Source organism: Yimella lutea (assembly GCF_006715095.1).
In the GTDB taxonomy this organism is placed as follows: domain Bacteria; phylum Actinomycetota; class Actinomycetes; order Actinomycetales; family Dermatophilaceae; genus Yimella; species Yimella lutea.
In genome coordinates this window covers 3,261,753-3,317,643 of record NZ_VFMO01000001.1, presented here as the reverse complement: position 1 = coordinate 3,317,643, position 55,891 = coordinate 3,261,753, and the positions used below count along the sequence as shown (strand labels likewise).

Here is a 55,891-nt window from a genome sequence, read left to right as displayed (position 1 = left end):
ATGTCGTAGACCCCGCGTTCACCCTTCGGCAGCGTCTCGATGTGCCACTGCTCGCCCAGGTGCTCCTGCACGAGATCGAAGGTGTACTGCAGCGCGGCCAGCATGCCCAGGCCGAGCAGGTCGAACTTCACCAGTCCCATCCACGCGCAGTCGTCCTTGTCCCACTGCAGGACGGTGCGGTTCTCCATCCGGGCCGGTTCGATCGGGCACACCTCACCCACCGGTCGCTCGGTGAGCACCATGCCACCGGAGTGGATGCCCAGGTGCCGCGGGAAGGTCAGCACCTGTTGCGCCAGACCGATTACCGGTAGGGGGATGTCGTGGTCGGCACTACTGATGTCGGCGCCCCACCGTTCGACCTGCTTGGACCATGCGTCCTGCTGACCTTGACTGTGCCCCAAAGCTTTTGCCATGTCGCGGACGGCGTTCTTCGGACGATAGGTGACGACATTGGCCACCTGCGCCGCATTGCGTCGGCCATAACGCCTGTAGACGTACTGGATCACCTCCTCGCGTCGTCCGGAATCGAAATCGATGTCGATGTCGGGTGCTTCTTCGCGTAGTTCGGACAGGAAGCGTTCGAACGGCAGCCGGTAGAAGATCGGGTCGATCACCGTGATGCCCAGCACGTAACAGACCAGGGACGCGGCCGCCGACCCGCGGCCCTGGCACAGGATGCCTTCGCCACGGGCGAAGGTGACGATGTCGTGGACGATCAGGAAGTAGCCGGGGAAGTCCTTGGCCTCGATGACGTCGAGTTCCTTGTCGAGCCGCTGGCGCACCTCGGCCGACATCGGCGAGAACTTTTGTGCCGCAGCGGTTTCGACCAGTTGTCTCAGGTAGCTCATCGACGTGTGTCCGGCCGGTACGTCCTGCTTCGGCAGACGTGGGGTCGCTGCACGGAGCCGGAAGCCGGACTGGTCGGCGATCTCGACGGTGCGCTCGATCGCACCGGGGAACCGACCGAACCGTCGCTGCATCTCGCCCCCGCTGCGCAGGTGAGCCTGGTCGGACGCGGGTAACCAGCCGTCGAGATCGTCGAGACTGCGCCGTGCGCGAACGGCCGCGACGGCTGTTGCGAGCGGGTAGTTCTCCGGTGAGGCGTAGTGGACGGCGTTGGTCGCCACGACGTCGAGTCGGCACCGGCGAGCCAGATCGGCCAGTCGGTCATTGCGTGGACCGTCACTCGGATCACCGTGATCGGTGAGTTCGACCAGAACGCGATCGTGACCGAAGAGTTCGGCCAGACGCTCGAGTTCGCTCATGGCAGCGCCTTCATCACCTCGCGAAAGTGCTTGCCGGACAAGGCCTTTGCGGCATCCGGTCAGCACAAAACTTGACCCGGAGGTGATGCTCGCGATGCGGGCGAGGTCGTGCACCGGGCGCCCCTTCTCCGCCTCCGGGTGTAGGTGACCGTCGGTGAGGGCGGTGGCCAACTTCCGGTACCCCTCCACGCCATCGGCGATCAGGACGAGGTGATGTCCTTCCGGATCGGCGTTGCCGTTCTGCGGTGCGCTCAATCCGAACGACAGCTCGGCTCCGTACATCGTGATCAGGTCGCCGTAACTCTCGGCAGCTTCGGCGAGCCGGACGATGCCGTACAGCCCGTCGTGGTCGGTGAGTGCGAGCCCGTGCAGCCCGAGCGCCACCGCCTCGGTGACGAGATCCTCGGGCGAGGAGGCACCGTCCAGGAAGCTGTAGTGCGAGTGGGCATGCAGTTCGGCGTAGGGCACGACGACGTCGGGGCGGTCGATCCTGGCCGGAGTGAACTTGGCACGTTTGCGGGAGAACGCCGGCCCGTCACCACCGTCGGCGACCAACTCCTGCCGCACCTGCGGGCGGACGCCGTGAGAGAGGGCCTGCTCCAGTTGCGACCACGGGATCGGCGGGTTGTTCCATCCCATCCCTCACCACCACAACCTGCGTAGGTCAGTCATAGCGAGCCTCGATCCACCAGCCGTTCGGTGCGGCGATCAGCAACCACGCCTGGGATGCGTCGTCGATGATCTGAAAACGATTGACCTGCAACGGTTTTTGCCACCAATGCTGACGCAGCGGCCAGGGTCCGTTCCATGCGACGATCCGGCGCCGGGGAGACCGATCATGGGCCGGCCGCCAGTGGGTCGGCGGACGGGAAAGGTTGCCGCGCGAATCGACCCCGACCGCCTCGCCGTCGTCCGTGCTCACCTCTGCGGGGCGGGCTCGTCGGAAGACGGTGGCCGGTGCCGGGCCCGGGACGGTGCCCGGCCAGGGTTGCTCCAGCCGGGCTTGGGCCGGAGCGGCATCACCCCACGGACGGATCGCCTGTCGCTCGTGCAGCAACCGTCCGCCGACCAACGTCGCACTGCACACGCCCGAGTGACCGAGTTCGTGCTGCAGCGAGGTGAGTGCATGGACGATGTGTCGGTCGGGGCGTTCTCCCCAGAGGCCTTGAGCGTGTTCGCTTGCAGCCGTGGGAGATTCGGCGGCGACGGCCACGGAGCTGATTGCGTCGAACCGGGTCTGCTGTTCGGCGTCGAAGTCGTCTAGTTGCCACCGGACCCGCTCGACCATGTCGTCGACTCCGAAGGGCCAGGTGTGCCGCCACCGGCGTTCGTGTACCACTCCTGCCTCGGTGCGCAGTTCGACACGGATCTCGTGACAGACCTGTCCGGCACGGCGCAGGCGCTCGGTCAATTGCTCGCAGTGAACGCGTACCCAGTGGGTGATGGTGGTGGTGTCGGTGGCCGGTGGGTCGCAGACCGCACGTACCGAAAGATCGGTGGGCACCGGGGATGTGCGCAACAAAGGAGCGTCCTGCCCGCTCGCGAGTCGGTGGGCGCGCAGGCCACCCTCGCCGAAGCGTGCATGAACCTGTTGTCGAGGCAGTCGAGCGAACGCGCCGAGGTTGCGAATACCGATGCGGCGCAGAGTTTTTGCCAGGTCAAGTTGATCGACCTCCTGCGCGACGGCCTCGACCGGCAGGGTGCGTAGGAAGCGGTGGGTGTCGTCGGCGGACAGGTTGACGAACGGGCGTTCGGGTGTCGTCGCGTACGCGGCCTGCTCTGCTGCGAAGAGTCCTTCGGCGACTGCGATCCGGGCGTCGGGGACGTCGGTGTCGCTCAGTTGGTCGAACAGGCTCTCCACCACGGCGTCCTCGCTGCCGTAGAAACGCGAAGCACCGGCGATACGCATCGCGATTGTGCCTGGACGCAGCACCTGCATGTGGGGAACGAGCTTCTCCACCGCACGTAGAACCGGCGCGAAGTGTCGCTCGTCGAGTGCCGGGTCATGTTGCAGGACAACAAGATTCGGACACCGTACCTGCGCTTCTCGGACCCGTAGGCCGACGGTCACGGCTTCCTGGGCCGCGGTCTCGCAGACCGCGACGAGCCGGCCGGCCCGAACCAGTGCGAAGGCCGACGGGGCGGCGCTTCCCATCGAGCGGCGTACCGCCTCGATCGACCAGTTCGGGCACCACACGACCAGCGCACGCGCGGGGCGTGTGCTGAGTGGGATGGACGCGGTCATCCATCGAGTATCGAACATGTGTACGAACTAGGCAAGCGCGGTGAGTCGCGGGCAGGTGGGACATCAATCAGAAAATCTGTCGCTCCGCAAGCCCCCACTTCGTCCTCAGGCATGACACAAATGAGATGTGACTGTTCAGCGAACAGTCTTGGGAGAGCAGGAAGTCTCAACCAACATCTCTTGAAGGGGTTGTAGTTCATGACGCTTGACATCAATCGGCTGCACGGCCAGAACGTTGTCGACCAGGACGGTGACAAGGTCGGTTCCATCGGCCAGGTCTACCTGGACGACGAGACCGACCGCCCCACCTTCGTGACGGTGAAGACCGGGCTTTTCGGCAACAACGAGACCTTCGTTCCGCTGGACATGGCGCAGAACGACGGTGACGACCTGCGTGTCCCGTACACCAAGGACTTCATCAAGGACGCGCCGAACGTCGACGCCGACGGTCACCTGTCCGAGCAGGAGCAGGACGAGATCTACCGCTACTACCAGCTCGACGGTGGCCGCGCCGGCGGTGTGGATGACGGCCGCATCGGCAATGACGGCGACCGCGACCGTGACGGCCTGGGTGTTGCCGGTGCTGCTGGTGAAGTTGCCGGCCGTGGCGGAGATGTCGACCGTGACCTCGACCGTCCCGACACCGGCGACCGCGACCGACGTGGCTTCGACGGCGACGACAACTCGGTCGTCCGCCGCGAGGAGGAGCTCAAGGTCGGCAAGGAGCGTGTCGAGACCGGCCGCGTCCGCTTGCGCAAGCACGTCGTCACCGAGCAGAAGACCGTCACCGTGCCGGTCGAGCGCGAGGAGTTCGAGGTCGTCCGTGAGCCGATCACCGATGGCGACGGCAGCCGTGGCGGCAAGCTCGGCGACGACGAGGTGTCGGTGACCCTCTCCGAGGAGCGTCCGGTGGTCGACAAGGAGGTCGTCGACAAGGAGCGCGTCGGACTGCAGACCAACAAGGTCCAGGACGAGCGCCGCGTCGACGCCGAGGTCGGCCGTGAGGAAGTCGTCGTCGACGAGGACGGCCGTCGTGGTGTCGACGGTGACCGCGACGACAACCGCGGCCTTGCCGACAAGGCGAAGGACAAGGCTCGCGACCTGAAGGACGGCCGCGACAACCACTGAGCTGTCGTGATCGCATGAAGTGGCCCCGGGGTTCTCCCGGGGCCACTTCTCATGTCGCGGAAGATCTCACCGACGGTGCGGTGGTGGCCACTGGACGGTGGCGCTCGTGGTGCGGTGGCCGCGGGTGCACGAGATCGTCAACTCGCGACTCACCAGGTGGCCATGGCCGTGTTCGAGCCCGTGCCAACGATCGGCGGTCACCTCGAAGGTGCTGGTCGCCTGCGGCCAAGCGCCGGCAACAAGCAGGGTCGCGCCCCGGTGGCGCAGGCGGGCGAGCAGTCGATTGCGCAACCCGGGTGCGAGGGGTGGAGCAGGGCGGGCGAGGACAACGTCGATCGCCTCGATCAGCGCGCAGACGGTGTCGAGCCATTGCTCGGGTCGTACTTGTGGGATGAGGGCAAGACGTTCCAGGTCGACGCCCCACTCGTCCGCACACTCCAGGCCCAGATCCGGGAAACCGACTGTGGCGCACCATGATCCGGCGGCGGATGCGCCGGCCATCAAAGCGATGCCCAGGCTTGTCGAGTTGGTGATGCAGTGAACGGTGCCCACTCGTAGTCCCGGCCCGACCAGTTCGGTCAGGGCGGAATGGGTGGGCAGCGACTGTCCGGCCGGCTGTGCGCGGTGCAGTTCGCTGCGTAGGGCAGCGATCGTCTCCAGTCGATCCGGAAGGGTCGTGGTCATCCATCAAGCATCGAACACATGTTCGATATATGCAAGTGGCCGGTGCACACGTTCGGGACGGCATGCGGCAGGATCTACACATGGCTGCTGAGCGGGAAGTGCTGACCTACGAAGACTTCGGGCGTGCGGTGCGCGAGGTCGCCCAGAATGTGGTCGATTCCGGCTTCGAACCGGACCTCGTCCTGTCGATCGCGCGTGGCGGTCTGCCGTTCGGCGGCGCCCTCGGGTACGCGTTGGACATCAAGAACGTGTCGGTGGTGAACGTCGAGTTCTACACCGGCGTCGATCAGCGACTGGACGTGCCGATCATGCTGCCGCCCACACCTGCGGCGGTGGATCTGTCAGGGATGAAGGTGCTTGTCGTCGATGACGTGGCCGACACCGGCAAGACGCTGAAGCTGGTGCAGGAGTTCGTCGCCGACCACGTGGCCGAGTCCAAGATCGCGTGCATCTACGAGAAATCGCGCACGATCGTCAACTGCGACTATGTGTGGAAGTACACCGATCATTGGATCGACTTCCCATGGTCGAGCCAGCCGCCGCTCACCTCCTCGCAGACCAAGCACCGAAGCGCAGGCCCGCGCCGAACTGACCAAGGCGCTGACCGCTGCCAAGGTGACTGATCGTCGCGCTGAGCCCAACGCAAAGGCGCCGTCCCCGGATCCGGGAACGGCGCCTTTCGTATGTGCGATCAGGCCTCGGTGGACTCGGTCGGGCGCTTGCCGAGTTCCTCATCCAGGCGCAGCAGTCCCGGACCGTCGTCATTGATCAGCTTCACTCGTCCGACGATCTCGCTGACCGTCGCCTCTTCCTCGATCTGCTCGTTGAGGAACCAGTTGAGCAGCGGGCGGGAGTCGAGGTCGCCCTCCTTCTCGGCCGCCCGGTACAGGTCGCGGATCGAATCGGAGACGCGCTGCTCGTGCTTCAGCGCGGCCTCGAACGCGTCCAGCACCGTCTGCACCTGCACCTGCGGTGCGGGGATGGTGCCGATCTTCGCGTCGTTGTCGCGGTCGGCGACGTGGTCGATGAACTTGTTCGCGTGCACGATCTCCTCATCGGCCTGGTGGCGCAGCCACGCTGCCATACCGGGAAGATCCATCTCGTCCATCTCGATCGCGAGCTGGCGGTAGACGATCGATGCTTCGAACTCGAGGGTGATCTGGTCGTTGAATGCCTTCTCCAGGGCGTCGCTCATCTTCATTCCACGAGCCTAACGCGCGGCACTTCGCGGCGCCGCTGAGCAAAGCCTCAGCTTGCTGCCGGGCGGATGCTGCTCAGGATCCGCGGCAGTCGATTCTTCGGGTCCGTTCTTCGACCAGGTGCCACCCCACGGGTTGCCAAATGGGCCATTCCAGCTGGCGTCAGGGAACGGCAAATCACGAGGGAACGCCGTTTGCGGCGTTCCCTCGTGCATTTGGAGTTGCTTCAGCGGCTCACCAACTGTTGACGACGTCGATCACCAGTCGCTGGCCACCGTCCGTGTCGTTGAGCACGAACACCTTCATCGGCAGGCGTCCGCGCAGTCCGATGAAGAACTGCGTCTGGCCCTCGAAGGAGGACCCGTAGGCGATCTGCTTGAAGTTGTACCAACCGGCGACGTTGGCCACTTCCATACGGTTCGCCGGGCGGTAAGTGGGAACGCCGGACGTGGTGTACGCCGGTGCCTTCGCGATGACCTGCAGGACGGCGCCACCCCGCAGGCGCAGCACCTGGCCGCTCGGGTCGACGACCGCCTTGCTGACGTAACGGACGTCGTAGCCGGTGTTGCCGGATCCGCGGCCCAGGTCGATGACCATCCGCTCGAAGCATCCGTGTTGACCGACCCGGACCCCTGTGACCGGGCGTGTGGTCATGGGCGAAGAGGTCTTCGCCAGCGAGCCCCACGGTGCAGTGCAGGCGGTGGCCTGCGCGTTGTCTGCGCCGATGGGTGAGATGGCGGCCGTGGCCGCCAGTGCGACTGCCGAAGCAGCAATGCCGAACTTCTTCTTCATGGTGCCTCCCCTTGAGAATTCGGAGCGGGAATACCGCGCCGGTTCCAGGATGCTCCTAGAGCCCGTCAAAGGGAATGGGCAGATCTACCCTGTTCTTCGCGACTTCAGTGGGTCGGATGTCCGTCCGGCGGGAGTACATCGGACTGTGCGGGCAACTGGTCCTGACGCACGATGCCCACTGGGCAGGTCATGCCGTTGGGTCCGTGATTGCAGTATCCGCCGGGGTTCTTGTGCAGGTACTGCTGGTGGTAGCCCTCTGCGTAGTAGAACGGGCCGGCGTCCTCGGCACTGCGCACTTCGGTGCTGATCTCGCCGAATCCGTTGTCGCTCAACACTGTCTGGAAGCTGTCGCGAGTCGCCTCGGCGGCTTCCTGCTGCTCGGGCGTCGTCCAGTAGATCGCCGATCGGTATTGCGTACCGACGTCGTTGCCCTGGCGGTTGGCGGTGGTGGGGTCGTGATTCTCCCAGAATTCCTTGAGCAACAGTTCGGGTGAAGTCTGTGCGGGGTCGTAGGCGACCAGCACGGCTTCGGTGTGCCCGGTGCGTCCGGTGCAGGTCTCCTCGTACGTCGGGTGCTTCGTGAAGCCGCCCATGTAACCGGCGGCCGTCGTCACCACGCCCGGCAGTTTCCAGAAGATCCGTTCGGCTCCCCAGAAACATCCCATCGCCACGTACAGCACCTGCGTGCCGTCGGGCCAGGGGCCACGAAGAGGCGTGCCGAGCACCTCGTGTGTCTCCGGGATTCCCGGAAGTTCGCTGTCACGGCCGGGCAGTGCGTGTTCGGCGGTGACCATGGTGGCGGGGCGTCCGAAACCGAAGATCATGTCCGACACAACGACGAACCGCCCGGGAACCTTCCCGGGCGGTTCGTTCGAGCGCGCTGTCGCTTCAGCAGTACTTCATCCCGGAGAGCGCCTTGGTGTAGGTGCAGCGGTGCGTCACTGCACCACGGGAGTTCACCAGGCGAGCAGTGTCGCCGGTGTTGTTCCACACGTACTGGGTCGTCTTGCCGAAGTACTGGTTCGTGGCGGACGCGGTGCCGCGCCCGGTGCGGATCGTCACCGTCTTCTTCGGAGCGGGCCGTCAGACCCGCTGTTCAAGAGTAGTTGAGCGTCGAACTTCCTGTCCGCAGTTTCGCAATACTCGGTTGTGCCTGCTGGCGGACCCGGGAAAGGATCGACCCATGACTTTCGAGGTGCGTGAGATCGACCTGTTCGGCGCCGGCGAGCAGGCTCAGCACTGGATCGACGTCCAGACCCGCAGCGGGGAGGCTGTCTGGGGCAGTGAACACTCCGGTTGGAGCCTGGGTGAGGTGCGGGGGCGACGCCGCGGTACCCAACACACCTTCATCGACCTCGCCGCCGTCGAGGGCGACGCGGTGATCGGCATGGCGGCCGTGGCGATGCCGGCCCATGACAACAAACACCTTGCATTGTTGATGCTGCATGTCGATCCCGATCACCGCAAGAAGGGTGTCGGCATGGCTCTGGCGCAGGACGTGCTGCGACGGATCGGCGAGGCCGGACGCACGACCGTGCAGGTCGACACCGAAACCCCGACGGACGCAGAAGTCTCTGTCGGCCCCGCTTTCGCCGAGCGGTTCGGATTCAGCAATGTCCAGACCCTATTCCGCAGCGCGATGCCGCTGCCTGCCGACCGTGATCGGCTGGCCGGGCTGGCGGCCGGTGAGGGGATCGAGGATGCTGCCGCGTTCCGGGTCGAGTGGCGCGTCGACGACGTCCCGGACGAATGGTTGCCGGGCCTTGCGATTCTCGAACAGCGGATGAGCACCGACGCCCCACAGGGTGACATGACCACGGAGGAAGAGGCCTGGACGCCGGAGCGAGTGCGCGAGAACCTCGACTGGGCGACCAAGCAAGCGCAGCGCCACGTCGTCGTCGCGGTCGCCTTCGAGGGCGAGGAGATGGCCGGTTTCACCCAGGTTGAAGCGCCGCGCGAGACCCCGACACTGGCCTACCAGCAGGACACCCTGGTCCTGCGTGAAGCTCGGGGCCATGGACTCGGTCTGCGGCTCAAGGCTGCTGCGGCACTCGCGCTGATGGACGAACTGCCGCGAGTGAGCCGCGTCCGCACGTGGAACGCCGACGATAACCGGCACATGCTGGCCGTCAACGCCGACCTCGGGTACGAGCGGCAGGGCGTTCTGCAGGTGTGGGAACTCGATCTCACTCGGTGGTGGTCGGGGACGCCGGAAACTCTCGATAACCTTGGGCGGTGCTGACCGTTCAAGAAGCCCTCCTGACGCTGCAGAAGTTCTGGACCGACCGTGGCTGCATGGTCGTCCAGCCGTACAACACCGAGGTCGGGGCGGGCACCATGAACCCGGCTACCGTCATGCGGGTCCTCGGACCGGAGCCCTGGCGGGTGGCGTACGTCGAGCCGTCCGTGCGCCCCGACGACAGCCGATACGGCGAGAACCCCAACCGACTGCAGACGCACACCCAGTTCCAGGTGATCCTCAAACCCGACCCCGGCAACCCGCAGGAGCTCTACCTGGAATCGCTGCGTGCACTCGGCATCGACCTGGACGCGCACGACGTCCGCTTCGTCGAAGACAACTGGCAGCAGCCGGCCATCGGCGCCTGGGGCCTGGGGTGGGAGGTCTGGCTGGACGGCATGGAGGTCACCCAGTTCACCTACTTCCAGCAGGTGGTGGGCCAGAACCTCGAACCGGTCAGTGTCGAGCTGACCTACGGCATCGAGCGCATCATGATGGCGTTGCAGGGCGTATCCCACTTCAAGGACATGCAGTACGCGCCGGGCATCACCTACGGCGAGGCGTTCGGGCAGAACGAGTACGAGATGTCGCGCTACTACCTCGACACCGCCGACGTGGCGACGAACCGCGAGTTGTTCGGCCACTTCACCTCCGAGGCGCAGCGGATGATCGACGAGCGCCTGCCGGTTCCGGCATGGACGTACGTGCTCAAGAGCTCGCACGCGTTCAACGTGCTCGACAGCCGCGGCGCCGTCTCGACCACCGAGCGCGCCCGCTCCTTCTCGCTGATGCGCAAGCTCGCCCGCGAGGCCGGCGCCCTGTGGACCGACCGCCGCGCCGAACTCGGCCACCCGTTGCTGAAGGGTGAGGCCCCGCAGATGGTCATCGGCCAGGCAGTCATGCCGCCGAGCGAGGGCGAGACGTCGGCGGCGAAAGTCAGCTCCGACCAGCCGCAGACCTTCGCGTTCGAGGTCGGCGTCGAGGAACTCCCGCCGCACGTCGTCGGCCAGGCGATCGAGCAGGTGCGCACCGGTGTCACCGACGGTCTCGCGGCCTCGCGCCTGGAGTACGGCGACATCACCGTCGTCGGCACCCCGCGCCGCATCGTCGCCACCGTCGCCTCGGTGTCGGCGCACGAGCCCGACGCCGAGACCCTGCGCAAGGGCCCGAAGGTCGCCGCCGCGTTCGATGCAGACGGCAACCCGACCAAGGCCTGCGAGGGCTTCGCGCGTGGCCAGAAGGTCGACGTCGCCGACCTGGTGCGCGCGGAGTTCGACGGCGCCGAGCACGTCGCGGTGAAGGTGCAGCAGCCCGGACGTGACGTGCTGGAGGTGCTGGGCGGCATCGTCGAGGCGGTCGTCGGCTCGCTGCGCGCCGACAAGAACATGCGCTGGAGCGACCCGGAGCTCACCTACAGCCGTCCGGTGCGTTGGCTCGTCGCGCTGTGGGGCGCCGACCTGGTGCCCGCACAGATCTCGCAGCTGCGCACCGGCCGCACCACCTACGTGCACCGCACCGACCCCAATGCGTTGGTGCCTGTCGCGTCGGCTGCCGAACTCACCACGCTGCTGGGCGACAAGGGCATCGTGCTCGACCCGGAGGCCCGGCGTGCGTCGGTCGTCGAGCAGGCCACCCGGCTTGCTGAATCTGTCGGCGGCACAGTCGATTTCGAGGCCGAGTGGGCGCTCGTCGACGAGATCACCAACCTGGTCGAGCAGCCCCACGGCATCCTCGGTGGGTTCGAGGAGCGCTACCTGCGGGTGCCCGAGCAGATCCTCACCACCGTTATGCGCAAGCACCAACGCTACCTGCCGGTGCGGGACGCGTCGGGCGCCCTGATGCCGTACTTCATCACGATGGCGAACGGCGACTGCGACGACGACGTGGTGCGCGGCGGTAACGAGTCGGTGCTGCGGGCCCGCTACGAAGACGCGGCGTTCTTCTACGACGCCGACCTGCAGGTCGACCTCACCGAACTGCGCGCGGGCATCTCCAAGCTCACCTTCGAAGACCGCCTCGGCTCGATGGCCGACCGTTCCGACCGCATCAAGGACGTCGCGGCGGCGCTCGCCGAGACGATCGACCTGGACGCCTCGGGCCGCGAAACGCTTTCCCGGGCAGGCGAACTCGCGAAGTTCGACCTTTCGTCGCAGATGGTCGTCGAGCTGTCGTCGCTTGCCGGCTTCATGGCCAAGGAGTACGCCGCGAAGGCGGGGGAGACCCCCGAGGTCGCCTCGGCGCTGTGGGAGATGGAGTTGCCGCGCACCACCGGCGGCCCGCTGCCCACCTCGGTGCCGGGAGCGTTGCTGGCGCTCGCCGACCGGTTCGACCTGCTCACCGCCATGTTCGCGATCGGCGCCAAGCCGACCGGATCGTCCGACCCGTTCGCGTTGCGTCGTGCGGCACTCGGTGTTGCGAGCATCCTGCGCGGAGTCGACGGCGTCGGTGCGATCACGATCAGCGCCGGCCTCGCTGCCGCGGCTGCCCGTCTGCGCACCCAGGGTGTCGACGTCAGTGACGAATCGGTCGCTGCAGCACAGGAATTCGTCGAAGGACGCTTCCACCAGCAGTTGCGCGACGAGGGCATCTCGGCCGGGCTGGTCGACGCCGTCGCACCGCTCGCGGACGCCCCCGGCAAGGCGGAGCTCGCGCTCAAGGACATCGAGGCCGTGCGTGCGACCGACGGGTTCGCGCCCCTGGTCGAGGTGACCCAGCGCATCACCCGGATCGTGCCGGCCGGCACCACCGGTGCCTACGACCGGTCCGTGCTCGTCGAGGACACCGAGAAGGCGCTCGCCGACCGGGTCGACGCCCTGCCCGACCACGCGGGCGACGGCCTCGTCGATTGGCTCGCCGATGCGAAGGCGATCGTCGACCCGGCGAACACCTTCTTCGACGAGATCCTGGTGATGGCCGACGACGAGGCGCTCAAGGCCGCCCGCCTCGGCCTGCTGCAGACGATCGTCGACCGTGCGCCGAAGGGCATCGACTGGAAGGCGCTGCACGCGGCGCTGTGAGACGCGCCGGACGCAAGAACAGCGGGCGGTCCCGAACGGGCCGCCCGCTGTTTGTGCTCATGTGTCGATCACACGCCGTGGCCGCCCGAGCCGGAGCCGCCGAATGTGTTGTTCTGATACACCTTGTGCATGTGGGCCGACGCCAGCCGTGCGCCGTCACGGTCGCCGTCGATGCGGGGGCCCCTACGGAGATTCTGACGCAGGTGGCCGCGGGACTTCCAGTTGTTGTCGGAGTTGACCCGGTCGTAGACGGCCGCGCCGATGAGGACGACGGCTATGACCGAAAGAACGATGATCCAGAACATGGTCTGACCCCCCTTGCCCGAGGCGGAGGCCCGATGCCCCTCCTGGGTGTGACGGTACGCCAGGAGGACTCGGAATGTCATCCATCGCGGTCGTAGGGTTGGGACCATGACCAACGAGCAGCACGGCTTCTCCACCCGCGCCATCCACGCCGGTTCGGAACCCGACCCCCGCACCGGCGCCGTCACCCCGGCGATCTACCAGACGTCCACCTACAAGCAGGACGGTGTGGGCGGCTTCCGCGAGGGGTACGAGTACTCCCGCTCCGCCAACCCGACCCGCACCGCGCTCGAGACCTGTCTCGCCGCGATCGAGGGCGGCTCGCGCGGCTTCGCGTTCGCCTCGGGGTTGGCCGCCGAGGACACCCTGATGCGGGCCGTGCTGCAGCCCGGTGACCACATGATCATCCCGACCGACGCATACGGCGGCACCTTCCGCCTCGTCGACAAGGTGGTCAAGCGGTGGGGCGTCGACTACTCGCTCGCCAAGGTGGGTCAGGCGGACGCGATCCGTGGCGAGATCCGTCCGGGCGTCACCAAGTTGATCTGGATCGAGACCCCGACCAACCCGATGATGGGCATCGCCGACATCGCGGCCGTTGCGCAGGTCGCCCACGAAGCAGGTGCACTGCTGGTCGTCGACAACACCTTCGCCTCCTCCTACCTGCAGCAGCCGCTCGCGCTTGGCGCGGACGTCGTGATGCACTCCACGACCAAGTACGCCGGCGGTCACAGCGACGTCGTCGGCGGCGCATTGATCGTCGGCAAGGGTCAGGACGAGCTCGCCGAAAAGGTTGCCTTCCATCAGAACTCGCTCGGAGCGGTGGCAGGACCGATGGACTCCTGGCTGGTGCTGCGCGGCTTGAAGACACTCGCCGTGCGAATGGAACAGCACTGCACCAACGCCGAGAAGATCGTCGACTACCTGCAGACCCGCGAGGACGTCACCCACATCCACTACCCGGGCCTCGACAGCCACCCCGGCCACGACATCGCGGCCAGGCAGATGAAGCGGTTCGGCGGCATGATCAGCTTCCAGCTCGAGGGTGGCGAACAGAACGCCGTCGACGCCATCGGACGGACGAAGATCTGGACGCTCGGCGAATCACTGGGCGGGGTCGAGTCGCTGATCGAGCACCCGGCACGCATGACGCACGCAAGTGTCAAGGGCACCGAGTTGGAAGTGCCCGGCGACCTCATCCGACTGTCCGTGGGCATCGAGGACGTCGACGACCTGATCGCCGACCTCGACCAGGCGCTGCGCTGACCGTGATCAGCGGATGATCCTGTTTCTCGTCGCGGCGGTGCTTGCCGGCGCCGCGCTGGCCTTGTTCGTCGCGGCCGGGCGGGACCGTAGGACGTGGAGCGAGCACCGTCGCCAGGTCATGATGATCAGGCGTTGGGAACGTGCTCGTGACGGTGCGCCCTTCGATCAGGCGGCGCCGCCTCGTCCGGAGCTCGACTCGCCGTACGCCAAACCCCGCGCGGAGAATCCACCGGTGTTGCCGGATCGGCCGGGCCAGACCCGTCTGCTCTGGGGCGCGTTGCTCGTCGTTTGCGCCGTCCTGGTGTTGACCGCGGCGCTCGCTGCTTGAGTCGAGGTTCAAGACTCGGTCAAGACCTGGCGGGGCACGGTGATGCTGTCGGTACCAGGTGGCAGAGTATGCGACATGTCACTAGCGGTAGAGGCCGAAGGCCTGGCCAAACACTTCAAGGACGTGAAGGCGGTCGACGGTGTCTCGCTGCGGGTGCCGCAGGGCAGCGTGCTCGGCGTCCTCGGCCCCAACGGAGCGGGCAAGACCACCACCGTGCGAATGCTCACCACGTTGATCCCGATCGACGAGGGCCGCGCCCAGGTCGGCGGAGCCGACGTGGCCACCCAGGCGCAGGAGGTCCGCCGCAAGATCGGTGTCTCGGGTCAGTACGCCGCCGTCGACGAATACCTCACCGGCTACGAGAACCTCGAGATGGTCGGTCGGCTGTACCACCTGCGAAAGTCGGAGGCGAAGGCTCGGGCGCGGGAGTTGTTGTCACAGTTCCGGCTCGACGACGCGTCCGACCGTCCCGCGAAGACGTACTCCGGCGGAATGCGCCGACGGCTCGACCTCGCCGGCGCGCTGGTGGCCCGGCCTCCGGTGATTTTTCTCGACGAGCCGACCACCGGTCTCGACCCACGCAGTCGCGGTGACATGTGGGACGTCATCGTCACGTTGGTGGGGGAAGGCACCTCGGTGCTGCTCACCACCCAGTACCTCGAAGAAGCCGACCGGCTGGCCGACAACATCGTCGTGATCGACCACGGCCGCATCATCGCCGAGGGCACCGCCGACGACTTGAAGTCTCAAGTGGGCGGCGAGCGATTGGAGATCACCGTGACCGAACCCGACAGGGTCGAGGACGCGCTCCGGGTCCTGGACCACATCGGTGACGGACAGGCGAAGACCGACCAGAACGGTCGCCGGGTGACGGTCCCGGTCAACGGTGGCACGCAGTCGCTGCTCGCAGCGGTCCGCCAACTCGACGAAGAAGGAATCTCCGTGCAGGACATCGGTATTCGCCGACCGACGCTCGACGACGCCTTCTTGTCACTGACCGGCCGTCCGGCCGAGGACGCCGACGGGACGGACGAGCCGGTCAAGGAGAACGTCCGATGACCGCCTTCCTCAACGACTCGCTGACGATCGCCAAACGCAACCTGCTGAAGATCAAGCGGGTGCCCGACCTCATCGTGTTCACCACGTTGCAGCCGATCATGTTCGTGCTGCTGTTCGGTTACGTCTTCGGTTCGCTCGCCGGGTCCGGCGCCGCGGTACAGGGTGGCTATCGCGAGTTCATGATGGCCGGCATCTTCACCCAGACGATCATCTTCGGCGCCACGATCACCGGGTTCATGATGGCCGAGGACATGCAGAAGGGCGTGATCGACCGGTTCCGCACGCTGCCGATGCACCCGAGCGCGGTGCTGTTCGGCCGCACCTTCGTCGACGTGCTCAACAACGTCCTGGTGCTGATCGTGATGTCGCTGACCGGTCTGCTGATCGGGTGGCGCATCCGCGGCAGCTTCCTGGACGCGGCCGTCGCCTACCTGCTGATGCTGCTGTTCGCCTTCGGATTGTCCTGGCTGTTCGCGTTCATCGGGCTGAAGGTGCGCTCGCCCGAGGTCGTCAACAACGCCTCGTTCATGGTGATCTTCCCCGTCACCTTCATCGCCAACACCTTCGTACCGAGCGAGAACATGCCGTCGGCGTTGAAGGCGTTCGCCGGCTGGAACCCGGTCTCGACGATCACCCAGGCCGCTCGCGAAGGCTTCGGCAACCTGTATGCCCTCTCCGGCGGACAAGATCCGGCAGCGGTCGAGAAGGCCACCCGCTACACCTGGGCACTCGAACACCCGGTGCTGTACTCGGCGATCTGGGCCCTGGTGTTGCTGGCGATCTTCATTCCGCTCTCGACCCGCGCGTACAAGAAGGCCGTCGCCAAGTAGACCTCGCGAGAACGAGCGAGCGGCCCCGCACTCCGATGGAGTGCGGGGCCGCTCGTGTGCGCCGGAGTCAGCCGTCGTAGGGGGTGGCGTCCAGGATCTTGACCTTGACGGTCTTGCCCGCGGGGGTCTCGTACTCGGCCTCGTCGCCCTTGGATTTGTTCAGCAGGGCGGCGCCAAGCGGCGACTTCTCGGAGTAAACGTCGAGGTCGGTGTCGCCACCGATCTCGCGGTTGCCGAGCAGGAAGGTCTCCTTCTCGCCGAACATCTCGACGGTGACGACCATGCCGGGCTCGACGATGCCGTCGTCCGCCGGCTTCTCGCCGACGACCGCGTTGCGCAGAAGGGTTTCGAGCTGGTGGATGCGGGCCTCCATCTTGCCCTGCTCCTCCTTGGCGGCGTGGTAGCCACCGTTCTCCTTCAGATCGCCTTCGAGGCGGGCTTCTTCGATGCGCTTTGCGATCTCGATGCGACCTTCACCAAGGAGGTGGTCTCGCTCGGCCTTCAAGCGGTCGTACGCCTCCTGGGTGAGGAAGGTCGCCGAAGCGTCGGCAGTGCTGGTCACGGTCATCTCCCTTGTGGCAGGACGGTCCCGCCAAGCTTGTTAAAAGTCGAGGTCTGGGCGGCTCGCTCTCAGCAGCGGGGCCCAGACCTTCGGATTCGTGAAAGCACGATGTTACGCCCAGCGATGTCGAATGTCACACCGATCGGGCAAATGTGAGTGGCGCTCGGCGGCGTTCTCAGCGCAGTTCACAGTGTGTCACCTCGCCGGTCACAGCCTGTGTGACGGTGCGGACCGATCGGGTGTAGCGGGTGCTGGAGTGCGAGCTCGGCGGCAGCTCGACGCTCACCCGACCGACCGTCGCGTGTTTGACGTCGTACGCGACCAGGGTGCAGCGCACCGGCCGGTCACCTTGGTCGACGACGTCGAACGTGACGTCGACCTGCCGGTCGTTCACGACCTTCACACCGGCTTGTCCCCACGAGATGCCCCGGGTGGCGGAGATGCCGAACCAGGTGGCGGTCAGTGCGGCGAGGGTGATCAGGACGCCTGCGGCGATCCACCAGCGCTTGGTGCCACCCGGGCGGAAACCGGTCGACGAGCGCTCCTCCTCCTCGTCCGCCGACAGGTCGCGGCGCGAGGAGACCGGGTGGTCCGGAAGGTCGGTCATGGAATGAGAGAATATGCGGCGGTTCAACAACGTTGAGGACGAGGTGGAACGAGTGACAGAGCAGTTGCGACTCCTGGCGGTGCACGCGCACCCTGACGACGAGTCGAGCAAGGGCTCCGCGACGATGGCCAAGTACGTCGCCGACGGCTACCGCGTCATGGTCGCCACCTGCACCGGGGGCGAGCGTGGGGACGTCCTCAATCCCCGACTGCAGGACGACCCCGAGATCAAGCGCAACCTGCCCGAGGTCCGGCGTCGCGAGATGGCGGCTGCCCAGGAGGTGCTCGGCATCGAGCACACCTGGCTCGGTTTTGTCGACTCCGGTCTGCCGGAAGGCGATCCGCTGCCTCCGCTGCCGGACGGTTGCTTCGCGCTCGAGCCGTTGGAGGTCACCATCGAGGCGCTTGTCCGGGTGATCCGCGAGTTCCGTCCGCACGTGATGACGACGTATGACGAGAACGGCGGCTACCCGCACCCCGACCACATCATGTGCCACGACGTCTCGATGGCGGCGTTCAAGGCCGCCGGTGACGCCGAGCAGTTCCCGCACGCCGGCCCTGCATGGCAGCCGCTGAAGTTGTACTACGACCGTGGATTCTCCCGCGAGAAGCTGACTGCGATGCACGAAGGCTTGCTGGGCCTCGGCAAGGAATCGCCCTTCACCGACTGGCTGGCCCGCTGGGAGGACCGCGACCCCGTCCGGGTCACGACCCGCGTCGATGCGTCCGGCTTCTTCGAACACCGCGAACGAGCGCTCCTCGCGCACGCCACGCAGATCGACCCGGACGGGTCGTTCTTCGCACTCTCGGCTGCCGAGCAAGCCACGATCTGGCCGACCGAGGAGTTCGAGCTCGCCATCTCCTACGTCAAGCCGGCCGAGGAACTGCACGAAGAGGACCTGTTCGCAGACCTCCCGGACGACGTGCAGGCTGCCGACGAACTCGCCCTGAACCCGCCGGCGGAGCCGGTCGTCGACGAGGTCCGCGAACGGAAGCTGTCCTGATGCGCGCCGAAGAAGCCGCGAGCAATGTCACCGCCGGGTTGCCGGGATTCCTGGTCCTGTTCTTCCTCGGTCTGGCTTGCTGGTTCCTGTTCCGCAGCATGAACAAGCGGATGCGCCGGGTGCGCTACGAAGCCGGCGACCTGACCAGCCGCAGGCGTGAGGGTGCCGACCCGGCCACGGACGAGCCGACGGACCCGTCGAAGAACGGCCCGGCAGCCTGACCTCAGGCGTTGGTCTGTGGCAGCTTGAGCACCGCGAGCAGCACGGCCGTGTAATGCGCGCTGAACGCCAGCAGGGTCAGCGCGTGAAAGATCTCGTGGAAGCCGAACCAGCGCGGTGACGGGTCTGGACGCTTGAATCCGTACACGACCGCACCGGCCGTGTACAGCAGTCCGCCCAACGCGATGAGCGAGATGATCAGCGGACCGCCGGCGCGGTACAGCGGACCGAAGTAGAAGATCGCCACCCAGCCGAGCGCGACGTAGATCGGCACGTACAACCAGCGCGGGGCGCTCACCCAGAACACCCGGAACAACACCCCGCCGATCGCGCCGCCCCACACGATGATCAGCAGTTGTGTGCCTTCGTCACGGGGTAGAAGCGTGAGCGCGAAGGGCGTGTAGGTGCCGGCGATGATCAGGAAGATGTTGGCGTGGTCGAAGCGCTTGAGGAATCCCTCGTACGCCGGTGACCAATTGCCGCGGTGATATACCGCCGACACACCGAACAGCAGACCGGCGGTCATCGTGAACACCGCCGCGCCGACTCGTCCGCTCAGCGTCGGGGTGATCACGACCAGGAGCAACCCGGCGATCATCGCAAGCGGGAACATGCCGGTGTGCAACCAGCCGCGAAGCTTCGGCTTCACCATGCGCAACATGCGGGCGGCGTCCTCGCCGAATTCCTCCACGCGCTGCCCGATCTGGCTCATGATCAGATCGTAGGGCGGCGCGCCGGAACCGGTCGCGGTGGTCCGAACCTCCCACGGGCATATCGTTGGCTAGGTGGTGACCCAGAGGCATGACGAAGGAGCAGACCGCGATGCGCGGACCGAGTGACCTCGTCTACGGCGCGTACGAGCGCCAACTGGCCCGTTCGTTGCCGACGGAGAACCTGCCGCGGCACGTCGGCGTGATGCTCGACGGCAATCGGCGCTGGGCCAAGGCCCGCGGCACCGACACCGCCTCGGGGCACAAGGCCGGTGCCGACAACATCGCCCCCTTCCTCGGTTGGTGCGAGGAGATGGGCATCGAGGTCGTCACCCTCTGGTTGTTGTCGACCGACAACCTGAACCGACCCACCGAAGAACTCGAGCCGCTCGTCGGCATCATCGAAGGCGTGGTCTGCGAGCTCGCCGGTCGCGAGCAGTGGAAGATCAACCCGGTGGGCGCCCTGGCGATGCTCCCCGAACACACCCAGGAGGTGCTGCGCGAGGCGTCCGAACAGACCGCGGACGTCGACGGACTGATCGTCAACATCGCGGTCGGGTACGGCGGACGCCAGGAGATCGCCGAAGCGGTCCGCTCCCTGCTACGGGCACACGCGGCCGATGGCACCTCCATCGAGCAACTCGCCGAGATCCTCGACGTCGAGCACATCGCCGAACACCTCTACACCAAGGGGCAGCCCGATCCCGATCTGGTGATCCGCACCTCCGGCGAACAGCGCTTGGGCGGCTTCCTGCTCTGGCAGAGCGCGTACTCCGAGTTCTACTTCTGTGAGGCCTACTGGCCCGACTTCCGTCGCGTCGACTTCCTTCGCGCGTTGCGCGATTACGCCACCCGTGACCGCCGGATGGGTAAGTGACCGTCGACTCATCGTCCGCTGGTGGTGCCGGTTTTCGGACGGGCTTCGAACGGGACGGGGTCGGCAGGGGTTCCCGTTGCCGGCCACGTCCCGTGCTGACGCAGGCCCGCACCCCCAGATGGGGCCTTTGGGACTGGTGTGGCGAACGGGACGACTCCGGCGCTTGAACAGTCGGTGAATCCGCAACACGCCGGTCGAATGGGCGCGATTCCGTGCCGGGCCTGGTCGTAGATTCCAATCACGACGAACGCCCGTTCGCCGTTCGGGAGGCCCACTTCATGCAGCGACCCACGCTGCGGATGAGAGGGCCGGTCCCGGTCCTCACTCGGGCCGGCAACCGGCACACCATCCGCGAGTAGCCGCGAGAGATCGCGCGCAAGAGGAGTCGGCATGACCGTTGAACTGGACAGCCCCCGCACGTACGTGCTCGATACGTCGGTGCTCCTGTCGGATCCACGCGCGATGACGCGTTTCGCCGAACACGAAGTGGTGCTCCCGGTCGTGGTGATCAGTGAGCTCGAGGGCAAACGGCATCACCCGGAACTCGGCTACTTCGCCCGCTCCGCGCTGCGCATGCTGGACGACCTGCGCGTCCAGCACGGCAGCCTGCACTCGCCGGTGCCGATCGGTGACGGCGGCACCTTGCGCGTCGAGCTCAATCACACCGATCCGAACTCGTTGCCGGCCGGATTTCGCTTGGGAGACAACGACACCCGCATCCTGGCGGTCGCCCGCAACCTGGCGAACGAGGGGTGCGGGGTGACGGTCGTGAGCAAGGACCTTCCGATGCGCGTGAAGGCGTCCGCGGTCGGACTCAACGCCGAGGAGTACCGCGCGGAGCTTGCTCCGGACAGCGGATGGACCGGCATCAGCGAACTCGACATCACCGCCGAGGAGATGGACTCCCTGTACGACGAGTCCCGCCTCGAATCGCCCGCCGCCGCCGAATTGCCTTGCAACACAGGCGTGGTCATGCTCGGGCCGCGCGGCAGCGCGCTCGGGCGCGTCATGGCCGACAAGAGCGTCCGTCTCGTCCGAGGCGATCGGAACGCGTTCGGCCTGCACGGTCGGTCGGCCGAACAGCGCATCGCGCTCGACCTGTTGCTCGACCCCGACGTCGGCATCGTCAGCCTCGGCGGACGCGCCGGCACCGGAAAGTCTGCACTGGCCCTGTGCGCCGGACTCGAAGCCGTCATGGAGCGTCGCCAGCACCGCAAGGTGATCGTGTTCCGTCCGCTGTACGCCGTCGGCGGCCAGGAGCTCGGCTACCTGCCAGGTACCGAGAACGAGAAGATGGGGCCCTGGGCGCAGGCCGTCTTCGACACGCTCAGCGCGGTGGTCTCGCGCGAGGTCGTCGAGGAGGTCATGGACCGCGAGCTGCTCGAGGTGCTGCCGCTGACGCACATTCGCGGGCGGTCGCTGCACGACGCGTTCGTGATCGTCGACGAGGCACAGTCGCTCGAGCGCAATGTGCTGCTCACCGTGCTTTCGCGAGTGGGGCAGAACTCGCGGGTCGTCCTCACCCACGACGTCGCGCAACGCGACAACCTGCGGGTCGGGCGACACGACGGCATCGCCGCCGTGATCGAGAAGCTCAAGGGGCACCCGTTGTTCGGACACGTCACGCTGACCCGCTCCGAGCGCAGCCCGATCGCCGCACTGGTCACCGATCTGCTGGAACAGGCCGACGTCTGATCTCGGCGCGAACGCGGGGCGGCACCGATCGGTGCCGTCCCGCGTCCTTTCACAGGGTTCCCGCAATCGGTGAAAAGGGCGCGGGTCGGGTCGGTATGTTGGGGGAGTCATGGTGGGAAATCGCGCGCTGACAGCGCTGTACTGGGTGATCGGGTTCGTGCTGGCCGTACTGGCCGGTGTGGTTGGTGCTGCCTGGGGGAACTCGTCGGCCCCCACCTTCGAGAACGAGGAGAGCGGCGGCACCCCGGCGACCGGTGCATCCCGTCTGCTGTTCAGCATCTTCGGCGGCCTGCTCGGCGCCGCGATCGTGCTCGCCGTCTTCGCCGCGATCTTCATGGTGCTCTGGGTGCGTCACCGTCGGACCAACCCGGCTGTCGACGACGAGGAGTTCGAAGCCGACGAGGAGCTTCTCGACCACGTCGAGTTCGGCGACGACGAGGACGATGACCGCTATCTCGATTCCGAGAACGACAGCTACGGCACCGAGTTCGATGCGCAGGACGAGCAGTCCGCGCGGGCCCAGCGGCGTTAGAGCTTGCGCAGGCTGACCCGGCTCACGCCGTGGTCGCCACCCTTGCTGAGGACGAGCGTTGCCCGGCTCCTGGTCGGCGCGACGTTCTCCACCAGGTTCGGCAGGTTGATCTCTTCCCAGATCTGGTTCGCCCGGTCGACCGCCTGCTCGTCGGTGAGTGATGCGTACCGGTGGAAGTAGGAGTCCGGATCGGCGAACGCGGTCTGACGCAGTCCGAGGAAGCGGTCGACGTACCAGCGACGGATGTCGCTCTCCCTCGCGTCGACGTACACCGAGAAGTCGAAGTAGTCCGACACGTTGAGCGTGTTGCGGCGTCCGGCGATGGCCTGGGAGGGCTGCAGGACGTTGAGTCCTTCGACGATCAGCACGTCGGGTTGGCGCACGACGACTCGTTCGCCCTCGACGATGTCGTAGGTCAGGTGTGAGTACACGGGCGCCGAGACCTCCTGCTTGCCCGACTTCACCTCCGCCACGAAGCGCACCAGTGACCGGCGGTCGTACGACTCCGGGAAACCCTTGCGGTTGAGGATGCCGCGCCGTTGCAGTTCGGCGTTGGGGAACAGGAAGCCGTCCGTGGTGATGAGTTCGACCCGTGGCGTGCCCTCCCACCGGGCCAGCAACTCGCGCAGGATGCGCGCCGTCGTCGACTTCCCGACCGCGACCGATCCGGCGACGCCGATGATGAACGGAGTCTTCTCCGGACGTTCGCCGAGGAAGTCGGAGGTGACCCGATGCAGGCCCGCTGTGGCACCGACGTAGAAGTTGAGCAGTCGCGACAGGGGCAGGTAGACCTCTTCGACCTCGGCGAGATCGATCCGCTCGCCGGCGCCACGCAGTCGGCGGACGTCGTTCAGGCCGAGACTCATCGGGTGCTGGTCGCGCAGCCGGGCCCATTGAGCGCGACTGAACTCCAGATACGGCGACTCTGCCGAAATTGTCGGACGTGACACGTCCGACATTGTGTCGGATACCGCACCTGGACAGGCCACTCGGGCGGAGGCTCTAGGCTGTCGACCATGTGTGGAATCGTCGGATACGTCGGCAAGAGCGACGACCAGAAGGCCCTTGACGTCGTCATGGAGGGGTTGGCCCGGCTGGAGTACCGAGGGTACGACTCTGCGGGCGTCGCGCTGGTCAGCGGTGACGAGGTCGAGGTGCGCAAGCGCTCCGGCAAGCTCGCCAACCTGATCGCCGAGATCGAGGCGCACCCGATGGACGCCTCCCGCACCGCGATCGGGCACACCCGGTGGGCGACGCACGGCGGCCCGACCGACGAGAACGCCCACCCTCACCGCGGAGGTACCGACGGCAAGTTCGCGCTCATCCACAACGGCATCATCGAGAACTTCCACAGCCTCAAGAACGAGTTGTTGGCCGACGGCATCGAGTTCGCCAGCGAGACCGACACCGAGGTCGTGGCTCAGTTGCTCGCTCGCGAGTTCGACGGTGATCTCACCGAGTCGATGCGCCGCGTCGTCCAGCGCCTCGAGGGTGCTTTCACGTTGCTGGCGGTGCACGCCGACCAGCCCGGCGTGGTCGTCGGAGCTCGCCGCAACAGCCCGCTCGTCGTCGGCCTGGGTGAGGGCGAGAACTTCCTCGGCTCCGACGTCGCCGCATTCATCGGTCACACCAGGCAGGCGATGGAGATGGAGCAGGACCAGATCGCCACCATCACCCCGGACGAGGTGAAGGTCATCAACTTCGACGGCAGTCCCGCCGAGGGCAAGCGTTTCGAGGTCACCTGGGACGCCGCTGCCGCCGAGAAGGGCGGCTACGACACCTTCATGGAGAAGGAGATCAACGAGCAGCCTCACGCCGTCGGCGACACCCTGCTCGGCCGCACCGGTGACGACGGCTCGCTCGTGCTCGACGAACTTCGCATCAGCGAGGACGAACTCGAGGCCGTCGACCGCATTACGATCGTCGCCTGTGGCACCGCCGCGTATGCCGGCATGGTCGCCAAGTACGCGATCGAGCACTGGGCCCGCATCCCGGTCGAGGTCGCGCTCGCCCACGAGTTCCGTTATTGCGATCCGATCGTCAACGAGCGCACGCTGGTGGTGTCGATCAGCCAGTCCGGCGAGACCATGGACACCCTGATGGCGGTCAAGCACGCCAGCGAGTTGGGTGCTCGCACGATCAGCATCTGCAACACCCACGGTTCGACGATCCCGCGCGAGTCGGACGCCGTGCTCTACACCCACGCCGGCCCGGAGATCGCGGTTGCCTCGACCAAGGCGTTCCTGGCACAGATCACCGCCTGCTACATCCTCGGTCTCTACCTCGCGCAGCTGCGTGGCGGCACTTACGCCGAGGACGCCAAGGCGGTGCTCGCCGAACTGCAGGAAGTGCCGGGCAAGATCGAGGAACTGCTCGGCACGATGGACCGCGTCCGCGAGATCGCCCGCTTCATGGCCGACACCCGCTCGGTGCTCTTCCTGGGTCGTCAGGTCGGTTTCCCGGTGGCGATGGAGGGCGCGCTCAAGCTCAAGGAGCTCGCGTACATCCACGCCGAGGGGTTCGCCGCCGGTGAGCTCAAGCACGGACCGATCGCGCTGATCGACGCCGGCCAGCCGGTCTTCATCGTGGTGCCCGGGCCGGACACCCCGCACGGACTGCACGGAAAGGTCGTCTCGAACATCCAGGAGATCCGCGCCCGCGGCGCTCGCACCCTGGTGATCGCGCAGGAGGGCGACGAGGCCGTCGTCCCGTTCGCCGACGAGGTCATCCGCGTGCCGCACACCTCGCCGCTGCTGCAGCCGCTGCTCACCGTCGTCCCGTTGCAGGTCTTCGCCCTCGAGCTGTCGACCGCGAAGGGTTTGGACGTCGACCAGCCGCGCAACCTGGCCAAGTCCGTCACCGTCGAGTGATCCTGCGTCGCACGAGGTCCCGCTGATGGCGATCGTCGGAGTCGGCGTCGACCTGGTGGTCGTCAGCCGGTTCACCGCGACGCTCGAGCGGACGCCCGCACTCGCGACCCGCCTGTTCACCGACCGTGAACAGGCGGGTTCGCCGTCCTCCGTGGCGGGCAGGTTCGCCGCCAAAGAGGCGATCGCGAAGGCGCTCGGCGCTCCCGGCGACCTGGCGTGGACCGACGCGGAGGTGCACAAGACCGATGTCGGGCAACCCTGGTTCCACGTGACCGGTACGGTCGCGGCCCGCGCCCGCGCACTCGGCGTCGAGCGGTTCCATCTGTCGATCTCCCACGACGGCGACTTCGTCACTGCGATGGTGGTGGCCGAAGGGTCGTCGCCGTCGCACGACCTGCCCTCGCCATATGAGTCACCGTCCGATTTACCGAACGAATTCGACTGGGGGACACAGTGATCCGCGCATTCAGCATCGACGACGTCCGTGCGGCCGAGGAGGCCGTCAAGAGGGAGCTCGAGCCCGGCGAGTTGATGCAGCGCGCGGCGCTCGGCCTGGCAGAGGTTGCTCGCGCCCGGTCGGACGAGGACGGCAGGGTGGTCGTGCTGGCCGGGTCGGGCGACAACGGGGGAGACGCGCTGTACGCCGCAGCCCACCTGGCCCGGCTCGACCTGAACGTCGTCGCGCTGTTGGTCGGATCGCGCACCCACGAGGAGGCGCTCGCTGCAGCGACGGCGGAAGGTGTGGTGCCGATCGAGTGGCGGTCGGGAAAGGTGCCCGCAGCTGCCGCCGAGGCACTTGCCGAAGCCAACCTGGTGATCGACGGGATCGTCGGGATCGGTGCGTCGCCGGGCCTGCCCAAGCACTTGGAGAACCTGCCCGACCTCTTCGCGAACGATGCCTACGTCATCGCGGTCGACCTGCCGTCGGGTGTCGATCCGTCCGGCGTGGTGGCCGCCGACTGCCTGTACGCGGACGAGACGGTGACCTTCAGCCTGTTGAAGCCGTGCCATCTCCTGCCTGCCGGTGAAGCAGCGTGCGGACAGTTGACCGTGGTGGACATCGGCGTGCCCGAACCGGATTCGCCCGCCGTAGTCCGTTACGAAGCGAGCGACGCAACCCGGCTCTGGCCGACCCCCGGTGCGTTCGACGACAAGTACTCGCGCGGCGTCCTGGGTGTGATGACCGGCAGCGAGTCCTACCCTGGCGCCGCCGTCCTGGGCGTGACTGCGGCCGTCACCACCGGTGTCGGGATGGTGCGTTACATCGGCCCGCGTCGCGCGACCGACCTGGTGTTGGGAAGCGTCCCGGAGATCGTCAGCGGGCCCGGACGCGTTCAGGCCTGGCTGCTCGGCTCGGGTTGGGACGGTCACGGGGGAGCGCCGGAGTTGGTCGATGAACTCCTGGACGACATCCTTCCGATCGTGCTCGACGCAGGTGCCCTCGACCTGCTCGACGAACCTCGCTCCGCACCGACACTGCTCACTCCTCATGCCGGCGAGTTGAAGCGTCTGGCGCAGCGGCTGGGGCTGGAGCACACTCAAGGAGTGCCGGGTGCCCGAGTGGTGGCAGACGCGCTCGGCGCGCACGTCCTGCTCAAGGGTGCGACCACGCTGATCGTGCCGCCGTCCTCGACGCGAGGGCCGCTCGTCAGCCAGACCGACGGACCGGCCTGGCTGGCCACGGCGGGCTCGGGAGATGTCCTGGCCGGAATGATCGGCGCACTGGTCGCCTCCGGGCTCGGCGTGACCGAAGCGGGTGCCCTCGGAGTGTTGCTGCACGGCCGCGCCGCTCACCTGGCCAACCCGGGAGGGCCCGTCCGTGCCCTCGACGTGGCTCGCTGCGCGGGTCGGGCCGTCGCCGAGTTTCTGTGACCGGCCTCGCCGGCGGCAAGCGTCCGAACGCTGACCACGGGTGGGATGATGGGAGCGCTATGTCCTCATCCCTGTCCGGCGGTGCGCCCGCCCGCGTCACGATCGATCTCGACGCCATCGCCGCCAACGTCCGCACCCTGAAGGGCTTCGCCGGCGATGCCGAGGTGATGGCCGTCGTCAAGGGCGACGCGTACGGGCACGGGCTGGTCCCGTCCGCCCGGGCAGCGGTGGCCGGGGGAGCGAGTTGGCTCGGCGTGGCCCAGATGGACGAAGCCTTCGAACTGCGTGCAGCCGGCGTCGAGGAGCCGGTGCTTTCCTGGTTACACGCGCCGGGGACCGACTTCGACCGGGCCATCGTGTCCGGCATCGACATCGGGGTGCCGGCGGTCTGGGAACTCGACGCGGTCGTCGAAGCGGCGCGCCGGGTCGGGCGGACAGCGCGGGTGCAGTGCAAGGTCGACACCGGCCTCGCCCGCAACGGAGCCTACGGCGCCGACTGGGACGCGCTGGTCGCGGCCGCCGGTCCGTATGTCGCCGAGGGCGCTGTGAAGGTCGTCGGCGTCTTCACTCACTTCGCGTTCGCCGATGCGCCCACTCACCCCACCGTGCTGCAGCAGCAGGAGAAGTTCGCGGACGCTGTCCGTGACTGCGAACGTGCCGGGTTCGACCTCGAGGTGCGTCACATGTCGAACTCCGCCGCGACACTGACGACGCCGCAGGCGGCCTGGGACATGGTGCGTCCGGGGCTGGCGGTCTACGGTCTGTCGCCGGTGCCCGACCTCGGCCGACCAGCTGACTACGGACTGCGTGCAGCCATGACCGTCAGCGCGAATGCGACTGTGGTGAAACGGATTCCGGCCGGTCAGGGGGTCAGCTACGCACACACCTATGCGCCCGATCACGAGACGACGGTGGTCGACGTGCCGATCGGATACGTGGACGGCGTCCCACGGTCGGGTTCGAACAGGGCACCGGTACAGATCGGTGGCTCGAGCTACACGATCTCCGGACGCGTCTGCATGGACCAGTTCGTCGTAGACGTCGGCGACGCGCAGGTGAGTGCCGGGGACGAAGTCGTCCTGTTCGGTGACGGCGAACTCGGCGTCCCGACGGCGCAGGACTGGGCCGATGCCAACGACACGATCAGCTACGAGATCGTCGCCCGGATGAGCTCGCGCCTGCCGCGGGTGTACGTCGGAGGTGGGCACCATGGCGAGTGACGGTGGACTGCTCGGTCTCGGCGTCGGCATCCTGGCTGCCGGTGCTGCCACGGCCGCGGGAGTCGCGGCCGATCGGCTGCTGAAGGCTCGCCGCACCGCGATCGAACTCGGTCTCGAAGTCGACTACGACGACATACCCGACCACGAGGACGTCGTGATCAGCGACGCCGTGCCGCTGCACGTGGAGATCGACGACCCGGTCGGCGCGAAAATCGGCGAGCGACCCACCGTCGTGCTGTCGCACGGTTACACCCAGCACCACGGTGTGTGGCACTTCCAGCGAAAAGCGTTGCGAGAAGCCGGATTTCGGGTGGTGCTCTGGGATCACCGAGGCCACGGCCTGTCCGAACAAGGCGAGGAGTCGTCCTACACGATCGCCCAGCTGGGACGTGACCTGCACGCGGTGATCACAGAAGCCGCCCCCGACGGGCCACTCATCCTCATGGGCCACTCGATGGGTGGCATGGCGATGATGGCGATGGCCGAACAGTTCCCGGAGATCATCCGCGAACGCGTGGTCGGTGCCGGCTTCGTGTGCACGAGCTCGGGAGCGCTGAGCACGCTCGACTTCGGCCTCGGCAAGCAGGTCGGCGCCGCCGTGCACCGCCTCGGTCCCGGCACCGTCGCCCGGCTGTCCGCAAGGCAGAGCACCGTCGAACGCGTCCTCGAACTCGGCAAGGACGTGGAAAGCTATCTCGTGCATCGGTATTCGTTCGGTTCGGACGTACCGATGGCCGTCGTGCGTTACACCGCCGACATGATCTTCGAGACCCCGATGTCGGTCATCTCCGCTTTCATGCCGACCCTCGTCGACCACGAACGCACCGACGTGTTGGCCGAGTTCGACGGCATCGAGACCTTGGTGATCCACGGTCAGCAGGACCGCATCGTCCCGCGTGCCCACGCCGATGTCATGGTCGCGAAGATGCCGCACGCCGAGTACATCGTCGTCGAGAACTCCGGCCACATGCTCCCCTTGGAGCACCCGGAGATCGTCAACACCGAGATCGTCGCGCTCGCCGAACGTGCCTCCCGCGCCGTCGTCGAACCACCCAGCAAGCGCCGTTCCACGGTGCCGCGCACCGTCACCGACCTACGGCCGAGGCGCAAGGGTGTGCTGGAGAAGAAGCAGAAGGCGGCCCGATGAGCCTTCCGCCTGTGACGCTGCCCGATCGTGAAGCGACCCAGACCTGGGGCCGTCGTCTTGGCGCGCTGCTGCGTGCCGGCGACGTCGTCGTGCTGACCGGCGGCCTCGGTGCGGGCAAGACCACGTTGACCCAGGCAATCGCCGAGGGACTCGGTGTGCGTGGACCGATCACTTCCCCCACCTTCGTGATCGCCCGCGTCCATCCTTCGCTCGTCGGCGGTCCGGAGTTGGTGCACGTGGATGCGTATCGCCTGGATGGCTCTCTCGAACTGGATGACCTTGACCTCGACTCCGAACTGGACGAGGCGGTGACGGTCATCGAGTGGGGTGCCGGTCTGGCCGAGGAACTGTCCCAAAAGCGTCTGGAACTGGTCATCGATGTGGACACGTCGACGGAGGTCCGATCGATTCGGTTGCGACCCAACGGCGCTCGCTTCGAATCGGTTGCTGCGCAGGTCGCGTCATGAGTGGGCTGCTGCTGGCGTTGGACACCTCGACCTCGGCGGTCACCGTCGCCCTGGTGTCCGGTGCAGAGGTCGTCGCGGAGCAGACCGTCGTCGACGCGCGCCGCCACACCGAGATCCTGATGCCGCTCGTTCGTGACCTGTTCGACGGGGTCGGGGTCACCCGGGCGAACGTCACGGCGCTCGCTGTCGGCGTCGGGCCCGGTCCGTTCACCGGTCTGCGGGTGGGAATCACCACGGCGGCCACGCTCTCGTATGTTCTCGGTGTCCCGGCCCACGGGGTCTGCAGCCTCGACGCCATCGCGCATCAAGTCGCGACGAGCGACGTGGAGGAGTTCGTCGTCGCCACCGACGCACGTCGCAAGGAGGTCTACTGGGCGCGGTACCTGCGCGGTGAACGCGAGAGCGAGCCGCAGGTGCACAAACCGGCAGGCCTCCCCGATGAGGTTCGAGTGCTGCCGGCGGCCGGCCGGGGAGCGAGGCTCTATCCCGAAGTGTTCGCCTCGGCGATGGAGCCGGCCGACGTGAGTGCCGCTCACCTGGGCCTGCTGGTCGGGTCCCGTCTGCGCGACGGCGGGGAGCTGCTGCCGTTGCAACCCCTGTATCTGCGGCAGCCGGACGCCGTCCCGTCGGCCGGCCAGAAGTCGGCGCTCACCTCACTTGCCGGACAACGGCGCCGGCCATGATCACGCGCGAGATGCACTGGAGCGACATCCCCGAACTCACCAGGATCGACCGGGAGCTTTTCGGGCACGAGGCGTGGAGCGAGACCACCTGGTGGTCCGAGCTCGCCGGTCGTCCTCAGCGTCGCTACCTGATCGCGCAGGACGACGAGGGGGTGGTCGGGTATGCGGGAGTCGACTGTCCCGGCGATGTCGCCGACGTGATGACGATCGCCGTCCGACCCCGGGGACGTCGCTCCGGGCTGTCGCAAGAACTGTTGGACTGGATGCGCGCCGAGGCTGTGTCGTCCGGCGCCGAGGCACTGATGCTCGAGGTCCGCGCCGACAACGTTGCCGCGCGAAAGCTGTACGACCGCAACGGTTTCGAGCAGATCAGCGTGCGCCGCGGCTACTACCAGCCGGACGGTGTCGACGCGATCATCATGCGAGCGCTGCTGGAGGCAGACGATGAGTGAGCCTGTCGTTCTCGGGATCGAGAGCTCCTGCGACGAGACCGGAGTTGCGCTCGTACGCGGCACCACGTTGCTCGGCGACTCCCTCGCCAGCAGTGTCGACGAACACGTCCGTTTCGGCGGGGTGGTGCCCGAGGTCGCCAGTCGGGCACACCTCGAAGCGATCATCCCGACCATCGAGCGAGCATGCGACGATGCCGGACTCACCCTCGCAGACGTCGACGCGGTGGCCGTGACTGCAGGACCCGGTCTCGCCGGTGCGCTCATGGTCGGGGTTTCGGCGGCAAAGGCGGTCGCATGGGCGCTCGACAAGCCGCTGTACGGGGTGAACCACCTGTGTGCACACGTCTGCGCCGACGTGCTCGACCACGGCCCGTTGCCGGAGCCGACGATGGCCCTGCTGGTCTCCGGCGGGCACACCGATCTGCTGATCGTGCGCGACATCGCGTCCGACGTGACTTCGCTGGGCCGGACGATCGACGACGCCGCCGGCGAGGCGTACGACAAGGTGGCGCGGGTGCTCGGTGTGCCCTATCCGGGAGGACCGCACCTGGATCGGCTTGCGCAGCAAGGGGATCCGACCGCCATCCGTTTCCCGCGGGGTCTCACGTCGGCGCGCGACATGGAGAAGCATCGTTTCGATTTCTCGTTCTCGGGCCTGAAGACCGCGGTCGTGCGCTGGGTGCAGGAGCGCGAACGCGACGGTCTGGACGTGCCGCTCGCCGACGTCGCCGCGAGCTTTTCGGCGGCCGTGGCTGACGTGCTCACTCGCAAGGCGATCGACGCGTGCGAGCACCACGGCATCAAGGATCTGCAGATCGGCGGAGGAGTCACCGCGAACACCCAGTTGCGGACGATGGCCGAAGAGCGTTGTGCCGCAGCCGGAATCAGCCTGCGCGTCCCGCGGATCCGGCTGTGCACCGACAACGGGGCGATGGTCGCAGCGCTCGGGGCCCAGGTCGTCGCTCGCGGACTCACGCCGTCGAGCCTCGACCTCGGCACGGACTCGAGCCTGCCGGTCAGCACGGTCTCGGTCTGACTCCGGACTACTCGCGCCCCGAGCAGGACGTCAGGCCCATCGCGGTCTTGGCCATCAGTACCCGTTTCACCGACGCGTTCAGCTTCGCCCGGAAAACAGGGTCCTTCGCGGCTTCGGCGGTCAGTGCCCTCGCCATGAGCGGCGCCGCGGACGCGAGTCCGGTGAGCGCCACATCGCCGCCCGCGCGCACCATCTTGACCACGCGTTCACCGGCCGGAAGATCACGTACCGCAACGGCATTCAGGTCATCGCTCATTACGACTCCCCCGAAGCCGAGCTGTCTGCGCAACACGCCGTCGATGATCTTCGGCGAGTAGATCGCCTGGTTCTCGGCGTCCATCCTCGAGTAGTAGGCCGACGACACCATGACGAACGGGGCACCGGCGGCAATCCCGTCGCGGAAGGGGCGCAGGTATTCGTCGTCAGCCGAGGTCTGGTCGTCGACGATGCCGTCGGCGGTGAAGTCCGTGTTGCCGGTGATCCGACCGAGGCCGGGGAAGTGTTTGAGCGTGCTCTGCAAGCCGCCCGCCTGCATCGTCCGCACCACCTCGGCGACAGCGGAGCCGGCCTTCGCGGGGTTGTTCCCGTATTGGCGACCCCAGCGTCCGATCGGTTCGTTGGAGCGCGGGTTCGCCGGCGGCACGGTGTCGGCGACCGGGGCGAGGTCGACGTTGACGCCCACCGCCTTCAGTTCGCGGACGATCGTTCGTGCGACGGCGGCTCGGTCCGCAGACGACATCGTGCCCTGGCGCAGCGCCGACGGGAGCGCAGAGAAGCCGTCACCCTTCAACTGCTGAACCTGGCCGCCCTCCTGGTCGGCGGCGATCAAAAACCCGACACTCTTCGGCGACGACGAATTCGCTTGTGCTTGAACGTGATCGGAGGTGCTTTTCACTCGAGAGGTCGTGCGCCAGCCGCCGATGAAGAACATGTTGCCGATGTGATGGTCCTTGATCATCGTGTCGAGTGACTCGGCGGACATGCTCGCGTCCAGCCCGACCATCACCAGTTGGCCGGCGCGCTGTGCCGGCGACATAGATCGCAGCAGGCCGTCCACGCAGGATGCACCCGGTGACGTCGTCGACGAAGGCTTCGGCGTCGGTTCGACCGAGGACGTGCCGGACGAAAGAGAGGTCGTGGGTGTCACCGCGGCGGTTCCCGGCGACGTCGTCCCGGCGGACGGGCCGCCGGGGTCGCCGCTGCACGCCGATAGGGCGAGAGCGCTGACGGTGAGGACGGAGACGGTTCTGATCATCGCGCTCAGGCTACGGGCGAGGGTCCGGTTCGTCGGAATCGTCCGGCTCGAGCACGAGGACGATCTGGGATTGCGCCAACCTGGTCACCAGGATGAGGGCACTCGCGTCGCCCTTGAGCTTGAGGTCGCGTACGAAGCGGGCATCGTCGAACCTCACACCGCGCTTCTTCACCGTGACTCGCCCGATGTCGTTGGAACGCAACCATGCTCGTAGGTTCTTGATGTTGAACGGCACCGCCTGCCGGACGCGGTAGCGCCGGGCGTACGGAACATCGACACGCACGTCACCGGTGACGTGGCCGAGGCCGGGGGCCAGTTCGGTGCCGTCCACTGCGTCGGCGAGCGCGCCGGTCACCCCTGCACGCACGACCGCCCGGTCAGCTTCGTAGAGGAAGGCTGCCAGGCCGTCGACGCTGTCGGTCTCTGCGGCGATGTGCTCGCTGCGAATCACGACGTCGTCCGTTGCAGTGAGGACGCGAGCCGTGAACCGCGAGTCGTCGGCGACAGGGCCGAACCAGACGCAGCACTCCAGCACCTCGCCACCGAGGGAGGTCCACTGCGCCGACGCTCCGTCGGGGAGTGCCGAGCGTGGGAAGGAAGGACTGAGCTTGGCGCCCACCGCTCGTCCGGAGGCCCCCAGAGCGGTGACGAAATTCCAGGACGGCAGGAGATCCTCCAGCCGGAAGGTGCGCCTGGTCCGGCCGGTGATGTCGGCAACGCCCGAGGTGCGCCGCGCCGGATCGAGCCAGACACCCACGTGTGAGGGGACGTCGGCGGTCGTGACGTCCTCGACCGACACCGTCGTACCGCCGGGCAGGTTCGCGCGTGCGATCGCCGCAGTCGCAGGGTCCAGGTCGAATGCGTGCACGGCAAGTCCGGCGCGAGCGAATGCCCGTGCGTCCGAGCCGATTCCGCAACCGAGGTCGTACACGTGGTTCACGCCCGCGGCTGCGAAGCGGGCCGCGTGCCCGTCGGCGATGCGCGGACGGGTGGCCTGCTCGAGTCCGTCGGGAGTGAAGAACATCCGCGCGGCGTCGGGTCCGAACTTCTCCACCGCCCTGTGTCGCAGCGCCGACTGTGTTAGCACGGCACTGACGAGTTCGGGATCGTGGCCCTGTGCGCGCAGTCGCGTCGTCAACGCCATCACCGAAGCAGGGTCGTACGAAGGCAGCGAGTCGAGCAGCGAACGGCCGTCGTCCGACAGGATTCGCTCGACGAGAAAGGCATCCATCAGGACGGCGTCCAGGTGGAGGACTTGCTGGAGAAGGCCTCGCGGCGCTCCGCCGGCGAGAGCGCGGCCAGCGCGTCCTGCACCTGCGGCGAGAACCCGCTGACCACCGGGGGAGAGCCGAGCGGAATGTGAGTGTGCACCAGCCCGTGCGGATGTATGTCGACCAGGTCGAAGCCTTGACGCCCGTCGACCCCGACCAGCGCTCCGTTCGGCGCCCCGCCGTCCAGGGAGTAGCAGGACGCGGCCGCCACCGAGACCGGGATGCCCGCGAACGTGCCGTGACAGCTGTGGTGCAGGTGCCCGGCCAGGATCGCCCGGACATCGCTGCCACGCAGCACCGATGCGAAGGCGTCCTGGTTGTCGAGGCCGATGACATTCATCAGGTCGACAGCCGAGACCAGTGGCGGGTGATGCAGCGCGAGCAAGGTGGCGTACTGACTGGGCGTACTCAGCCGGTCTGCCAGCCAGGCGATCTGGTCGTCGTCGATCGCACCGTGGTGGTAGCCGGTCACCGTGCTGTCCAGCGCGATCACCCGAAGCCCGCGCAGGTCGTACACGCGATCCTGCGGCTCGTCGTCCACCGCGAGATCGAAGAGCCCGCGGGCGTACGGCGCACGTTCGTCGTGGTTGCCCATGACCCAGATGACCGTGCAGGACAACTCCTTAGCCGCGGGCTCGACGATCTCACGCAGTGCGCGATATGCGTCCGGTTCGCCGAGGTCGGCGAGGTCGCCGGTGAACACCATCGCGTCGATGGACCGACCGGTGCGAACCACTTGGTCCAGGGTGCGGCGCAGGTTGTCGATCACGTCGATCACCCCGTGCAGCCGGCGCCCGTCCGCGAGCAGGTGCGGGTCGCTCAGATGGGCGATGGTGTGGGTCGGCGCGGGTCCGAATCGCATGTCCCCATCCTGCCCGCCCGAACGGAATGAAGAGTGTCGGACGGCAGTTAGCACTCGACGTATGCGAGTGCTAGATTCGCCAGTGGCACTCAGCCTGTGACAGTGCCGGCTCCGCAAAGGCTCAGGTCGACCCCCGCGACGGCGACCGGAGCCCGGGAGCCGGTGAGTCACAGGGCAAACTTCCGCCGCACGACGCGGTGGGTACAACGTAGAAAGGATCCGCTGTGGTGAACATCAAGCCGCTCGAGGACCGCATCGTGGTCAAGGCCGTCGAGGCCGAGCAGACCACCGCTTCCGGTCTGGTCATCCCGGACACCGCCAAGGAGAAGCCCCAGGAGGGCGAGGTCGTCGCTGTCGGCCCCGGCCGCTTCAACGAGGACGGTGACGAGCGTGTCCCTATGGACATCAAGGTCGGCGACAAGGTCATCTACTCCAAGTACGGCGGCACCGAGGTGAAGTACGGCGGCCAGGAGCTGCTGATCCTCTCGGCGCGCGACGTGCTCGCCATCGTCGAGCGCTGATCGGCCTCACGAGCATTCAAGGCGCCCCGGCTCGCCGCCCTCTGCGGGCCGCGATCCGGGGCGTCGCACATTCCCCGGTCCACCCAGGACCTCTCGAAAGAGACTGAAAGACAAGGACTTCCATCACCATGGCAAAGACCCTGGAGTTCAACGACGACGCGCGTAAGTCGCTCGAGCGCGGTGTTGACGCACTCGCCAACGCCGTCAAGGTGACGCTCGGCCCCAAGGGCCGCAACGTCGTCATCGACAAGAAGTGGGGCGCCCCGACCATCACCAACGACGGCGTCACCATCGCCCGTGAGGTCGAGCTGGACGACCCCTACGAGAACCTCGGCGCGCAGCTCGCCAAGGAGGTCGCCACCAAGACCAACGACATCGCCGGTGACGGCACCACCACCGCGACCGTCCTCGCCCAGGCGATGGTCAAGGAGGGTCTGCGCAACGTGGCCGCCGGCGCCTCGCCGTCCGGTCTGAAGCGCGGCATGGACAAGGCCGTCGAGGCCGTCAACGACCAGTTGCTGTCCAATGCCCGCGAGGTCGACGGCAAGGAAGAGATCGCTCAGGTCGCATCCCTGTCCGCGCAGGACACCACGATCGGTGGCCTCATCGCCGACGCGTTCGACAAGGTCGGCAAGGACGGTGTCATCACGGTCGAGGAGTCCTCGACGGCGGTGACCGAGCTCGACTTCACCGAGGGCATGCAGTTCGACAAGGGCTACATCTCGCCCTACTTCGTGACCGATCCGGAGCGGATGGAGGCCGTCCTCGAGGACGCCTACATCCTGATCAACCAGGGCAAGATCTCGGCGATCGCCGACGTCCTGCCGGTGCTGGAGAAGGTCGTCCAGTCGGGCAAGCCGCTGGTGATCATTGCCGAGGACATCGACGGCGAAGCGCTGTCGACCCTGGTGGTCAACAAGATCCGCGGCACCTTCAACGTCGTCGCGGTCAAGGCCCCCGGTTTCGGTGACCGTCGCAAGGCGATGCTGCAGGACATGGCCATCCTCACCGGTGGTCAGGTCATCGCCGAGGAGGTCGGCCTCAAGCTCGACCAGGCTGACCTGGACGTGCTGGGCCAGGCCCGCCGCGTCGTGGTCACCAAGGACTCCACCACGATCATCGACGGCCAGGGCGACACCGCCGACGTCGACGGTCGCGTGAAGGAGCTGAAGGCCGAGATCGAGCGCACCGACTCCGACTGGGACCGCGAGAAGCTCCAGGAGCGTCTCGCCAAGCTGGCCGGCGGCGTCTGCGTCATCAAGGTCGGCGCCCACACCGAGGTGGAGCTGAAGGAGAAGAAGCACCGCATCGAGGACGCGATCTCCGCCACCCGTGCGGCGATCGAGGAGGGCATTGTCGCCGGTGGTGGCTCGGCGCTCATCCACGCCGTCTCGGCGCTCGACTCCCTGCAGCTCGAGGGCGACGAGGCCACGGGCGCGAACATCGTCCGCAAGGCGGCCGCCGAGCCGCTGCGCTGGATCGCCGAGAACGCGGGCCTCGAGGGTTATGTTGCGGTGTCGAAGGTCGGTGAGCAGCCGCTGGGCAGCGGCCTCAACGCCGCCACCGGCGAGTACGGCGACCTGATCAAGGCCGGCGTCATCGACCCGGTCAAGGTCACCCGTTCCGCGCTGCGCAACGCGGCGTCCATCGCGTCGATGGTGCTCACCACCGACACGCTCGTGGTGGAGAAGCCGGAAGAGGAAGAGCCCGCGGCCGCAGGCCACGGACACGCTCACTGAGGCGGTCCATCCAGGCAAGCGCCCCGGTTCCTCACGGACCGGGGCGCTTCGCATTCCGGCATCGGCAGGTCAACCGGCATTTGACGAGCACGGCAGGTGGATGCCTACTCTGGTGAGTGCGCCCCTTGGTCATCTGTCCAGGAATTCGGCCGGGACGGGGTTCAGGAACCGACGACGAGGACCCGGGAAGGCAGGATGAGCGGATCGCCAAACGCTGCCCACCGACCTGTAACAAACTGGGCCGCTCGCACGATGTCCCCATCGGAAGCGCAGATCCCCCTGCGGGACCTGGCTGCTGAGGCTCGTGCAGGAAGCGATGCTGCGGCAGCCGCTTTGATGGCAGGCGTCCACGAGATCGCGTTGCGCTACGCCCGAGCCCGGCTCGGCCGTTTCTCCGCGACCTCGGACGCCGCGGCAGACGTTGCTCAGGAGGTGTGTGTGGCCGTGTTGACGGCGCTGCCTCGATACGTCGACCAAGGCGCCCCGTTCGAGGCATTCGTCTATCGCATCGCTTCCCACAAGGTGGTCGACGCCCAGCGCGGCGTGCTGCGTGGTGCAGTGCCCAGCGATGATCTTCCCGAGCAGACCGACGCGCGACTGACCCCCGAGGAGCACGCGCTCGAGGCCGACCGATCGGCGCAGGTGCATGCCTACCTCGACCAGCTGAACGAACAACAGCGCGAGATCCTCACGCTTCGGGTTGCCGTGGGCATGTCTGCCGAAGAAACCGCCGCCGCTCTTGACATGACTCCCGGCGCCGTCCGCGTCGCGCAGCACCGAGCGCTTGCCCGTCTGCGCAAGATCATGACCGACACGAAGGATCAGCAGTGACGCCGCGCCTGGACGACATCCGTCGCGACGACGAGTGGCTGGACGCCCTCGGCGGTCGCCGAGGCCCGGAGGCGTCGAACGACGAAGCGATCGCGCTGCTCTCGGAGTGGGTCGAGGCGATCGATCACCTCCCCAGCAGGCCCGAACCGGTTGTCGGCCGTTATTCGCGCCATGGGCTCCTTCGCGGACGTCACGGCGCGGGCCCCAACATGCGTCGTGTCGCGTCGGTCTCCGGCATTGCGGTTGCGGCCCTGTCGGTGAGTTCGGTGTCTGCTGCGTTCACCGGCACTTCGGTTCCGGTGTTCCGTGAACTCGGCACGGTCACCCGGGGACTCGTCGGCGCCGACCACTTGCCCCGCACGGCCGAGGCGACCGGCGTACCTGCCGAATCATCTTCCAGCACAACACAGTCGGACACCAGGTCCGACGACCGCGCCCACGAGCACTCTGGTACGACGACGCAGACGCAGTCGGCAACGAGCGATGACCCGACCTCGGTACCGCGAGCCTCCAGTACGCAGTGGGTCTGGACCGACACGCAGTGGAAGCAGTCCACGACTTCGGTAGGTTCGACGAGTCAGCAACGTCCCACGTCCACGCGCGCGACGCGTCCGGTGCTGCCTCCCACCGGCACTTCCGTTCCGACGTCGACCAGCGTCCCGACCTTCACTTCGACGCCGTCGTCCACATCGACGTCCACCTCGACGTCCACCTCGACGTCCACCTCGACGTCCACCTCGACCAGCAGTCCGACGACCTCGAGTCCGTCGACGACGAACTCGACGAAGACCACCAAGACGACGCGTCCGACCTCTACGTCCACCGCGACAAGCACGCCCACGTCGACAGCAACGAGCACGCCGACGTCCACGTCGACCGACGGTCGGCGCGGGCGCCCGACCGCGCGTCCCACACTTCCGACGCCGCCGCAGCCGTCTCCGCGTGCCCGTACCGCGACCGCGAGCGAGAGGTCCGTCGTGACCCCGGACGACGCCTCGGAGTCGTTGGCGAACGAGACCTTCACCGCCACCAGTCAATGACCACCCTCGTCGCGTCGGCTCCGTCGGCTTCGTAGACTTGCACAATGACGTCTGGTAAGCCGACTGTGAGCGATGTTCCTGCGATCTTCGGCCAACTGGGCCTGACCTACGACGACGTGCTGTTGTTGCCAGGGGAGACCGATGTGATCCCCTCCGAGGTCGACACCACCTCCCGCCTCACCCGTGATCTGAAACTGCGCATGCCGCTGATCTCGGCGGCGATGGACACCGTGACCGAGTCGCGGATGGCGATCGCGATGGCGCGCCAGGGCGGCATCGGTGTGCTGCACCGCAATTTGTCGATCGAGGACCAGGCCGAGCAGGTCGATCTGGTCAAGCGCACCCAGACCGGGATCATCTCCAACCCGGTCACGATCGGTCCCGACGCCACGCTCGAGGAACTCGACCAGATCTGTGGTCGCTATCGCGTCTCCGGTCTTCCGGTCGTCGACCCAGACAACACGCTGATCGGCATCATCACCAACCGCGACCTGCGGTTCACCCCGCTCGCGGAGTGGGCGACCGCCAAGGTGCACGAGATGATGACGCCGATGCCGCTGGTCACGGGACCGGTCGGCATCACCCGCGAGGACGCCACCTTGTTGCTGCGTCAGCACAAGCGGGAGCGTCTGCCGCTGATCGACGACGAGGGCAAACTCGTCGGCCTGATCACCGTGAAGGACTTCGTGAAGTCTGAGCAGTTCCCCGACGCCTCCAAGGACGACCAGGGACGGCTGCTGGTGGCCGCCGCCGTCGGCTACTTCGGTGACGCCTGGGAGCGCGCGACCCGTCTGGTCGAGGCCGGTGTCGATGTGCTCGTGCCCGATGTCGCGAACGGTCACGCCAGCCTGATGCTCGACATGATCCGCAAGCTGAAGTCCGACCCGGCCACCAAACACGTTCAGATCATCGGCGGCAACGTGGCCACCCGCGCCGGAGCGCAGGCACTCGTCGACGCCGGTGTCGACGCGGTGAAGGTCGGCGTCGGGCCGGGTTCGATCTGCACCACGCGCGTGGTCGCCGGTGTCGGCGTACCGCAGGTGACCGCGATCTACGAGGCGTCCCTGGCCTGCAAGCCGGCGGGTGTGCCGGTGATCGGTGACGGTGGTCTGCAGTACTCCGGCGACATCGCCAAGGCGTTGGTCGCGGGCGCGTCCTCGGTCATGATCGGTTCGCTGATTGCCGGCTGCGAGGAGTCGCCCGGCGAGGTGATCCTGCTGAACGGCAAGCAGTTCAAGACCTATCGCGGCATGGGCTCCCTCGGCGCGATGGCCTCGCGCGGCAAGAAATCGTTCTCCAAGGACCGCTACTTCCAGGCCGACGTCGCCTCCGACGACGAGCTCGTGCCCGAGGGCATCGAGGGGCGGGTTCCCTACCGAGGACCGCTCGGCTCCGTGGTCCACCAACTGGTGGGCGGTTTGCACCAGTCGATGTTCTACGTCGGCGCGAACACGATCCCGGAACTGCAGGAGAAGGGGCGCTTCGTGCGCATCACCTCGGCCGGGCTCAAGGAATCACACCCGCACGACGTGCAGGGCATCGTCGAGGCACCGAACTACGCCGGACGCTGACTACGCCCGTAGTCCAGGAAACCGGTCGCCACTGCGGCCGCTTCCCGCAGCGTCTGTGTCCTTGGCGCACCGATAGGCTCGCCGGGTGACTGAGATCGAGATCGGACGTGGCAAGCGCGGGCGTCGCGCGTACTCCTTCGACGACATCGCGGTGGTGCCCTCGCGTCGGACCCGTGACCCGCGCGAGGTGAACGTCGGCTGGCAGATCGACGCCTATCACTTCGACCTGCCGGTCATGGCCGCGCCGATGGACTCTGTGATGTCGCCCGACTCCGCCATCGCGTTCGGCAAGCTCGGCGGTCTGCCGGTGCTCGACCTCGAAGGTCTGTGGACCCGGTATGAGTCACCCGAACCGTTGCTCGCCGAGATCGCTGCGCTCGAGCCGGCCCACGCGACCGCCCGGATGCGCGAGATTTATGAAGAGCCGATCCGCGAGGACCTGATCCGGCTGCGGCTGAAGCAGATTCGCGACTCCGGCTGCACCGTCGCCGGCGCGTTGTCGCCGCAGCGCACCCAGGAGTTCTGGAAGGCTGTCGTCGACGCCGGCGTCGACCTGTTCGTCATTCGCGGCACCACAGTCTCGGCCGAGCACGTTTCGGGTCGGTCCGAGCCGCTGAACCTCAAGCGATTCATCTACGAACTCGACGTGCCGGTGATCGTCGGTGGGGTCGCCACCTACACGGCATCGCTGCACCTGATGCGTACCGGTGCGGCCGGCGTCCTGGTCGGCTTCGGTGGCGGAGCAGCACATACCACCCGGCAGACGCTCGGAATCCAGGTGCCGCTGGCGTCCGCCGTGGCCGACGTCGCCGCCGCTCGTCGCGACTACATGGACGAGACCGGCGGCCGCTACGTCCACGTCATCGCCGACGGGGGTATGGGCACCAGCGGCGACATCGTCAAGGCCATCGCCTGCGGTGCGGACGCGGTGATGCTCGGCGCCGCCCTGGCGCGAGCCACCGAGGCACCGGGACGCGGTTTCCACTGGGGCTCCGAGGCGCACCACTCCGAACTGCCGCGTGGCGAGCGGGTCGAGGTCGGCTCGGTCGGATCACTCGAGGAGATCCTCGTCGGCCCTGGTCTCGGCGCCGACGGCACGACCAATGTCATCGGTGCGCTGAAGCGCGCGATGGCCACGACGGGCTACCTCGAACTCAAGGAATTCCAGCGGGTCGAGGTCATCGTCGCCCCGCATCAGAAGAGCTGACCATCCCGGCGAAGGTCAGCAGATCCGCCCGGTTGACGTCGGATTCCTTCGGACTTTCGGTGTTCGTTGGACGGGTCTCTGCGTTGGGGTGACGTTGGCGGCGATGCGTTCTACTGTGGAGTAATGACCGACCTGCTGAACTCCACGCACGACTCGACGCACCCCTCCGGGCAGGATCCGGCGGGTCGGGAGCAGAGCCGTCCGCCGCACGTCATTGCACCTGGCCTGGCTGCCCGCCTCGCGCGTCGGGCGCTGACCTCCCCGGGAGCCGCGACGTTCGACTGCGTCACGCCGATGACAGGCGGGGTCTTGGGCACGATCCCGCAGAGTTCGGTGGACGACGTAGACATCGCCTACCGCACCGCGCGGTCGGTGCAGCCGCGGTGGGCAGCGGTGTCGGTGCAACAGCGGGCCAGGTTCCTGCTGGAATTGCACGACCTCGTCCTGGACAACCAGGCCGAGTTGCTCGACCTGATCCAGCTCGAGTCGGGAAAATCGCGCCGCCACGCGTTCGACGAGGTGCTGGACGTGGCGGGTGTGAGCCGGCACTACGCGCGCAAGGGCCCGTCGTATCTGGCCACCAAGCGTCGTCTCGGCGCACTGCCGATGCTCAGCCAAGCTCGCGAACTGCGCCACCCCAAGGGCGTCGTCGGTGTCGTCGCGCCCTGGAACTACCCGCTGTCGATGTCGATCACCGACGTCCTGCCGGCACTGCTGGCGGGCAACGCGGTCGTCCTGCGTCCGGACAACAAGAGTGCGCTGACCGCGCTGAGTGCGGTGGAACTCATCGACCGCGCCGGCCTGCCGGAGGGGCTCCTGCAGGTCGTCCTCGGTGACGGCCCGACCATCGGTAACGCGGTGTTGGAGCGCGCCGATTACGTCATGTTCACCGGCTCGACGGCGACCGGTCGCAAGGTCGCCGCGGCCGCCGGCGAACGGTTGGTGGGTGCGTCCCTCGAACTGGGTGGCAAGAACCCGATGTACATCGCGCAGGACGCGAACCTCGAACTCGCCGCCGAATGCGCAGTGCGCGCGATGTTCTCCTCGGCCGGTCAGCTGTGCATCTCGGTGGAGCGGCTCATCCTGCACGAGGAGATCGCCGACGACTTCCTCGCGGTGTTCGTGCCCATGGTGGCGGACATGAAGCTCGGGCCGCAGCTGGAGTGGGGCATCGACATGGGTTCGTTGATCTCCGCCGATCAGCTCGAGCGGGTCAGCGCGCACGTCGACGATGCGGTCGCGGCAGGAGCGAAGGTGCTCACCGGTGGCAAGGCGCGCCCAGATCTCGGTCCGTACTTCTACGAACCGACCGTGCTCGACGGCGTCACCGAGGAGATGGACGTCTGCCGCACGGAGACGTTCGGTCCGGTCGTCTCGGTGTACCGGGTCGCCGACGACGCCGCCGCAGTCGCGAAGGCCAACGATTCCGAGTACGGACTCAACGCGTCGGTGTGGACGCGGGACACGGCGCGCGGTCGCCGTATTGCGAATCAGATCCGTTGCGGCACAGTCAATGTCAACGAGGGTTATGTCGCGGCCTGGGGGAGCAACGGCGCGCCGATGGGTGGCATGAAGCAGTCCGGTATCGGTCGCCGGCACGGCGCCGAGGGCATCCAGAAGTACACCGAGAGCCAGAACGTCACCGTGCAGCACGGTCCGGGATTCGTGATTCCGAAGGGCATGTCGCAGAAGGCGTGGGCCCGGATGATGACCTCCGGCCTGAAGGTGATGAAGAAGGCGGGTCTGTCATGAGCGTCGAGGAGCACCTGCACGACTACGACGTCGTGGTGGTGGGATCGGGGTTCGGCGGGTCGGTCGCCGCGCTACGCCTGGCCGAGAAGGGCTACGCCGTCCACGTCTTCGAGGCCGGCCGCCGGTTCGAGGACGACGAGTTCGCCAAGACCTCGTGGGACGCGCGCCGTTACCTGTGGGCGCCTGCGCTGAAGTGCTTCGGTGTGCAGCGGATCCACAAACTGCCTGACGTGATGATCCTGGCCGGGGCCGGAGTGGGCGGTGGGTCGCTCAACTATGCGAACACGCTGTACAAGCCCACGGCTCCGTTCTTCAAGGACGCGCAGTGGGCGAACATCACCGACTGGGACGAGGAACTCTCCCCGCACTACGAGACGGCGAAACGGATGCTCGGCGTCGTCGAGGAGAACCCGTGCGACGGCCCGGTGGAGCAACTGATGCGGGACGTCGCGAGCGACCTCGGGGTCGCCGACTCCTTCCGCAAGACGCCGGTCGGGGTGTTCTTCGGTGAGTCGGGAAAGACCGTCGACGACCCCTATTTCGGCGGTGAGGGGCCTGCGCGCACCGGGTGCACCGAGTGCGGCAACTGCATGGTCGGCTGTCGCGTCGGCGCGAAGAACACCTTGATGAAGAACTACATCGCGCTGGCCGAACGGCGCGGCGTCGAGTTCGAGGCGTTGCGGACCGTCGTCGATCTGGAAGCGTTGCCCGAGGGTGGTTTTCGGGTCACCACCGAGCGGTCCGGCGCGTGGCTGTCCAAGGATCGTCGCAGCGTGACCGCGGGACAGGTCGTCCTGGCCGCCGGCACCTGGGGTACCCAGACACTGCTGCACGGGTTGAAGGCATCGGGACGTCTGCCGCAGCTGTCCGAGTGCCTCGGTCTGCTCACTCGCACCAACTCCGAAGCCCTCGGCGGCGCGGCGACCGCGAAGGTCCCCGCAGACATGGACCTGTCCAAGGGCGTCGCGATCACCACCTCGTTCCACGTCGACGACACCACCCATGTCGAGAACGTCCGTTACGGCGCGGGTTCGAACGCGATGGGTCTGCTCACCTCGTTGTTGGTGAACGGCGACAACGGACCGCTGGGGAAGGCCAAGGACTTTGCCGGGCAGTTCGCCAAGCAGCCGATGTCGGCGCTTCGCATCGCAGCCGGACCGAGGTGGTCGGAGCGCACCATCATCGCGCTGGTCATGCAGACGATCGACAATTCGATCACGGTCTCCGGACGGCGCCGCTTCGGCAAGGTTCGCCTGACCAGCCGCCAGGGTCACGGTCAGCCCAACCCGAAGTGGATTCCGCAGGGGCACAGGGCGATTCGCGCCATGGCTGATCGACTGCAGGTGGTCGCCAAGGAGAAGGCGCTTCCCGGCGGCACGTGGGGCGAGATCTTCGGCATCCCGCTGACCGCCCACTTCCTGGGCGGGGTCGTGATCTCCGATTCACCGGAGCGCGGCGTCCTCGACCCCTACCACCGCGTCTGGGGACACCCTGATCTGCACGTCGTCGACGGCTCAGCCATCTCGGCCAACCTGGGTGTGAACCCCTCGCTGACGATCACCGCCCAGGCCGAACGGGCGATGGCCTGCTGGCCGGCGATGGGGGAGCGGGACGAGCGCCCGGCGCAGGGCGAGCCCTATCGTCGCCTCGACGTGCCTGCCGCTCGAGTCCCCGGCGTCGACCTCGGCCTGCCGACCACCCGTCCCGTCTGACTACAGGTGTAGCGGCTTAGGCTGGCCAGGTGCTGCGTCGACTGTTCACCCTGCGCTGGATCGCGTTGCTGATCCTGCTCGCAGTGGTCGTCGGCGGCATGGGTTTCGCCGGCCTGTGGCAGCTCAACGTGGCCAAGGATCGCGGCACCAACCAGGAGGTCGCCAAGGCTCCGACCAAGCCGGTGGTCCCGATCACCGAGCTGCTGAAACCGCACGAGACGTTTCCTGCGATCGAGTCGTCCCGCCGCGTCACCGCACAGGGCCGTTACGAACCCGACAAACAGTTCCTGGTCGCAGACCGCCGCCTCGACGGGCAGTCCGGCTACTGGGTCGTGACGCCCATGATTCAGCGGACGACGGGCGCCCGACTGGTGATCCTGCGGGGATTCGTGACCTCCCCGGCCGCCGCCTCGAAGCCGACGCGCAACGATGTGACGGTGACCGGCGGTATGGCGCCGGGTGAATCTCCCTCTGTCGGAACGTATCCAGCGGGACAATCGGGTTCGATCGACCTTCCGGCCAAGCTCAACGAGTGGGGCGGAGACCTCTACAACGCCTTCCTGTTCGCGCTCGAGGAGAAGCCGAATGCGACGGACGACTCGATCACCCGCGTCCCGCCACCCCCGCCGAACCCGACGCACGGGTTCCGGTTCGTGAACCTGATGTACGCCTTCCAGTGGTGGGTCTTCGCGATCTTCGCCATCTACGTCTTCTGGCGGATGTTGCGCGACGACGTGTACGGACCACCCGAGCGTCGCCGCCGCCCGACGTCCACCGACAATGAACCGACCGCCGTCGAGGAGAGCAATGTCTGAGCAGTACCCGATCGAGGACCCTCAGCGAGTCCGCAGCGCCCTGACCTTCTTCCGCATCACCGCGCTGATCGCCGGAGTCGCGCTGATCGTGTTGGTGGTGGAGATGGTGCTCAAGTACGGGATGGACAACGACGCCCTGGCGTGGTGGTCGCCGGTGCACGGGCTGCTGTTCATGGGTTTCGTCGCCGCCACCTACAACCTCGGCAGCAAGCTGCGCTGGCACATGGGGCGCATGGTCGGATACATCCTCACCGCGTTCGTGCCACTGCTGTCGTTCTGGCTGGAGAAGAAGGTCACTCGTGAGGTGCAGGGGCAGCTGGCCGGGGCGGGGCACCCCGCTCGATAGACTCGGGCGGTGACCGCTCCGCTTCAGGAACACCCCGTCCTCGTCGTCGACTTCGGCGCCCAATACGCCCAGCTCATCGCACGCCGGGTGCGCGAGGCCAACCTCTACAGCGAGGTCGTCCCGCACACGATGAGCGCGGCCGAGATGCTCGCCAAGGAGCCGGCCGCGATCGTGCTCTCCGGCGGCCCGTCGTCGGTCTACGCCGAAGGTGCGCCCTCGCTCGAACCCGCCCTGTTGGACGGCGGCGTGCCGGTGCTCGGTATCTGTTACGGCTTCCAGGCGATGGTCAACGCGATGGGTGGCACGGTCGAACACACCGGACTGCGTGAGTACGGCGCCACCGAGGCCTCGATCACCGACACGTCCTCCACCTTGTTCAACGGTCAGCCCAGCGAGCAGTCGGTGTGGATGAGCCACGGCGACTCGGCGTCCAAGGCGCCGGACGGTGTCCGCGTCACCGCGACCACGCCGGGTGCCGAGGTCGCTGCGTTCGAGGACGACGACCGCAAGCTCTACGGCGTGCAATGGCACCCGGAAGTCATGCACACCACCTTCGGTCAGCGCGTGATGGAGAACTTCCTGTGGCGTGGCGCCGGTCTCGAAGCCGACTGGACCCCGGACGCGATGGTCGAGGAACTCGCCGCCGAGGTGAAGGAGAAAATCGGTGAAGACCGCGCGATCTGCGCTCTCTCCGGCGGCGTCGACTCGTCCGTGGCGGCAGCCCTCGTCCAGAAGGCCGTCGGCGATCAGTTGACCTGCGTGTTCGTCGACCACGGTCTGCTGCGTGATGGCGAGGCCGAGCAGGTGGAGAAGGACTTCGTCGCCGCGACAGGGGTCGACCTGGTCGTGATCGATGCGAAGGACCGCTACCTCGAGGCGCTCGCCGGAGTCAGCGACCCGGAGGAGAAGCGCAAAATCATCGGACGCGAGTTCATCCGCGTGTTCGAGCAGGCCGCCCGCGACATCGTGGCGGACCGTGGCGACGAGGAACACCCGGTCAAGTGGCTGGTGCAGGGCACGCTCTACCCGGACGTCGTCGAATCCGGTGGGGGCACGGGCGCTGCGAACATCAAGTCGCACCACAACGTCGGCGGCTTGCCCGACGACATCCAGTTCAAGCTGGTCGAACCATTGCGCTCGCTGTTCAAGGACGAGGTGCGCAAGGTCGGCCTCGAACTCGGCGTGCCCGAGGACATCGTCTGGCGCCAGCCGTTCCCGGGCCCCGGCCTCGGTATCCGAATCGTCGGTGAGGTCACGGCCGAGCGACTGGACATCCTGCGCGCTGCCGACAAGATCGCCCGCGAGGAACTCACCGCCGCCGGGCTCGACCGCGACATCTGGCAGTGCCCGGTGGTGTTACTCGCCGACGTCCGCTCGGTGGGTGTGCAGGGCGACGGACGAACCTACGGTCACCCGATCGTGCTGCGCCCGGTGTCGTCCGAGGACGCGATGACCGCCGACTGGACGCGGGTGCCCTACGACGTGCTCGCCAAGATCTCGAACCGCATCACCAACGAGGTGTCCGAGGTCAACCGCGTCGTCCTGGACGTCACGAGCAAGCCGCCGGGAACCATTGAATGGGAGTGACTCTCTGACAACGGCCGCAATAACGACCGGATCCCTTGACCACGGCTGTAGTCAAGGGATCCGGTCGTTATCGGGGCCGATCGAGATCAGTCGGCCATGTCCTCCAGTTCCATGCCCTTGGTCTCGCGCACCCACTTCTTGACGAAGATGAACGACAGCACCGCGAACACTGCGTAGATGCCGTACGTGATGCCGAGCGACACGTCACGCAGCGACGGGAAGCTGACGGTGACGACCCAGTTGGCGACCCACTGGGCGCCGGCGGCCAGGGCGAGCGCAGCGGCGCGCATCCGGTTGGGGAAGGTCTCGCCGAGAAGCACCCAGACGATGGGTCCCCAGGACATGCCGAACGCGACCACGAACACGTTGGCCGCGACGAGGGCGGTGATGCCCTGCGCGTCGCTCAACTGTGGGGTGGCCTCGCCGTCGACGGTGACGACCTTCGCGGTCTGGAACACGAACGCCATCACCGACAGTGAGACGGCCATTCCGGCAGAACCGATGAGCAGCAACGGTTTACGCCCGACCTTGTCGACGGTGGCGATTGCGATGAGCGTGGTGACGATGTTGACGACCGAGGTGATGACGGTGATCTTGAACGAGTCCTGCTCGCTGAATCCGACGGCCTCCCAAAGCACGTTGGAGTAGTAGAAGATCACGTTGATGCCGACGAACTGCTGGAAGACCGACAATCCGATGCCGATCCAGACGATCGGCATGAGTCCGAGCGCGGGTCCCTTGAGGTCGGCCATCGACGGCTTGTCCTCGCGGTGCAGCGACCGCTGGATCCGGTCGATCTTCACCTCGAGGTTGCGCTGACCGAGCAAGGTGGAGAGCACCTTGCGAGCTTCGGGGATCTTGTGGGTGGCGATCAGGTAACGCGGCGACTCAGGGATGGTGGTCGACAACAGTCCGTAGATCACCGCGGGGACGGCCATCGCGAGGAACATCCAACGCCAGGCCTCCAGCCCGAGCCAGAGCTCGTCGTGTGACGATCCTGCAGCAGCGGCGAGTAGGTAGTCGACCAGCAGCGAGGTGAAGATGCCGGTGACGATCGCGAGTTGCTGCAGGGACCCGAGTCGCCCACGGATAGCTGCGGGAGCGATCTCGGCGATGTAGGCAGGCGCAATCACCGAGGCCGCACCGACGCCGAGACCGCCGACGATGCGGAACAACACGACCATCCACAGACTCTGGGCGAAACCGGTGCCGATCGCGCTGATGAAGAACAGAATGGCGGCGAGCTTCATGACCGACAGGCGCCCGACCTTGTCCGCCAGGCGTCCTGCGTACACAGCACCCGCCGCGGCACCGAGCAGGGCGGACGCGACCGCGAATCCGAGGGAGGCGGAACCGACCTCGAACTTCTTCTCGATCGCGGAGACTGCACCGTTGATGACCGCGCTGTCGTAGCCGAACAGGAATCCGCCGAGCGCCGCGACGGACGCGATCCGGACGGCGCTCTTGCCACTTGCGGTGTCGGAGTCGTCGTAGATCGATTCCTCGTCCGAAACCGGGCCGTGTTCGCTCATGGCCGTCTCGCTTCCTACTGATGTGACGGGTGTGAGGGGTGGTGCCAGAGAACGCTACGCCTGGGCCAGGCGAGCAGGGGGGTTCTCGTCCGGCCAGGTGTGAGCGATCTGGCGGAGCAATTTGTCGGCATCGTGCGTTGAGCACGGTGATGTCCACGATCGACCGCACCCAGAACCTTCGCCGGACCTCGTCCCGCTCGACGCAGCCACCTGCTTCGGCAGTGTTCGTGCTGCTCGCAGCGATGCTCGGATCAGCGCTGACCGGTGCCGTCCTGGTGAAGGTGTTCCTGCACAATCTCGCCGGTGCCCGTCTGGACAACCGGTTGATGAGTTTCCTGGGGGGCCCACCCGAGGCGTTCGACCGGATCAACGCGTGGAGTGGCACCGTGTCACCGGTCACCGTCATCGCGATCCTGGCGGTGACGACCTTCGTCGCGATCCGACGTGATCGTCACGCAGTCGCTGCAGCTACCGTGCTGTCAGTTCTGGGTGCCACGGCGACTACGCAGGTGCTCAAGCACGGAGTGTTCGAACGCGTCGGCAGCCTGCCGAACTCATTGCCGAGCGGTCACACGACGGCGGCGATGTTGTGGGCCATCGGCGCCGTCCTTGTGTCATCGCGCGGTTGGCGCCCTGTCGTGACAGTCGTCGGCGCGATCGTGGCCAGCACGATCGGAGTCGGCACGATCGCCGGACGCTGGCACCGTCCGTCCGACATCGCCGCGGCGGCGGCAGTCTGCCTCGGTTGGGCCGCCCTCGCCGTCCTGGTCGCAACGCTCGTCCAACGCGGGGCCCGACCCGCACATTCGCGCCCGACGGGGGACTACCTGAAGATGCTCGGCGTGGCGGTCCTCGTGTCGTGCCTGGCCTTCTTCGCACTCGGTTTTGTGCTCGGCGGCCAGGGGATCGAACAGGTTGCAGCGCTGGCCGTCCTCCTCGGCATGGTGATCGTCTGCGCCGGCTCCGTCACGCTGGTCGCGTGGCTGGCTGACCGCGAACTCGCCTGAGCCTCAGTCGTCCTCGGCCGCATGCGCGGCCTTGGGTCCCATCCACCAGGCGAGCCAACCCAGTGCGCCGAGCGGGATCTCGGCCACGTTGGTGAAGATCGCGTAGAGCAGCGCGCCGGCCGCGGCGGAGGTGTGGTCGGCGCCCCAACTACCCAGCACCAGGATGATGCCGGCCTCGGCCACGCCCAGACCCCCCGGGGTGATGCCGACGGCGCGCAGCAGGCTACCGATGGCGTACGCGGCAAACAGGTCGGTCACCGGCAGGTCCACACCGACCGCCCGCATGATCTGCCAGAAGAGCACGAACCAGATCAGCAGTTGTCCGACCACCCCGAGCGTCATCGGGAACCAACCACGCCGGGTGAGGGCGGACATCCGCGACTGTTGGTCGACGAGCAGGTGCTCGAGGCGCGGTTGGCGACCTTTGCGCACCCGAGCGATGAGCGGGCTGACTCGGCGGTCCAGCCAGGAGCCGAGCTTTCGGGTACGGACCGGGCTGGTGAGCGCGACGATGAAGCCGACCAGGAGCAGCAGGCCGGCGACCCCGCCCCACCAGGCGCCGTTGCTCACCGCCGGTGGGAGGTCGTGCTTGTTGCGGGAAACCAGCACGATCCCGATGAGCGGCAAGGCGATCCGCGCCAGGACGTTCCACACGCCGCTGACGATGAGACCGGTGGAGATGGCCCGTCGTTTGAATCCCCACGACCGTAGGATCACCCAACTGGCGGCGAGCGCCGTCGCACCGCCGCCGGGCATCGTGTTGGCGACGGCAGAGCCGGTGACGTTGACGATCGCGGCCCGCGTATGAGTGATTCCCGGCCAGGACGCGGTGAGCGTGAAGGTGTAGATCCACAGGCCGGCCAGCATGAGCGCGGCGAATCCGAGCGAGGGGAGCAGACCGACCGTCTGCAGCCGAACTCCGATCTCCGTCCAGGTGGTCTTGGCCAGCCAGGGCAGCCCCCAGATGATGAGGGCGGCTGCCAGCCCCATCCCGAGCAGCGCGTTGACCGCGCTCTTCCAGGTGAACTTGGGCATCTCGGGCTGGACATCGATGGTGTCCTGCGCGAGTTCCATGTCGGGTTCGGTCATGCGAGCCCCGCGAAGACGTCCCGGGCGACCGGGCCCTCGTGGGCCGGGTCGACGAACCATTCGCGACCGAACACCAGGTCGTAGACCGGGCGCGGAATGCGAAGGAACGCCGCGAGCGTGCGGTCGCCGTCGTCCGCGGTTGCCTGGGACGCGTGCGCTGCCATCGCGGCGCGCTTGGCGGCGATGTGACGGTGCACGTCGATTCGATGGGTGATGTTCCTGCGGGCGGTGAACGCCCGCTCGTAGACCTCGATGTCGAACGCGTCCGGGAAGGTGTAGACCTTCGACACAGCTTTGAGAGCGCCGACCAGAAGGTCGCGCGGAACGGTCGCCTCCAGCACCCGTTTCGTGCCCGCCATCTCGGCGGCGAGCGCACCGACCTCGTGCACCCGAACGTGGTCGCGGTGGCCGTATCCGCCGCCCGAGTCGTAGCTGGTCAGGACGTCGGCGTCCTCCTCGTCGAGCACCTCGGCCAGCCGTCCGGCGGCCTCGTCCGCGGACGCGGTGACGAACCCGTTGTCAGGAGCTCGGCCTTCCATCCCCGAATCGGCGTAACCGAGGTGGACGACACGGGCCACCCCGAGTGCGTCCGCGCTGCGCCGGAGTTCGGCGAGCCGGCGCGCGCCGAGCCCGCCGTCGTCCCGATATTCACCTGCCGCCAAACCGAGCCCCCCGTCGGTCGCTGTCACGAGCACCACCCGGTGCCCTGCGGCGGCGGCCTTGGCCATCGTGCCGCTTGTGAGCAGGGCTTCATCGTCAGGGTGTGCGTGGAACGTCACCAGTGTGTGCGACATCGCGGACATTCTCGCGCATGACATGCTTACGCCCGTGAAGGTGGCCCTGTTGTCGGACTGCTACCTGCCCAGGCTGGGCGGTATCGAGGTCCAAGTACACGATCTGGCCCGTCACCTCACCCGCGCCGGGCACGAGGTTGTCGCCTTCACCGCCACCCGCGAGCCGGGCCAGCGACGCAACGAACTCGAGATCATCGACGGTATCCCTGTGCACCGCTTGGCGATTCCGATGCCGCACGGCCTGCCGATCAACCCGCTCGCCCCGCCGACGTTGCGTCGTCTGCTGCGTGCGGGACAGTTCGATGTGGCCCACGTCCATATGGGGGTCGTTGCGCCGTTCTCGATGGACTGCGCCCGGGTCGCGCTCGACCTGGATCTGCCGACCGCCGTCACCTGGCACTCGCTGCACGCCCGGATGGAGGCGCCGATCCGCCTGGCGGGTTATGTCGCGCGGTGGGCCAAATCGGGTGCCGCGCTGTCTGCGGTCTCCGGTGTCGCGGCGGCGCCGGTGATGTCGCTGGCCGGGCTGCAGCACAAGGTCGCGATCCTGCCCAACGGCATCGACACCCAGCAGTGGGCACCGTTGCCGCGTAGGCCCAAGAGTCCGGACGAGCCGGTACGCATCGTGTCGGCGATGCGTCTGATGGGTCGCAAGCGCCCCCTCGAACTGCTCGACATCGTGCACGAGGCACGCCGTCAGGTGCCGGACGTCGACGTTCGGCTCGAGGTACTGGGGGACGGACCGCTGCGCGGAAAGGTCGAGAGCAAAGTGAGGCGCCTGCGTGCGCAGAACTGGTTCAGCGCGCCCGGACGAATGACGCGGATGCAGGTGCAGGAGCGGTATCGCCTCTCCGACATCTACATCGCGCCGGCGGAGCTCGAGGCCTTCGGTATCGCGGCGCTCGAGGCACGGACCACCGGGCTCCCGATCGTGGCGCCGCGCAAGAGCGGGGTGTCGGAGTTCGTGGAGCATCGCGTCAATGGCCTACTCGCGGGCGACGACGCCGGTATGTCGGACGCGCTCGTCCGGCTCCTCACCGACGTCTCGATGCGGGAGAAGATGATCGCGCACAACACGTCGGTGCTACCGAAGGAGTCGTGGCCGAGCGTCGTGCAGATGGTCGAGGCGGAGTACGAGCGCGCGATCGAGCAGATGAACGAGCGCTAGAACAGACGCTCTTCCTTCACCTCACGGGGTTCTTCCAGATCAAGCAGGAAACGCTTGCGATCCAGGCCCCAGTGGCCGGGGTAGTAGATGCTGACGATCGAGTCATCGTCCGCGACGATCGTCAGCTACCCGATGACGGACTCCATTACACAGTGCTTCATGACGTGTGGACCCTGGAGCAGCCTCGGATGTGAGTCGGTCTGAATCGTCGGAACCGCTTTCGTTTGGACCCGTTGCGTTGTCTACTGGGGTATGTCCTTCGTCCGCCCGGTGGTCGCCGACTCATGGCGCCGTTCGCTCGACGCCGGCGTTCGCGCGAACGAGGAGCAGGCACCGCTGGTGCTCAGTGGCGGCTCGCTCGAGGACTATCGCCGCGCGCATCCGCTGTGGCGCGCGATGCCGGTGCTGCACGACGTGCTCGAACAGGCGATCGTCGACTGCGATGCGCTGTTGGCCGTGGCCGACGAGAACGGTCAGTTGCTGTTCGTTCGTGGGAGCAACAACGCGCTCGACAAGGCGCAGCGGATCGGTTTCGCAGAGGGTGCCTCCTGGGACGAGCGGGTGGTCGGCACGAACGCGCCCGGCACCGCGATCGCGCTCGGTGAGCCGGTCGTCGTCCGCCAGCAGGAACATTTCCTGGAGTCGGTGCACCGGTGGTCGTGCGTTGCAGTGCCGATCCGCGACCCGCGCAGCGGCGGGGTCATCGGTGCCGTCGACGTCACCGGCGCAGACCACATCGTCGTCCCGCAGACGATGGCGATGCTGCGTGCCGCGGCCCGATTGGCCGAGATGGAGTTGCACCGCATCGGTTCGCCGGCCACCACCGGGGTGCGTCTCAGCGGGCTCGGGGTCGACTCGGCCGTGGTGTCGGTCGGCGAGCGCACGGTCGCTTTGAGCCCACGCCACAGCGAGATCGTCACCCTGCTGGCCGGCCGCCCCGACGGCATGTCGGGCGATGAGATCGCCTGCGGCCTCTACGAGTTCGAGTCGGGTCGATCGACCGTGCGGGCCGAACTGCAACGGCTGCGGACGATGCTCGGCGACGACCTGTTCGCCTCCCGGCCCTATCGACTGCTCATGCCGGTGCACAGCGACTGGTCGGTCGTGCTCGACCTGTTGGAGCAGGGCGACGTCGCCGGAGCGGTGCAGCGATACCGCGGCCCGTTGCTGCCGCGCTCGGACGCACCGGGCGTCGTCGAACTGCGCGAGCGGGTGCATGCGGCGCTCGCAGCCGCGGTGCGGTCGAGCGGACGCAGCGACCTGCTGATGTCGTGGACGCGGCACCCTTGGGGAGCTGACGACCACGAGGCGTGGGCCGCCCTCGCCGGCTTGCTACCGATCGGGTCACCGATGCGCTCGGTGGCGCAGGCGCACCTCCAACGTCTGGCCTGACCGACCGCTACCGCCGGCGGGATGCCCGCGTTCCGCTGATCGGACCGCCCGACGAAGGCGGCGCAGATGTTGCAACGTCGATGCAACGTCGAC

The 55,891-nt window shown here is 67.1% G+C and carries 54 protein-coding genes (1 of these 54 running past the window's edge); 35 read left to right on the top strand and 19 right to left on the bottom strand.

Annotated features, from left to right (window positions below; genetic code table 11):
• A protein-coding gene (locus FB459_RS15930; RefSeq protein ID WP_129625990.1) for an error-prone DNA polymerase crosses the window boundary here: on the bottom strand, window positions 1–1,904 show its 5' portion. It extends 1,519 nt beyond the left edge of the window; only the first 1,904 of its 3,423 coding nucleotides appear in the window; its start codon is at window positions 1,902–1,904; the stop codon falls past the left edge of the window.
• 25 nt (window positions 1,905–1,929) lie between these two features.
• Complete coding sequence (locus FB459_RS15925) at window positions 1,930–3,510, bottom strand: DNA polymerase Y family protein (RefSeq protein WP_170221972.1); 1,581 nt, start codon at window positions 3,508–3,510, stop codon at window positions 1,930–1,932.
• A gap of 198 nt (window positions 3,511–3,708) precedes the next feature.
• Between FB459_RS15925 and FB459_RS15920 the strand changes: the two genes are divergently transcribed.
• Window positions 3,709–4,638: a DUF2382 domain-containing protein gene (locus FB459_RS15920; RefSeq protein ID WP_129625988.1), complete on the top strand. Its 930-nt coding sequence runs from the start codon at window positions 3,709–3,711 to the stop codon at window positions 4,636–4,638.
• A gap of 66 nt (window positions 4,639–4,704) precedes the next feature.
• Here FB459_RS15920 and FB459_RS15915 read toward each other — a convergent pair whose 3' ends face one another.
• A complete protein-coding gene (locus FB459_RS15915; RefSeq protein ID WP_129625987.1) occupies window positions 4,705–5,322 on the bottom strand; it encodes a hypothetical protein in 618 nt (205 codons plus the stop codon).
• An 80-nt stretch (window positions 5,323–5,402) separates the two neighbouring features.
• Between FB459_RS15915 and FB459_RS15910 the strand changes: the two genes are divergently transcribed.
• A complete protein-coding gene (locus FB459_RS15910) occupies window positions 5,403–5,945 on the top strand; it encodes a phosphoribosyltransferase (protein ID WP_141929189.1) in 543 nt (180 codons plus the stop codon).
• Window positions 5,946–6,013: 68 nt separating this feature from the next.
• Here FB459_RS15910 and FB459_RS15905 read toward each other — a convergent pair whose 3' ends face one another.
• The 4 genes from FB459_RS15905 to FB459_RS17460 form a co-directional block, all read right to left on the bottom strand.
• Window positions 6,014–6,523: a ferritin gene (locus tag FB459_RS15905; RefSeq protein ID WP_129625985.1), complete on the bottom strand. Its 510-nt coding sequence runs from the start codon at window positions 6,521–6,523 to the stop codon at window positions 6,014–6,016.
• Window positions 6,524–6,755: 232 nt separating this feature from the next.
• A complete protein-coding gene (locus tag FB459_RS15900) occupies window positions 6,756–7,313 on the bottom strand; it encodes an AMIN-like domain-containing (lipo)protein (protein ID WP_141929188.1) in 558 nt (185 codons plus the stop codon).
• Between the two features lie 104 nt (window positions 7,314–7,417).
• A complete protein-coding gene (msrA, locus tag FB459_RS15895) occupies window positions 7,418–8,137 on the bottom strand; it encodes a peptide-methionine (S)-S-oxide reductase MsrA (RefSeq protein WP_246092495.1) in 720 nt (239 codons plus the stop codon).
• Window positions 8,138–8,201: 64 nt separating this feature from the next.
• On the bottom strand, window positions 8,202–8,375 hold the full coding sequence (locus FB459_RS17460; RefSeq protein WP_170221971.1) for a lamin tail domain-containing protein: 174 nt from the start codon (window positions 8,373–8,375) through the stop codon (window positions 8,202–8,204).
• A gap of 121 nt (window positions 8,376–8,496) precedes the next feature.
• On the opposite strand from FB459_RS17460, the gene FB459_RS15890 reads away from it, so the two are divergent.
• A complete protein-coding gene (locus tag FB459_RS15890) occupies window positions 8,497–9,555 on the top strand; it encodes a GNAT family N-acetyltransferase (RefSeq protein ID WP_141929187.1) in 1,059 nt (352 codons plus the stop codon).
• The gene (locus FB459_RS15885) at window positions 9,549–12,569 is read left to right on the top strand and encodes a glycine--tRNA ligase (RefSeq protein ID WP_141929186.1); all 3,021 of its coding nucleotides are present in this window, start codon (window positions 9,549–9,551) and stop codon (window positions 12,567–12,569) included. The genes FB459_RS15890 and FB459_RS15885 overlap by 7 nt, the downstream gene beginning before the upstream one ends.
• A gap of 68 nt (window positions 12,570–12,637) precedes the next feature.
• Here FB459_RS15885 and FB459_RS15880 read toward each other — a convergent pair whose 3' ends face one another.
• The gene (locus FB459_RS15880) at window positions 12,638–12,874 is read right to left on the bottom strand and encodes a hypothetical protein (RefSeq protein WP_141929185.1); all 237 of its coding nucleotides are present in this window, start codon (window positions 12,872–12,874) and stop codon (window positions 12,638–12,640) included.
• 106 nt (window positions 12,875–12,980) lie between these two features.
• Here FB459_RS15880 and FB459_RS15875 point away from each other — a divergent pair, with 106 nt between their 5' ends.
• The 4 genes from FB459_RS15875 (at window position 12,981) to FB459_RS15860 (ending at window position 16,355) form a co-directional block, all read left to right on the top strand.
• On the top strand, window positions 12,981–14,138 hold the full coding sequence (locus FB459_RS15875) for a cystathionine gamma-synthase (protein ID WP_129625979.1): 1,158 nt from the start codon (window positions 12,981–12,983) through the stop codon (window positions 14,136–14,138).
• Window positions 14,139–14,151: 13 nt separating this feature from the next.
• Window positions 14,152–14,466, top strand: a complete 315-nt coding sequence (locus tag FB459_RS15870; protein ID WP_129625978.1) for a hypothetical protein — start codon at window positions 14,152–14,154, stop codon at window positions 14,464–14,466.
• Between the two features lie 75 nt (window positions 14,467–14,541).
• Entirely contained in the window at window positions 14,542–15,525 is a 984-nt protein-coding gene (locus FB459_RS15865) for an ATP-binding cassette domain-containing protein (RefSeq protein WP_129625977.1), read from the top strand.
• On the top strand, window positions 15,522–16,355 hold the full coding sequence (locus FB459_RS15860; RefSeq protein WP_141929184.1) for an ABC transporter permease: 834 nt from the start codon (window positions 15,522–15,524) through the stop codon (window positions 16,353–16,355). The genes FB459_RS15865 and FB459_RS15860 overlap by 4 nt, the downstream gene beginning before the upstream one ends.
• A gap of 67 nt (window positions 16,356–16,422) precedes the next feature.
• Here FB459_RS15860 and greA read toward each other — a convergent pair whose 3' ends face one another.
• Window positions 16,423–16,923, bottom strand: a complete 501-nt coding sequence (gene greA / locus FB459_RS15855; RefSeq protein ID WP_275578169.1) for a transcription elongation factor GreA — start codon at window positions 16,921–16,923, stop codon at window positions 16,423–16,425.
• A 169-nt stretch (window positions 16,924–17,092) separates the two neighbouring features.
• Entirely contained in the window at window positions 17,093–17,524 is a 432-nt protein-coding gene (locus FB459_RS15850; protein ID WP_141929183.1) for a DUF4307 domain-containing protein, read from the bottom strand.
• Window positions 17,525–17,576: 52 nt separating this feature from the next.
• Between FB459_RS15850 and mca the strand changes: the two genes are divergently transcribed.
• Window positions 17,577–18,527 (top strand): mycothiol conjugate amidase Mca, encoded by a 951-nt coding sequence (gene mca, locus FB459_RS15845; RefSeq protein WP_141929182.1) that lies wholly within the window; start codon window positions 17,577–17,579, stop codon window positions 18,525–18,527.
• On the top strand, window positions 18,527–18,748 hold the full coding sequence (locus tag FB459_RS15840) for a hypothetical protein (RefSeq protein ID WP_129625972.1): 222 nt from the start codon (window positions 18,527–18,529) through the stop codon (window positions 18,746–18,748). The genes mca and FB459_RS15840 overlap by 1 nt, the downstream gene beginning before the upstream one ends.
• 2 nt (window positions 18,749–18,750) lie before the next feature.
• Here the strand turns inward: FB459_RS15840 and trhA are convergent, their stop codons facing one another.
• On the bottom strand, window positions 18,751–19,458 hold the full coding sequence (gene trhA / locus FB459_RS15835; protein WP_141929181.1) for a PAQR family membrane homeostasis protein TrhA: 708 nt from the start codon (window positions 19,456–19,458) through the stop codon (window positions 18,751–18,753).
• Between the two features lie 110 nt (window positions 19,459–19,568).
• On the opposite strand from trhA, the gene FB459_RS15830 reads away from it, so the two are divergent.
• From FB459_RS15830 to FB459_RS15820, 3 genes are all read left to right on the top strand, one after another.
• The gene (locus FB459_RS15830; RefSeq protein WP_141929580.1) at window positions 19,569–20,333 is read left to right on the top strand and encodes an isoprenyl transferase; all 765 of its coding nucleotides are present in this window, start codon (window positions 19,569–19,571) and stop codon (window positions 20,331–20,333) included.
• Between the two features lie 390 nt (window positions 20,334–20,723).
• On the top strand, window positions 20,724–22,028 hold the full coding sequence (phoH2, locus tag FB459_RS15825) for an RNA 5'-3' helicase PhoH2 (RefSeq protein WP_141929180.1): 1,305 nt from the start codon (window positions 20,724–20,726) through the stop codon (window positions 22,026–22,028).
• 109 nt (window positions 22,029–22,137) lie between these two features.
• On the top strand, window positions 22,138–22,560 hold the full coding sequence (locus tag FB459_RS15820; protein WP_141929179.1) for a hypothetical protein: 423 nt from the start codon (window positions 22,138–22,140) through the stop codon (window positions 22,558–22,560).
• Here the strand turns inward: FB459_RS15820 and coaA are convergent.
• Window positions 22,557–23,519, bottom strand: coding sequence for a type I pantothenate kinase (gene coaA, locus FB459_RS15815; protein WP_141929178.1), 963 nt, complete (start codon window positions 23,517–23,519; stop codon window positions 22,557–22,559). The two genes, FB459_RS15820 and coaA, sit on opposite strands and share 4 nt — an antisense overlap.
• 57 nt (window positions 23,520–23,576) lie before the next feature.
• Here coaA and glmS point away from each other — a divergent pair, with 57 nt between their 5' ends.
• The 9 genes from glmS to tsaD are packed head-to-tail and all read left to right on the top strand — an operon-like array spanning window position 23,577 to window position 32,307.
• The gene (gene glmS, locus FB459_RS15810) at window positions 23,577–25,430 is read left to right on the top strand and encodes a glutamine--fructose-6-phosphate transaminase (isomerizing) (RefSeq protein WP_141929177.1); all 1,854 of its coding nucleotides are present in this window, start codon (window positions 23,577–23,579) and stop codon (window positions 25,428–25,430) included.
• Between the two features lie 25 nt (window positions 25,431–25,455).
• Window positions 25,456–25,887 (top strand): holo-ACP synthase, encoded by a 432-nt coding sequence (locus tag FB459_RS15805; RefSeq protein WP_141929176.1) that lies wholly within the window; start codon window positions 25,456–25,458, stop codon window positions 25,885–25,887.
• Window positions 25,884–27,302 carry an NAD(P)H-hydrate epimerase gene (locus FB459_RS15800; RefSeq protein ID WP_141929175.1) on the top strand — a complete coding sequence of 473 codons (1,419 nt, stop codon included), beginning with the start codon at window positions 25,884–25,886 and terminating at the stop codon, window positions 27,300–27,302. The genes FB459_RS15805 and FB459_RS15800 overlap by 4 nt, the downstream gene beginning before the upstream one ends.
• Window positions 27,303–27,361: 59 nt before the next feature.
• The gene (alr, locus tag FB459_RS15795) at window positions 27,362–28,522 is read left to right on the top strand and encodes an alanine racemase (RefSeq protein WP_141929174.1); all 1,161 of its coding nucleotides are present in this window, start codon (window positions 27,362–27,364) and stop codon (window positions 28,520–28,522) included.
• Window positions 28,512–29,669, top strand: a complete 1,158-nt coding sequence (locus FB459_RS15790) for an alpha/beta fold hydrolase (protein ID WP_141929173.1) — start codon at window positions 28,512–28,514, stop codon at window positions 29,667–29,669. Before alr ends, FB459_RS15790 begins: the two co-directional genes overlap by 11 nt.
• The gene (gene tsaE / locus FB459_RS15785) at window positions 29,666–30,136 is read left to right on the top strand and encodes a tRNA (adenosine(37)-N6)-threonylcarbamoyltransferase complex ATPase subunit type 1 TsaE (protein WP_141929172.1); all 471 of its coding nucleotides are present in this window, start codon (window positions 29,666–29,668) and stop codon (window positions 30,134–30,136) included. Before FB459_RS15790 ends, tsaE begins: the two co-directional genes overlap by 4 nt.
• Window positions 30,133–30,819, top strand: coding sequence for a tRNA (adenosine(37)-N6)-threonylcarbamoyltransferase complex dimerization subunit type 1 TsaB (gene tsaB / locus FB459_RS15780; protein ID WP_141929171.1), 687 nt, complete (start codon window positions 30,133–30,135; stop codon window positions 30,817–30,819). Before tsaE ends, tsaB begins: the two co-directional genes overlap by 4 nt.
• The gene (gene rimI, locus FB459_RS15775; protein WP_246092494.1) at window positions 30,816–31,271 is read left to right on the top strand and encodes a ribosomal protein S18-alanine N-acetyltransferase; all 456 of its coding nucleotides are present in this window, start codon (window positions 30,816–30,818) and stop codon (window positions 31,269–31,271) included. The genes tsaB and rimI overlap by 4 nt, the downstream gene beginning before the upstream one ends.
• Window positions 31,264–32,307, top strand: coding sequence for a tRNA (adenosine(37)-N6)-threonylcarbamoyltransferase complex transferase subunit TsaD (gene tsaD, locus FB459_RS15770; protein WP_141929170.1), 1,044 nt, complete (start codon window positions 31,264–31,266; stop codon window positions 32,305–32,307). Before rimI ends, tsaD begins: the two co-directional genes overlap by 8 nt.
• 7 nt (window positions 32,308–32,314) lie before the next feature.
• Here the strand turns inward: tsaD and FB459_RS15765 are convergent, their stop codons facing one another.
• Genes FB459_RS15765 through FB459_RS15755 form a run of 3 tightly spaced genes read right to left on the bottom strand, consistent with a single transcriptional unit; the run spans window position 32,315 to window position 35,695 of the window.
• A complete protein-coding gene (locus FB459_RS15765; protein WP_141929169.1) occupies window positions 32,315–33,562 on the bottom strand; it encodes a glycoside hydrolase family 3 N-terminal domain-containing protein in 1,248 nt (415 codons plus the stop codon).
• 10 nt (window positions 33,563–33,572) lie between these two features.
• A complete protein-coding gene (locus FB459_RS15760) occupies window positions 33,573–34,793 on the bottom strand; it encodes a class I SAM-dependent methyltransferase (protein WP_141929168.1) in 1,221 nt (406 codons plus the stop codon).
• Complete coding sequence (locus FB459_RS15755; protein ID WP_141929167.1) at window positions 34,793–35,695, bottom strand: metallophosphoesterase; 903 nt, start codon at window positions 35,693–35,695, stop codon at window positions 34,793–34,795. Before FB459_RS15755 ends, FB459_RS15760 begins: the two co-directional genes overlap by 1 nt.
• 227 nt (window positions 35,696–35,922) lie before the next feature.
• On the opposite strand from FB459_RS15755, the gene groES reads away from it, so the two are divergent.
• The 3 genes from groES (at window position 35,923) to shbA (ending at window position 38,786) form a co-directional block, all read left to right on the top strand.
• A complete protein-coding gene (gene groES, locus FB459_RS15750; protein WP_205744757.1) occupies window positions 35,923–36,216 on the top strand; it encodes a co-chaperone GroES in 294 nt (97 codons plus the stop codon).
• 128 nt (window positions 36,217–36,344) lie between these two features.
• Window positions 36,345–37,955, top strand: coding sequence for a chaperonin GroEL (gene groL, locus FB459_RS15745; protein ID WP_141929166.1), 1,611 nt, complete (start codon window positions 36,345–36,347; stop codon window positions 37,953–37,955).
• Between the two features lie 252 nt (window positions 37,956–38,207).
• Window positions 38,208–38,786: an RNA polymerase sigma factor ShbA gene (shbA, locus tag FB459_RS15740; RefSeq protein WP_246092493.1), complete on the top strand. Its 579-nt coding sequence runs from the start codon at window positions 38,208–38,210 to the stop codon at window positions 38,784–38,786.
• Between the two features lie 577 nt (window positions 38,787–39,363).
• On the opposite strand, the gene FB459_RS15735 is transcribed toward shbA, so the two are convergent.
• Window positions 39,364–39,810 carry a hypothetical protein gene (locus FB459_RS15735; RefSeq protein ID WP_170221969.1) on the bottom strand — a complete coding sequence of 149 codons (447 nt, stop codon included), beginning with the start codon at window positions 39,808–39,810 and terminating at the stop codon, window positions 39,364–39,366.
• A gap of 60 nt (window positions 39,811–39,870) precedes the next feature.
• Between FB459_RS15735 and guaB the strand changes: the two genes are divergently transcribed.
• The 7 genes from guaB (at window position 39,871) to guaA (ending at window position 48,816) form a co-directional block, all read left to right on the top strand.
• Entirely contained in the window at window positions 39,871–41,397 is a 1,527-nt protein-coding gene (gene guaB, locus FB459_RS15730) for an IMP dehydrogenase (RefSeq protein ID WP_141929163.1), read from the top strand.
• 85 nt (window positions 41,398–41,482) lie between these two features.
• Complete coding sequence (locus FB459_RS15725; protein WP_129625951.1) at window positions 41,483–42,604, top strand: GuaB3 family IMP dehydrogenase-related protein; 1,122 nt, start codon at window positions 41,483–41,485, stop codon at window positions 42,602–42,604.
• Window positions 42,605–42,727: 123 nt separating this feature from the next.
• Complete coding sequence (locus FB459_RS15720) at window positions 42,728–44,356, top strand: succinic semialdehyde dehydrogenase (protein ID WP_141929162.1); 1,629 nt, start codon at window positions 42,728–42,730, stop codon at window positions 44,354–44,356.
• Entirely contained in the window at window positions 44,353–46,068 is a 1,716-nt protein-coding gene (locus tag FB459_RS15715) for a GMC oxidoreductase (protein ID WP_141929161.1), read from the top strand. Before FB459_RS15720 ends, FB459_RS15715 begins: the two co-directional genes overlap by 4 nt.
• Before the next feature lie 29 nt (window positions 46,069–46,097).
• Window positions 46,098–46,883: an SURF1 family protein gene (locus FB459_RS15710; protein ID WP_141929160.1), complete on the top strand. Its 786-nt coding sequence runs from the start codon at window positions 46,098–46,100 to the stop codon at window positions 46,881–46,883.
• Window positions 46,876–47,229, top strand: a complete 354-nt coding sequence (locus FB459_RS15705; RefSeq protein ID WP_141929159.1) for a DUF3817 domain-containing protein — start codon at window positions 46,876–46,878, stop codon at window positions 47,227–47,229. The genes FB459_RS15710 and FB459_RS15705 overlap by 8 nt, the downstream gene beginning before the upstream one ends.
• A gap of 9 nt (window positions 47,230–47,238) precedes the next feature.
• Entirely contained in the window at window positions 47,239–48,816 is a 1,578-nt protein-coding gene (gene guaA / locus FB459_RS15700; protein WP_141929158.1) for a glutamine-hydrolyzing GMP synthase, read from the top strand.
• Window positions 48,817–48,902: 86 nt separating this feature from the next.
• Here the strand turns inward: guaA and FB459_RS15695 are convergent, their stop codons facing one another.
• Window positions 48,903–50,348 carry a sugar porter family MFS transporter gene (locus FB459_RS15695; protein ID WP_141929157.1) on the bottom strand — a complete coding sequence of 482 codons (1,446 nt, stop codon included), beginning with the start codon at window positions 50,346–50,348 and terminating at the stop codon, window positions 48,903–48,905.
• A 149-nt stretch (window positions 50,349–50,497) separates the two neighbouring features.
• Here FB459_RS15695 and FB459_RS15690 point away from each other — a divergent pair, with 149 nt between their 5' ends.
• On the top strand, window positions 50,498–51,355 hold the full coding sequence (locus FB459_RS15690) for a phosphatase PAP2 family protein (RefSeq protein ID WP_141929156.1): 858 nt from the start codon (window positions 50,498–50,500) through the stop codon (window positions 51,353–51,355).
• Between the two features lie 3 nt (window positions 51,356–51,358).
• Here the strand turns inward: FB459_RS15690 and FB459_RS15685 are convergent, their stop codons facing one another.
• Both FB459_RS15685 and FB459_RS15680 read right to left on the bottom strand, forming a co-directional pair.
• Window positions 51,359–52,444 carry a lysylphosphatidylglycerol synthase transmembrane domain-containing protein gene (locus FB459_RS15685; protein ID WP_170221968.1) on the bottom strand — a complete coding sequence of 362 codons (1,086 nt, stop codon included), beginning with the start codon at window positions 52,442–52,444 and terminating at the stop codon, window positions 51,359–51,361.
• Window positions 52,441–53,238 (bottom strand): PIG-L deacetylase family protein, encoded by a 798-nt coding sequence (locus tag FB459_RS15680; protein WP_370447357.1) that lies wholly within the window; start codon window positions 53,236–53,238, stop codon window positions 52,441–52,443. The genes FB459_RS15685 and FB459_RS15680 overlap by 4 nt, the downstream gene beginning before the upstream one ends.
• 34 nt (window positions 53,239–53,272) lie before the next feature.
• On the opposite strand from FB459_RS15680, the gene FB459_RS15675 reads away from it, so the two are divergent.
• Window positions 53,273–54,406: a glycosyltransferase family 4 protein gene (locus FB459_RS15675; RefSeq protein ID WP_246092492.1), complete on the top strand. Its 1,134-nt coding sequence runs from the start codon at window positions 53,273–53,275 to the stop codon at window positions 54,404–54,406.
• A gap of 252 nt (window positions 54,407–54,658) precedes the next feature.
• Complete coding sequence (locus FB459_RS15670; protein WP_141929153.1) at window positions 54,659–55,798, top strand: GAF domain-containing protein; 1,140 nt, start codon at window positions 54,659–54,661, stop codon at window positions 55,796–55,798.
• Window positions 55,799–55,891: the final 93 nt, after the last annotated feature.

What these genes read in the sequence shown, in the direction of transcription:
- FB459_RS15860 (WP_141929184.1), top strand. Translation starts at nt 15,522, where the DNA reads ATGACCGCCTTCCTCAACGACTCGCTGACGATCGCCAAACGCAACCTG.
- phoH2 (WP_141929180.1), top strand. Translation starts at nt 20,724, where the DNA reads ATGACCGTTGAACTGGACAGCCCCCGCACGTACGTGCTCGATACGTCG.
- FB459_RS15905 (WP_129625985.1), bottom strand. Translation starts at nt 6,523, where the DNA reads ATGAAGATGAGCGACGCCCTGGAGAAGGCATTCAACGACCAGATCACC.
- FB459_RS15670 (WP_141929153.1), top strand. Translation starts at nt 54,659, where the DNA reads ATGTCCTTCGTCCGCCCGGTGGTCGCCGACTCATGGCGCCGTTCGCTC.
- FB459_RS15755 (WP_141929167.1), bottom strand. Translation starts at nt 35,695, where the DNA reads ATGCGATTCGGACCCGCGCCGACCCACACCATCGCCCATCTGAGCGAC.
- groL (WP_141929166.1), top strand. Translation starts at nt 36,345, where the DNA reads ATGGCAAAGACCCTGGAGTTCAACGACGACGCGCGTAAGTCGCTCGAG.
- FB459_RS15685 (WP_170221968.1), bottom strand. Translation starts at nt 52,444, where the DNA reads ATGACCGAACCCGACATGGAACTCGCGCAGGACACCATCGATGTCCAG.
- FB459_RS15900 (WP_141929188.1), bottom strand. Translation starts at nt 7,313, where the DNA reads ATGAAGAAGAAGTTCGGCATTGCTGCTTCGGCAGTCGCACTGGCGGCC.
- tsaB (WP_141929171.1), top strand. Translation starts at nt 30,133, where the DNA reads ATGAGTGGGCTGCTGCTGGCGTTGGACACCTCGACCTCGGCGGTCACC.
- FB459_RS15690 (WP_141929156.1), top strand. Translation starts at nt 50,498, where the DNA reads ATGTCCACGATCGACCGCACCCAGAACCTTCGCCGGACCTCGTCCCGC.
- FB459_RS15790 (WP_141929173.1), top strand. Translation starts at nt 28,512, where the DNA reads ATGGCGAGTGACGGTGGACTGCTCGGTCTCGGCGTCGGCATCCTGGCT.
- FB459_RS15680 (WP_370447357.1), bottom strand. Translation starts at nt 53,238, where the DNA reads ATGTCGCACACACTGGTGACGTTCCACGCACACCCTGACGATGAAGCC.
- tsaD (WP_141929170.1), top strand. Translation starts at nt 31,264, where the DNA reads ATGAGTGAGCCTGTCGTTCTCGGGATCGAGAGCTCCTGCGACGAGACC.
- msrA (WP_246092495.1), bottom strand. Translation starts at nt 8,137, where the DNA reads ATGATCTTCGGTTTCGGACGCCCCGCCACCATGGTCACCGCCGAACAC.
- rimI (WP_246092494.1), top strand. Translation starts at nt 30,816, where the DNA reads ATGATCACGCGCGAGATGCACTGGAGCGACATCCCCGAACTCACCAGG.
- FB459_RS15715 (WP_141929161.1), top strand. Translation starts at nt 44,353, where the DNA reads ATGAGCGTCGAGGAGCACCTGCACGACTACGACGTCGTGGTGGTGGGA.
- FB459_RS15915 (WP_129625987.1), bottom strand. Translation starts at nt 5,322, where the DNA reads ATGACCACGACCCTTCCGGATCGACTGGAGACGATCGCTGCCCTACGC.
- FB459_RS15925 (WP_170221972.1), bottom strand. Translation starts at nt 3,510, where the DNA reads ATGACCGCGTCCATCCCACTCAGCACACGCCCCGCGCGTGCGCTGGTC.
- FB459_RS15820 (WP_141929179.1), top strand. Translation starts at nt 22,138, where the DNA reads ATGGTGGGAAATCGCGCGCTGACAGCGCTGTACTGGGTGATCGGGTTC.
- FB459_RS15875 (WP_129625979.1), top strand. Translation starts at nt 12,981, where the DNA reads ATGACCAACGAGCAGCACGGCTTCTCCACCCGCGCCATCCACGCCGGT.
- shbA (WP_246092493.1), top strand. Translation starts at nt 38,208, where the DNA reads ATGTCCCCATCGGAAGCGCAGATCCCCCTGCGGGACCTGGCTGCTGAG.
- FB459_RS15920 (WP_129625988.1), top strand. Translation starts at nt 3,709, where the DNA reads ATGACGCTTGACATCAATCGGCTGCACGGCCAGAACGTTGTCGACCAG.
- coaA (WP_141929178.1), bottom strand. Translation starts at nt 23,519, where the DNA reads ATGTCGGACGTGTCACGTCCGACAATTTCGGCAGAGTCGCCGTATCTG.
- FB459_RS15705 (WP_141929159.1), top strand. Translation starts at nt 46,876, where the DNA reads ATGTCTGAGCAGTACCCGATCGAGGACCCTCAGCGAGTCCGCAGCGCC.
- FB459_RS15695 (WP_141929157.1), bottom strand. Translation starts at nt 50,348, where the DNA reads ATGAGCGAACACGGCCCGGTTTCGGACGAGGAATCGATCTACGACGAC.
- FB459_RS15850 (WP_141929183.1), bottom strand. Translation starts at nt 17,524, where the DNA reads ATGACCGACCTTCCGGACCACCCGGTCTCCTCGCGCCGCGACCTGTCG.
- FB459_RS15910 (WP_141929189.1), top strand. Translation starts at nt 5,403, where the DNA reads ATGGCTGCTGAGCGGGAAGTGCTGACCTACGAAGACTTCGGGCGTGCG.
- glmS (WP_141929177.1), top strand. Translation starts at nt 23,577, where the DNA reads ATGTGTGGAATCGTCGGATACGTCGGCAAGAGCGACGACCAGAAGGCC.
- tsaE (WP_141929172.1), top strand. Translation starts at nt 29,666, where the DNA reads ATGAGCCTTCCGCCTGTGACGCTGCCCGATCGTGAAGCGACCCAGACC.
- FB459_RS15830 (WP_141929580.1), top strand. Translation starts at nt 19,569, where the DNA reads ATGCGCGGACCGAGTGACCTCGTCTACGGCGCGTACGAGCGCCAACTG.
- FB459_RS15765 (WP_141929169.1), bottom strand. Translation starts at nt 33,562, where the DNA reads ATGATCAGAACCGTCTCCGTCCTCACCGTCAGCGCTCTCGCCCTATCG.
- FB459_RS15880 (WP_141929185.1), bottom strand. Translation starts at nt 12,874, where the DNA reads ATGTTCTGGATCATCGTTCTTTCGGTCATAGCCGTCGTCCTCATCGGC.
- trhA (WP_141929181.1), bottom strand. Translation starts at nt 19,458, where the DNA reads ATGAGCCAGATCGGGCAGCGCGTGGAGGAATTCGGCGAGGACGCCGCC.
- FB459_RS15890 (WP_141929187.1), top strand. Translation starts at nt 8,497, where the DNA reads ATGACTTTCGAGGTGCGTGAGATCGACCTGTTCGGCGCCGGCGAGCAG.
- FB459_RS15805 (WP_141929176.1), top strand. Translation starts at nt 25,456, where the DNA reads ATGGCGATCGTCGGAGTCGGCGTCGACCTGGTGGTCGTCAGCCGGTTC.
- guaB (WP_141929163.1), top strand. Translation starts at nt 39,871, where the DNA reads ATGACGTCTGGTAAGCCGACTGTGAGCGATGTTCCTGCGATCTTCGGC.
- greA (WP_275578169.1), bottom strand. Translation starts at nt 16,923, where the DNA reads ATGACCGTGACCAGCACTGCCGACGCTTCGGCGACCTTCCTCACCCAG.
- FB459_RS15840 (WP_129625972.1), top strand. Translation starts at nt 18,527, where the DNA reads ATGCGCGCCGAAGAAGCCGCGAGCAATGTCACCGCCGGGTTGCCGGGA.
- FB459_RS15870 (WP_129625978.1), top strand. Translation starts at nt 14,152, where the DNA reads ATGATCCTGTTTCTCGTCGCGGCGGTGCTTGCCGGCGCCGCGCTGGCC.
- FB459_RS15720 (WP_141929162.1), top strand. Translation starts at nt 42,728, where the DNA reads ATGACCGACCTGCTGAACTCCACGCACGACTCGACGCACCCCTCCGGG.
- FB459_RS15760 (WP_141929168.1), bottom strand. Translation starts at nt 34,793, where the DNA reads ATGGATGCCTTTCTCGTCGAGCGAATCCTGTCGGACGACGGCCGTTCG.
- FB459_RS15865 (WP_129625977.1), top strand. Translation starts at nt 14,542, where the DNA reads ATGTCACTAGCGGTAGAGGCCGAAGGCCTGGCCAAACACTTCAAGGAC.
- alr (WP_141929174.1), top strand. Translation starts at nt 27,362, where the DNA reads ATGTCCTCATCCCTGTCCGGCGGTGCGCCCGCCCGCGTCACGATCGAT.